Raw genomic sequence first — 55,703 nt, 5'->3', positions numbered from 1 at the left:
GTTGGCCTTGAAGACCTCGTCGATGAAGGCGATCGACGCTTCCGGCAGGAAACCGGCGGTATGGCGTTCGTAGCGGTCCTGCTCCAGCCCGCGGATGGACAGCGGCCCGAACAGCTCCTCGGGCACGGTGAAACGGGTGAGGAGGCGCTCGAAGTACTGCGCCCCAGCGAAGGCGAGATGGATGCGCCGCGCAAGCGCGCTCTTGGCCGTCCCCGGCGGACCGATCAGCAGGGTGTGCTCGCCGGCCAGTGCGGCCAGCAGACTCAGGCGCAGCGCCTCGCCGCGCTCGACCAGGCCCGTTTCCAGCACCGCGAGCAGGCGCGCCAGCGCATCCCGCATCGTCCACCGCGCCTCGCTCACGCCTCCGGCCCCTGCATGGCGCCGTAAGCGTGCGTCTTGAGCGTCCCCAGATCGACCACGCGCAAGGCCGCCTCGTGCGTTGCCTCAAGGACGACTGGCGGCGCCACTCCGGCATCGAGCGCCTCCTTCCAGCGCAGTGCGCAAAGGCACCAGCGGTCCCCCGCCCTCAGCCCTGCGAAGCGGTGCTCCGGGCGCGGCGTCGACAGGTCGTTACCCACGCTGCGCGAGAAGTCCAGAAACGCATCGGTCACGCGCACGCAGATGATGTGACGGCCGAGGTCGTCCGGTCCCGTCTCGCAGCAGCCGGTGCGGTAGAAGCCCGTCAGGGGGGCATAGCTGCATGCCAGCAGGGGCCCGCCCAGCACATTTCTCGATGAACGCATGCTCACGGTCTATTCTCCTCCTTACGATGGATGCCGCGCTGGCGCGGCCTTGTGACAGCGCGGCGCTCCTGCATTCTAGCTGCGCGCCAGGCTCCCGGTCTGCGCTGCGGCCGGCTTCCGTAAACCGCCGCCGAGCATGATCAAACTCATTTTCACTTAGCAGACAAGCCTTGTTTCTGCTATTTTCTGCTTTTTCCTGCGAATCGAAGATTCACCATGGCTTCCAACATCGACACCGGCCGCGAATTCATCAGCACTGCTCAAGCCGCAAAACAGCTGGGTCTCTCGCTGGGTGCGGTCCAGCAGATGGTCGAGAGCGGCACCCTCGCCGGATGGAAGACCGCGGGTGGACACCGCCGCATACGCCAGGATTCCGTGGATGCCCTGCTTGCGCGCGCGCGCGGCCCCGGCGTCACCCAGCGCCGCAGCGGTGGCCGCCTGCGCGTGCTGGTGGTGGAGGACGATCGACTGCTGCAGAACGTCTACCGGCAGAACTTCTCCACCTGGAGCCTGCCGATGGACGTCCGCTACATGGAGCACGGGCTGGATGCCTTGGTCGAGGTCGGGCGCGAGCCACCCGACCTGCTGATCGCCGATCTGCGCATTCCGGGCATCGACGGCTTCGAGATGATCCGCCGCCTGCGCGACAATCCGCTCGCGAGCGAGGTCGCGATCGTCGTCGTTTCGGCGCTCTCGGAAAAGGAGATCGAGGTGGAAGGCGGCCTTCCCGACGATGTGACGGTGTATCGCAAACCGATCCCCTTCCACGAGCTGCGCGGCTACATCCAGGCCCTCATCGCCCAATGCCTGCGTAGCCGCAAGCAAGCCTGAGCGTTCCGCCCACCACCGCGCCGGGCGCGCCGATGCCCGCCTCTTCGCTGCCGCACTTCGCCGAGATGAGCCTGCGGGCCAGGCTGATCGCGATCTTCATTGCGATCAAGGTGCTGCCCTTGCTGCTGCTCGCGCTCTTCGCCTGGCAGGCGGCCACCGATCTGGGCAGGCTCGTCACCCTGCGCGCGGTGAGCATGGCCGACGTCATGCTGGACACACAACGGCGCACCGGCGCCACGGCGATTGGTGACGCCATCGAGGCGCTCGATGACCGCGCTCGCGAAGCGATCGAAGCGCTCACCACCGATGTGGCACGCGAAGTCGCGCGCTTCCTGTACGACCGTGACCAGGACATCCTGCGCGCAGCCCGGATCCCACCCGCAGCGGACGCCTACCGTCGCTTCCTGGATACCCACCTGCGCTTGCTCGAGGAGCACGCGCCGTACGCGCTGGACGTCGACGGCACGCGCTGGGCCGAAGCCGATCCCGCACCGCACAGGCCGGCGCTGGTCCGCGCCCCGCTCCCCGACAACGCGGGCAGCTTCCACTACCGCACGCCGGATCCGCGCACCCACCAGACCTTACGCCCGCTCTTCCTGGAGATGAGTTTCATCGATCTGGATGGCCACGAGCGCATCAAGGTGCACAGTGACCGCGCCCTCGGCCTGCTTGACCCGGCGCTACACGACATCCGCGATCCCGCGCACACTTTCGTGCGCGCCGAAACCTACTGGCCCGCGCTGCAAAAGCTCGCCCCCGGCGAGATCCACGTGTCCCGCGTCATCGGCGCCCAGGTGCATACACACTGGATTGGTGAGTACACCCTGCACGAGGCACGAAGGCAAGGTAAGCCCTTCGCGCCCGAGGCATCGGGTTACGCCGGCCTGGAGAATCCGGTGGGCGTCCGCTTCCGTGGTCTGGTTCGCTGGGCCACACCGGTCGTGCGCGATGGACAGATCACGGGCTATGTGACGCTTGCGCTCGACCACGCCCACATCATGGCCTTCACCGACACCCTGCGCCCCACCCCCGAGCGCCACGCACCGATCGCCGATCCGGCCTCGGGCAACTACGCCTTCATGTGGGATGACGAAGGGCACAACATCTCGCACGCGCGAGACTACTTCATCCACGGCTTCGACCCCGCCACCGGCCAGCGCGCCGTGCCTTGGCTGGACACAGAGCTCTTCAATGCCTGGCAGGCGAGCGGGCTGGAGTGGACGCATTTCGCGGCAACCGTCCCGGCCTATCGCGACCAGCGCCTAAGCCGCGAACCCCATCCTGAATCGACCGCCTCCGGACAGGTGGGCCTGGACTGTCGTTACCTGAGCTTTTCCCCTCAATGCCTGGGCTGGCACGACATGACCGAGCACGGCGGTTCGGGCTCCTTCGTCATCGAGTTCAGCGGCCTGCGCAAACTCACCACGGTCGCGGCCATCCCCTACCACACCGGCCCCTACGCTCGCTCGGAGCGCGGTTTCGGCTATGTGACGATCGGGGCGAACATCGACGAGTTCCACCGCGCCGCCACCGAATCCGGGCGCCGCATCGGCCAGATGATCGACGCCGCAGACCTGCAGACCCGTCAGGCGCGCGACAAACTCGTCTCGGACATCCGCCGCACCCTGCGCCAGACCTCGGCAGGGCTCGCCGTCTCCACCCTGATCATGGCCGTCGCCGTGATCCTGATCGCGATCTGGATGGCGAACCTGCTCTCGCGGCGCATCACCGACGTCGTCGACGGCATCCATCGTTTCGAGAAGGGCGAGCTCGACCACCGTCTCACCCCGCATGGCCGCGACGAGCTCGCGGAACTCGCGCGCTCCTTCAATCGCATGGCCGACACCGTGCGCACCTCGATCCTCGACATGGACCACGCACGCGTGAGTGCGGAGCAATCGAACCGAATGAAGAGCGAGTTCCTCGCCAACATGTCGCACGAACTGCGCACCCCGCTCAACGGCATCATCGGCTTCGCAGACCTGCTGGCGGCCGAACTCGAAAGCCCGGAGCACCGTCATTTCGCCGACACCATCGGGCACAGCAGCCGCCACCTGCTGGCCGTGCTCAACGACGTGCTCGACCTCGCCAAGGTCGAAGCCAACCGCATGCGCATCCACCCCGAGACCTTCGACCTCTGTGCTCTGCTCAGATCGGTTGCGGCACTGCATCAGGTCAGCGCCGAGGCCAAACGAATCAGCCTCACCACCCGGTTGCCCGAGGCGCCCTGCCACATCACCGCCGATCCGGTGCGCGTCCGCCAGATCGTGGAGAACCTCGTTTCCAATGCGATCAAGTTCACGCTCGAAGGCGGCGTCGAGATCACGCTGGCACCGGGCCCCGAGGCCGTGCGGCTCACTGTCTCCGACACCGGCATCGGCATCACTGCGGAAGAGCTGGAGCGGATCTTCGACCCCTTCTATCAGGCGCGCCCCTTTCTCAATCGGACCCACGGCGGCACCGGGCTGGGGCTCACCCTGTCGCGTCGCCTGGCAATGATGATGGGCGGCGAGATCCACGCCATCAGCACCCCGGGGCACGGAGCACGCTTCGACCTGTACCTGCCCTGCCAGCCTCCCCCGCACCTCCCGGAGGAAAACACATGAACACGCTCGCATTCGTCGTCGACGACAGCCCCGTCAACCTCAACATCGCAGCCGTGCTGCTGCAGCGCACCGGGTGGGCGGTGGAGTCCTTCGCAAGCGCCCTGCCCATGCTCGAACGCCTGGACGCACAGCAGCCCTTCGTCATCCTGCTCGACATCTCGATGCCCGGCATGAGCGGAGAGGAAGCCTGCCGCCGTATCCGCGCAAACCCTGCGCTCGACGCCATCCGCCTCGTCGCCTACACCGCTCATGCACACGACGAGGACCACAGGCGGTATATCGCCTGCGGTTTCGACGCGGTCCTCACGAAACCTATCACGCCGTCCTCGGTGGTCGAAACCATCGGCACTGCCGCAAGCCCGGTGCCGCGCACATCATGATCTCCCCGCCGAAGGCCACCCCGATGCAATCCCCACAGCCCACCATCCCGCCCTGCCACTTCTCACCCGAAGCACTGCGCGAAGACCTGTTCGGCAGCCAGTCCGCCCTCGACGCTGTGCTGCAGACCGTATCGCCCTGGCTGACCGAAATGCGCGAGCGTCTGCTGGAGGCCGCTGCAGCCCAAGACATTGCCAAGCTGGCCCGCCACGCCCACACCCTGCGCGGCGCCCTCATGCAACTTCACGCCGACACCGCCGTGGCGCTCACGCGTACGCTCGAGGCTACCTGCAAACAAGCCGACGACGTGCCGGACGCCCCGCAAGTCCACGCGCATCTCTCCGCGCTCCTCACCGAACTCGAGTCCCTTCACGCCGAGGTCGACCAGCTCCTCTCGTCGCAGCAGCGCTGACACCCAACGGCGCGCACTACCCACGCCACCGTTACCCGCACGGCTGCGAGTTGCTTGACGCCCCCCAAGGCCGCCTGAAAGCAATTGGCGGGCGCGCATTTGAGTGGAAAACCCTTCCCTGAGCGCCACCTTGCCGCTATACTCTCGGGCTCGTCACGGACAGGTGGATGAGTGGTTTAAGTCGCACGCCTGGAAAGCGTGTTTGGGATAATATCCCAACGCGGGTTCGAATCCCGCCCTGTCCGCCACCGAACACACCGAAACCCGTATGGCCATTGGCTTTGCGGGTTTTTCGTTTTTTGCGAGTCACCATTCGAGTTACCACTCGGCAGCGGGTAGCCCTGAGTCACCGCCTCTTGCTGGCGCAGATCATCGCCACCGCACCACCCCCAGGCCACCGAAACCTGCCGACGTTCGCGGCCCGGATTACCCGCTCCGGGAGATTGCCAGGGAGAACCTGCCCACGCCCGCCAGATCGCCCCAGGTGCCGCGCAGCAGCCGATGGTGATGCAGACCATGGCCGAATGAAAAAACCGGCACATGGCCGGTTCTCGTTGCTGGTGCAGGTCGAGGATCACCCCGCGTCGGTTACAGCGTAACCATCGAAGTGCAGAATCGCCGCCTCGATCACTTGGCGCTTGGTCTGGCCGGTGCGCTCGCAGATGCGTTTGAGCGTTGCGTCGGCGGTCGGGGACAACATGACTTGAAGCCGCGTGAGCAGCAGCCCGTCCGGGTCTTTCAGTGCGCGCTCTCGGTAGCGGCGTTGTTTGTCGGCGTTGCCGATTCCCATGATGCCCTCGTCGGTTACAGTGTAACCGGATCATAGAATGGTTACACCGTAACCGCCACGCCCGCCCACATCGAGCGCGCCGCCGCAGATCACTACCGCCAGAGACGACAAACCCGCCACGCGGGCGGGTCTGGTTGCTGGCGGGGTCGCGGTCGTCGGCGTTGCGTTCGCGTTGCGTTGCGCGTCAGCGCCGCTCCAGCCGCCCGAGTCGAGACTCCACAATCCCGAGTTGCTGCGCCCACGCGCCCAGCACGCCGCCCTTCAGCCGGTCATGCTCGTCCTTCAGTCGCCAGAAGGTGCGCCAGTGCATCCCTTTCGGCTTCCATCCGTCCGGGTTGAGGATGCCGGCCTCCCACTTCAGCCGATCCCGGATCGCGTCCGCACGTCTGGCAAGACGGTCGGCGTCGCCCTCACGCTGCACCTCGTAGGCCAGCCGGTAGCAGCGCCGACAGGCAAACACTGCGCCGCCGTACAGGATCGCCACGCGCCGACCACAGCACGGACACAGGAACCACGGACGTTCGCCGCCATAGTGGCAACTGCTGCGACTGAGCCGCACCGTGTAGTCGTAGTCCTTCCATTCGCCCCGGTCGGTCGCACGGTAGCACAACTGGATAGACGCCTCGCCCGCCTCGATATTTACGCTCGCCCGCTTTTGCCCGTTGCGATACCAGTTCCAGCCGCCACGCCACCCAGGCACCAGCACGCCAGCACGATGCAACTCGCGCACGTCGAGCCTCCGATAGTGCGCAGTCACATCACGCCCACCGCGCCGCCCGCTACCACTTCCGCCCATGATGCCCCCGCAGATTTACCGAAATCAATAGGCAAATTGAAGCGGTGGAAACCGCTCCGAACTGCCCGTATCCCGCGCCAGTATTGGGATGCAGCCGGTTTTCACGATGTACGTTTTCCCGCATCGTGTCAGCCCTCATGCGGCAGGTAGCTGGCGCAGCTCTCACCCTGGTCGGCAGGCAGCTTGCGCAGCGGGTGATGCAGCCCATACGCCCCAGCAAGATCGTCACGCCCGCCGCCGCAGTAGCCCGCCGACAGGCCCGGCCTCTTGCGGTGTCGGCAGGTCTTGCAGCCGGTCGGCGTCGTTTCCGTGCGTACTTCGTTGCGTACTGGTGTGCGCACCTCGCGCATCGCCGCCGCCGTGATGCCGCGCTCGGCAGCAATAGCCCGGTAGCACGTCAGCGCGCCTTCAGGATCGGCCAGCGCCGCGTCGAGAGCCTCAGCCCTATCCGCGTCGGTGTCGCCCGCGTAAATGGCCGATATCAGCGCCAGCAGTTCAGCGTGCTCCCGCGCATTGGCCGTGCGCGTGATATCGCGCTCGGGGATAGGCTCCGCCGCCAGTGCAGCCGGGTGTGCCGCCAGGACTTCAGCGTGATCTACAGCAGGCGCGAACCACACCTCCATCGGCTCTCGGTCGGCGTAGTGCAGCAGCCAGCGGGTTGCCCGGATCGGTGGCGCGGTGTCGGTCGGCGTCTCGCTCGCGGCAGGACGTGAATGTGCGCGGGTGCCATCTGACCTACCGACAAAACCATCAAAACCCCCTTCAACCGGGTTTTGTAGGTTTTGATGGTTCGTCATCTGGCGCTCTTGCACACACGCACCCCCACCAGCGCCGCCCTGGTCAGCCCTCTTGAGCAGGTCGAGGTAGCGGTTCATCGCGCCCCCTTCGGCAGACTCGCCGGGTTGATGCGATAGGTCGCCGTCGGCCTGCCGCCGCTCGATCCCGGCTTCACGTCGAAGCGCCGCAGGTGCCCCAGGTCGCAGAGCATCGCCGCCGCCTGCTTCACGGACTCGGGGGTGTTCAGGTACGCCCACCCCTTCACATACACGTCGCGCACCGCGAAACCATCCCGCACAGCACCGCCCTTGATCTTGTCGAGCAGCGCCAGTGCCGCGTCGGTCTGCGGCCCGGTGCCCGCCCCGTAAGCTCGTGCCGCATGGCTTTGCAGATACTCTGCCCAGGCCAGCGCCCGCAGAAGGGAATTGCGGCTCACCGCTTCTTCGCCGTCGGCCAGCGCACACACCAGCGCCAGCGCAGGGACCAGCTTGCGGTATTTGGACAGGTGCGACTCCATCGCCGGGTGATGCTCGCCGGATCGGAGCGCCGTCTCGAAGTCGTGCCGCCACGCATCGAACTCTGCTTGCGCCTCAGGCGTGAAACGGTAGACGGCAGGCCCAGGCTCGCCGGTTTCAGGGTCGGTGCCGGGAGGCATCGCATCGAGCCGCTGGAACGTCTCGAAGGCAGCACGTCGAGCAGGGGTGTCGGGGAATCGGTCGACGTTCTTCCACTGCCCGCCCACGTCAGGCCACACCATCAGGCCAAAGCGTTGCAGGAGGCCATCGTCGCCCGCGCCGCCGCTCACCGCATCGTGGATGTAGGCTTGCAGCTTGCCCGGCTGGATGCCGCCCAGGAGCGCGATGCACACGGCAGGAATGCGCCGGTTCATGCCGCGCCCGATGCGGTCGAAGGTGTAGCCTTGGTTTCCGTCGTAGCCTTGCAAGTAGAAGGCTCTCGCGCCCTCCTGACCTTCCTTGTCGAGAGCGCGCAGCAGCCCGTTCAACTCGTCGCGGTAGGCAAGCACGCCCCAGGGGTTGCTCATCAGGATTTCGCCCAGGGCTTCCACCGATGCGTCCGTCACCTTGTACCGGCGCGGCTCAGGCGGATCGTCGTCACTCGCGTCTGCGGCCTCCATCATCAGGTGCCGGGCTTTCTCGATGTCGCCCTTCTTGACCGCCTTCTCAGCTTCACCCGCGACCTTCTTCTCCGTCATCGCCCGCAGCTTTGCGCTGATCTCGAAGTCGCGCATCGCCTCCTGGTGCAGATCGTTTGCCAGCATCTCCAGTCGGTCGAGAGGCTTCAGCACCTCGGACAGCGCAGGCGACTTCATTACACCCGGCCTGCCCACTGCCACGCCCCACAAGTTCGGAATCACCCGCCAGTCGTCGTGCCGCTTCGGCGCGATGCTCGCCTTCCTGCCGATGACGGATGAAAGCGCCACCATCGCGCCCACAGCAGGGAAGTCAGGCGGACACTGCATCCGGTCGGCAATGTCCGCCACCCAGGCGCGCAGCGCAGCAGGCAGGAGTTCAGTGTCGAATGGCTCCACCGGCAGCAGCATCGTCGGCACCGGCAGCGGCTCGCCCCAGGCGTCAGCATCCGGCTCCGCCTGCTGCGCCGACGGTGCGCTGGCGCTGGCGATGGACTTCTGCACCGCCTCTGCGCCGCACCTCACGAACAAGTCATTCATGTCCTTGTCGCCCGGGTCGCGCTGCGGCCCGAAGTCTGGAATCGCCAGCTTGCCGTCGACGGCACGCGCCGCCTCTACCGCATGGGGATCAGGCAGGCCCGACGACTTCACCAAGTCGGCCAGCAGCACCAGCTCCGCGCCCTGGTAGCGGTCACGCATGGCACGCGCCACCGCCATCAGGTTGCCCGACGACAGCGCCGCAATGCCGACATGCCCGGTCGCCTCGGATGCTGATAGCACGGTCGCCACGCCTTCACCGATGAGCAGCACATCGGCGTCGTCGGGCGGTCGCCGCGTTGCCCAATGGCCTCCGGCCTTGCTGCCGCGCCCGGCAAGCGCGGTCTTGCGGCCCTTGCCGTCGATCAGTTCCACGGTCGAGAGCGCATCACCTTGCTTGACTGGAACCACAAGCAAGCGGCCTTCCAGCGGCTCGCCGCCCGACTTCGGCGTGTAGCCCAGGATCGCCGCCGCAGTGCCCGCGTCGATCTCGCGTAGGGTCGCCGTCGGGGAAACCTTCTTGCGGGTGAGGTAGGGGTTCTCGCCCGTTGCTGCCGTCGCGGCCTTGAGGATCGCCGCCGCCTTCGCAGCAGTCTCGGCACGCTCGCGCTCGATCTCGTCGGCATCGGCAGCAGCACGTTCAACCGCCGCACGCTGGCGCTCCGCGATCTCGGCAGGGGTGAGGGTGTGCCGCCTGCCGTCATCCTGCCAGCCGCGTTGCTTGGCCTCGTGGAACAGGGAACCGATGCCCACCTTGCCGTCAGGCCGGATGCTGCGCCACACGGTTTTGGAGTCAGTCGCGCTGTAGTTGTCGGCGGTCTGCCCCCAGGCATCCCAGGTGTCGAAGCCGTGTTCACCGAGTTCGGACTTGATCGCCATGCCCATGCGCAGCCACAGATCACGGTCGGTCGCGTCGACGTAGGTCAGTGCGCTGTTGATGCGGTCGGTGTCGGTGATGGTGTCGTATGTCATCACACCACCCCCATCAGCATCGCGCCCGCCACCGCAGCCAGCGCCAGCAGTCCCACCAGTTCGGGATCGACAGCGCCCTGGTTGCGCTTGGCGTTGATCGCAGCAGCACGCGCTTGGCGTTTGCCCTTGCCACGGAACTTTGCAGGCTTTACCTCACGCGCGAGTTCGGCCCACAGCAACGGCAGGAACAGGCCACGCTCGCGCTCTGTTTCACGCGATGTTTCACGTATAGAATCTGCGGCGTCTGTTGCCTGCTTTGCCGCCCCGACGCCACGGTTGCCCGCCGTGGCGTTGTCTTTTTCAGGCTGTGCAGCGCCCTCGCCAGGAAGGCGATGTTGATCTGTCGTCATGGCTGTACCTCACGCCGACAGGGCGCGGCGGATATCGCCAGCAGCCCACACGTTGTTCGATGTCAGGCCGAGTTTTCGAGGCTTGGGGAGAATGCCCTTGTCGATCCAGCGGTAGAGCGTTGCGCGGCTCTTTCCGGTGATCGCTTTCAACGCGGCAATGTCAATGCACGCGGAATCAGGCAGTCGGTCGAAGTTTTCGACCGTAGAAGGAAGGGTGTTGCGGGTATTGCAGGGTCGTCCGGGTCGGCGTCGGTCTGGGTCGGGGTCGCCGTCACCATCGCCGTCGTCGTCGTCGTCGCCAGCGACCTCCTGCGCAGCAGGTGCAGCACCAGCACCGCCGACATTTTCGCCGCCAGTCAGGTTCGACTCGTTGACGATGGCCAGTCCACTTTGGCGAAGTGCCTTCTGCCGTTCCGCCCGCTTGGTGCCGTCGTTCCAGTCCTCAACCATCCGTCCGATCATGCACAGGTAGCTTGAGCGGTGATCCAAGACAAATATTTTCACGATGCTCGCCTTCTAAAAAAATGCGCCGTCTCATTCCAACGCGACGACGTTATAAACGATCTCACGCACCGCTGCAAAATGGTCACGCGGCTTTGGTCCCAATCGGGATGACGTTTGATGCCGCCGTCGTCGAGCAGTAGGTCGCCCAATCGGCCATCAGCGCCCGCCGCTTGTCGAGTAGATCGCCACGCCGATAAGCGGCTTCCACCGCGTTGCCGACCGTATGCGCGAGGGCTTGCTCTGCAACGATGTTCGGGTAGTGCGTTTCCTCGGCGCACCAATCCCGGAACGTCGATCTGAATCCGTGGACCGTCAGATCGCCATGCCCGAGTTTGCGCAGCACCATCGTCATTGCCATGTTGGAAAGTGGCTTTCCGGCCTTCGCGCCCGGGAACAGATAGCCCTCGCCCTCGCCCTTGCCCATGCGGATGATGGTGTCGAGCAGATCCATTGCCGCATCCGACAGCGGGACTCGATGCGCCACAGCGGCCTTCATGCGCTCGCCAGGGATGGTCCACAGCCTGCTGTCTAGGTCGAACTCGGACCATTCAGCGAGCAGCACCTCCGACGTGCGACAGGCAGTCAGGATCGTCAGTTGCAGCGCCGCCGCCGACAGCGAAACGCGCTCGGTCGTCAGCCGCTTGTAGAAGGCTGGCAGGTCGCGGTAGTCCATCGCCGCGTGATGTTCTCGGCTGGCCTTGCTGCGTTTGGGTAGCAGCTTGTCCAAGTGCCCGCGCCATGCGGCTGGGTTGATGCCGGTCGCCAGACCTTTTGCCCGCGCCGCGTCGAGAACAAGCTCGATCCTGTTGCGCACGCGGTTTGCCGTCTCCGGCTTGCCCGACCATATCGGCTTGAGCGCCCCGAGAACGTCCTCGGTCGAGACTTCGCCCACCGGCTTGTCACCAAACTTCTGATAGACGTACTGAGCGAGCGTGTTCTCCCATTGCTGCCCGTGCTTGGCGTTGCGCCATCCCGCACGGTGCGACTCGATGTAGTCGAGCGCCGCAGTCTTGAACGTGGTCACAGCGGCCTTTTCTGCGACCTCTGCGGCCTTGCGTGCTTCGAGCGGGTCGATGCCTTGCTTTGCCAGCTTGCGCGCCTCTGCGGCCTTGTCTCTGGCCTCTGCGAGCGTCAGCACGGAACACGCGCCCAGGCCCATCATCCGACGCTTGCCGCCGATCTGATACCGGAACTGCCAAGATGCGGCCCCAGTCGGCCCAACCTTGAGATACAGCCCATCGGTGTCTGCGGTCGCCCCTGGTTGAGCGTCACGAACCAGCTTGTCTACCTGCTTCGTCGTCAGTGCCATGTCCGTCCTCCGAGTCACCACCCGAGTTACCACTCGGCTATGCATTAGGAAGATACATAGTGAGACAGTGAGAGACAAGCGAAAGGCGCTTTTTCGCCTTTATTCAGTTGCTTGCATGCTGTTATAGGTGTCTCATTCTGAGTTGCGTTATCTCATGTTGGCGGACGCCCTGTCCGCCAGAACACCAGCAAAAACGCGCCTTTCGGCGCGTTTTTGCTTTCCAAGCCATCACTGCAGCTGCACTTCGCGCGGGTCGTGGCTCTTTAAGTGGCACGGTCGAGACGTTGTGCGGTCGGACGTGACGGCAGAGACGCTCCACCGCAACGGCGGGCTGGATATGCCTGAGACGCGGTCGGCGGCTGCGCGCAGGTCGCCGCACCGTCCGCCCTCGTCATCGAGCTCCATCCTAGCAGCGAACACAAGCCCCCGTCAGCGCGAAAGCTCCACCAGAACACCCGCCAGGACGCGAGCGCCCTCGATCAGGTCGGCCTCGTCCGTATCTTCAGCGGCGTTATGACTGATGCCCCCGTGGCTGGGTACGAACAGCATTGCAGACGGACAATGGTCGGCCAGGTGCATTGCATCATGGAAGGCGCCCGAAACGATTCGACAGTACGGTTCACCCGAGGCGACAACGGCTGCCTCGACGATCGACACAACTTCATTGGCAAATACCGTCGGCGCACGCTGCATAAGACACCGTACTTCGGCGACGCAACTGCCGGCGCCTTGGCTCACGATCTCCCGAATACGGCTTCCGCATTCACTCAATGTCGTTTCGTCCGGATGGCGCAAATCGATGGTGAACGTTGCGCGCTCAGCAACCGTGTTGATGGCCCCTTGAGCCACATCGAAGCGCCCCACTGTCAAGCGCAGCGCAGGGTCCTCGAGCGAAGCAGCCATTTCACCGATACGAGCGACCGTCGTTGCTGCGGTCATCAAGGCGTCACGACGACTGTCTAGCGGTGCCGTCCCTGCATGCGCACTGCTCCCGCGCACGGTGATCTCGAACCAACGCACGCCTTGGATCCCGGTGACGACGCCCAACTTGAGACCAGAAGCTTCCAGAATCGGGCCCTGCTCGATGTGCGCCTCCACATAGGCCTTCAGCGGACGAGCGAGCGGCACCTCACCGGCCTCAGGTAACGCGGCGGAGGTAGCATCACGCTCCGACCCGAAGCGGACCCCGTCGACATCGGCGCTATCCAGGAAAGCCGCCAGAGACGCCGGCTCGACAAATGCGCTCGAGCCCATCGCGCCAGGACTGAAGCGTGAGCCCTCCTCATTGGTCCAGACGGCCAACTCGATTGGATGCTGCGTCTGGATTCCCGCCGAATCGAGCGCCAACAAGGCTTCGAGCCCCGCGATGACCCCATAGGCCCCGTCCAGCCAGCCTCCAACGGGTTGCGTGTCAATGTGGCTACCTGTCATGACAGGTGGCAGGCTGTCATCCATGCCCGCCCGGCGCAGAAAGAGGTTTGCGGCTGCGTCGACGTGCCAGGAGTATCGGGGGCCTGTTACCTGCTCGACGAGCCAGCGCCGGGCCTCGCGCTCGGTGGCGGACAGCGCCTCGCGCGCGACCCCCCCATCCTCGCGACCACCAAAGGTGGCCAGTACGCGCAGCATGCCGATCAGGCGCCTGCCATCCACGTGCGCCATTGCCTGTCTTGCATCTTCACTCAGCCCACGGAGAGGTTTCGTCGCGCTCATCGCACCCCTCCTCAGACTCTGGATAGGGCAGCAGTGACGGCTTTGCCCATCTCGGTCGTGTCCGCAGTTCCCCCGAGGTCCGGTGTGCGCGGGCCGTGTTCGAGCACATGCTCGATGGCACCGACCAGTTCTTGCGCGGCTGCGAGGCATGCAGGCTGACGTTCGCCGAGGAATTCGAGCATCAGTGCGGCCGACCAGATCATCCCCACGGGGTTGGCGATGTTTCGGCCATAGATGTCTGGCGCAGAGCCGTGCACAGGCTCGAAGAGCGAAGGGAAGCGACGCTCCGGGTTAAGGTTCGCCGAGGGCGCGATGCCGATGGTGCCTGCACATGCGGGCCCGAGGTCGGAAAGGATGTCGCCGAAAAGATTGGAAGCGACAACCACGTCGAAGCGCTCGGGCGAGAGCACGAAGCGGGCGGCAAGGATATCGATGTGGTACTTGTCCCATCGAACGTCAGGGTACCGCTCGGCAGCCACTTCGAGGCGCTCATCCCAATAAGGCATGCTGATTGCGATGCCGTTCGACTTGGTCGCCGAAGTCAGGTGCTTGCGCTCACGCCGGGACGCCAGCTTGAACGCATAGTCGATCACGCGATCGACGCCGTGACGCGAGAACACTGCCTCCTGCAGCACCACTTCGCGCTCGGTACCGCCAAAGATCTTGCCGCCGAGGTTGGTGTACTCCCCCTCGGTGTTCTCCCGTACGACAAGGAAGTCGATATCGCCAGGCTTCTTCCCTGCGAGCGGGCAAGGCACGCCGGGCATGAGCCGGACCGGGCGCAGGTTGATGTACTGGTCGAACTCGCGTCGGAACTTCAGTAGCGAGCCCCACAGGGAGATGTGATCGGGTACGACTTCGGGCCAACCCACGGCGCCAAAGAGGATTGCATCAAAGCCCTTCAGACGCTCGAACCAGTCTGCCGGGAGCATGTCGCCGTGTGCCTGGTAATACTCGGCGCAAGCCCAGTCAAAGTGTTCGTACTCAAGGGCGAGCCCGTGCCGCTCTCCAAGCGCGGCAAGCGCACGCAGGGCTTCGGGCATGACTTCCTTGCCGATCCCGTCACCCGGGATAACGGCGATTCTGGATGCAGACATATTTTTCCTCGTTGAAGGCTTCAGCAGCGGTTGGGCTGCCAGTCGAAGGCGGCTCGGATTGCTTGTGGGGCAGATACCCCATTGGCCAGCAGCAAGGCCAGTCGGATGCGGGCCTTGCGCGCGCTCAGGTGCCGCACACCGACGGCTCCGGCTTCTTCCAGCTCGTGCAGGGAGCCGGGAAACTGATAGCTCTGATGAGTCGCGCCATGCAAGGTGGAGCTGCAGATGAGCGTTGGGAGGCCACAGTCCATCGCCGCGCGCAGCACTGGCATCCAATCAGGTGGCACGTGACCGCGTCCGACGCCATCGATGACGATGCCGGCCGGGGCGCTTGCGAGCACAGCTTCCAGGAATGCGGCCGACGCACCTGCATACACGGGCAGAACATCGACCCGGGGGAGCGCAGAAGGCCGGACAAGGCGTCGCTGCCGCATGGGGCGCTGCAGGATCTGAACCTCGCCGTTATCAATGAAACCCAAACAGCCCAGGCCCGGCGCGTCGAACCCATCGAGGCGGAAACTGCTGACCTTGCGCACGAAATTGGCGCTGTACAGCGATTCGTTGAACGCCACCATTACGCCCATGCCGTGTGAGCGCCCTGATGCGGCAGCCTCAATCGCGCGTCTCAGATTGGCATGCGCGTCACTGCCCAGCGCATGTGGCACGCGCTGCGACCCGGTGACGACGACGGGCACGTCCGAGGTATCGAGCACGCATTCGAGGAAATACGCGGTGTCCTCGAGCGTGTCCGTTCCATGCGTAATCACGATTCCATCCGCCAGGCCATCGGCCGTGAGGGCTTCGCACCGGCGGGCAATCATCACCCAATCCGCGGCGTCAATGGCGTTACTGGGTTTTTGCAACACCGACTCGACCTCAACCCGGATATCGTCGGCCAGCGCCAGCGCCTGAACCAATGCCTCTCCCGGGAGTGCTCCGGAGACGTTGCGGCCGTTCTCGCCCGGGGCGCTGGCAATCGTGCCCCCCGTCGAAAGCAGGAAGATGCGCTTCATGATTATCAGTAAAGTGCGTTGGGAAGCAGCGTGCTGATCGCGGGGATGTAAGTGATCAGCAGCAGGGCCACGACCATCAGGCAGATAGTGGGTAGTGCCGCGCGGAAGATCTCGTAAAGGGTCATCTTCACCACGCCCATCGCAACGAAGAGGTTCAGCCCGACCGGCGGTGTGAGCATGCCCACGGACAGGTTCACCAGCGTGATGATGCCGAAGTGGACCGGATCGACGCCCACCTGAGCGGCGATGGGCTGCATCAGCGGCGCCAGGATGATGATGGCGGAGGCACTGTCGAGGAAGCAGCCGGCAATCAGCATGATCACGTTGAAAAGCAACATGATGAGGATCGGGGAGTCCGTGCTCGACAAGACTTCCGAGGCGATCTGGGTCGGCGTGCCCGTGCTCGCCAGGATCCAAGAGAATGCGGAAGCACCTGCCGTGATCAGCAGCAAGGTGCCCGACAGCAAACCCGTATTCCGAAGGATCTCAAGGAGCGCACGGAAACTGATGCTCCGGTACACCACAGCACCGACAAACCATCCGTACAGACATGCGCTTGCTGCTGACTCGGTCGGCGTGAAGACGCCGCTATAGATTCCACCAAGAAGAATGACAGGCAGACCAAGTCCCCATGCGGAGCGTTTGAACGCCGCGCCGATCTGCTTCAGCGACGGAAAGGGATCACGCGAGTAATTGTTCCGAATCGCGTACCAGGTGGTGTACGCGATGAGCAGCCCGCCGATGAGCAATGCGGGCAGCAGGCCGCCGGCAAAGAGCTTTCCAACCGAAGTACCAGTGACCGAACCATAGATGATGAGCGCGATGCTGGGCGGAACGATGGGACCAAGTGTCCCTGCCGTCGCGATCAGGCCGATGGAGAAATACTTGTTGTAGCCGGCCGCCACCATGGCCGGATACATGATCGTGCCGATCGCGATGACGGTTGCCGGACTCGAGCCGGAGATTGACCCGAAGAACAGACAAGCCAGAACGGTCGCAGCTGCCAGCCCCCCGGGTAGCCAGCCGATGAGCGCCTTGGCAAGCTCGATGAGCCGGTCGGACAGCCCGCCGATGCGCATCAACTCGGCCGCGAGAATGAAGAACGGGATCGACATCAGGGAGAAGTTGTTCATCCCTGAGAACATCCGCATCGGCACCACCAGCGGATCGATCCCTCCAAAAAAATACAGCGCAGCCGTAACCGCCAGTGCAAGTGCTGCAAAGATCGGCAGACCAAAGAGCAGCAGGCTGAAGAAGATGGGGACCAGAGCGGAGATCATTGCGTGCCCTTCCTCAGGTCGCGCTCATGGTGGTCGCAAGGGGCTTGTAGTCCTTGCCAGCCACCAGGGTCTGAAAGATCAAAAGGTACCGGGCCAGCATGAAAGCGCCCGCCACGGGAATCGTCAGGTAGATGTAGGCCACGGGGATCTGCATTGCCGGTGAGAGCTGCCCCATGCTGGACGTGTTGATGAAGAGCCGTCCGCCGTAATAGACCAGCGTGGCAGCAAAGATGAACCCCAGGATCGTCGCCACGTACTTCAGGACGCGGGTGAGCCGGGGGCCGGCAAATGCGTACAACATTTCCACCGAGATGTGGGCGGCGTACCGCACTCCCATACTGGCGGCCAGGAAGCTCATCGTGATCAGTGAATACAGGATGAGCTCTTCGGACCAGTACAACGAGTTATTGAATACGTACCGTGCCACAACCTGCACGATGGCAACGACGGTGGCCACGAGCATCAGGACAACCACCATGATGTTCTCGACCCAGTCGATGAGCTTGTTGAGCGCGTGAATCATTGCCGTCCCCGGTCAGATCAGCGATTAGTTGCCAGCGGCTGCCTTCAGCGCCTTATCGAGCAGTTCAGGCGTAACCCGGGACTCAAACTCCTTGTAGATAGGCTTGGACTTCTCGATGAAAGCTGCGCGGCCCTCAGGCGTCAGCTCCCGGATCTCGATCTTGTCCTTGATCTCAGCGATGATGCGCGCATCCTCTTCATCGGTGATCTGGCGGGCGTAGTCGCGGCCCACATCGAAGGCATCCGCCACGACCTTCTTGAGATCATCCGGCAGAGAATTCCACGCCGCCTTGTTCATCACGGCAGCATAGGTGTGATAAGCGTGGCGGGTCAGTGTCAGGTACTTCTGAACCTCATGGAAACGCATCGAATAGATGTTCGCGAACGGGTTCTCCTGGCCCTCGACGACGCCTTGCTGAAGGCCGTTGTACACCTCGGTGAAGGCCATCGCAGTGGGGTTTGCACCATAGGCACGATACGTGGCGAGAATCGCCGGCGCCTGCAGCGTGCGCATCTTGATGTTCTTGAGGTCATCCGGGTGCGTGATCGGGCGAACGTTGTTCGTCATCTGGCGGAAGCCTGCGCCCCAGAAGTTCACGCCGTAGAGGTTGCTCTTGTCGAGCGTGTCGAGCAGCTCACGACCCACTGCGCCATCAAGCACGCGCTTCATCGCGTCGTTGTCAGGCATCAGGAACGGCAGATCGAAGAGGTACATCTTCGGCTCGAAGTTCGCGAGATTGCCCGTCGGCGGAATCGCGATGTGCACCAGGCCCATCTGGGTCTGTTCGATGATTTCCACGTCACCGCCAAGCTGCGCAGCCGGGCGGATGTTGATCTCGATACGGCCCTTCGAGTTCTTCTCGACTTCCTCCTTGAACTTCACCGCAGCCTTTGCGTTGGGGGTGCTTTCGACCAGCACGTGCGCGAACGTGAACTTGAACTCGGCGGCCTGCGCTGCGCCAGAGAACAGGGCAGCCATCACGGATGCAACGGCGATCTTCTTCCAGCTCTTCTTGGTTGTCATCTGAATCTCCTCCCTTTTCGGGGTTGGTTGAAATGCGGGAAAAATCAAGCCTGCGCGGGTGCGCGGCCCAGTACGTCGAACCCCCTGCCGATCAGGGACTCGATGTTCAGTGCGATGCCGATCAGGCGCTCTTCGGCCATTGCCGGTCCCATTAACTGAAGCCCAACCGGCATGCGACTGGCGTCCAGCCCCACAGGCAGGGTCAGCGCGCACCAGCCAAAGAGGTTGCTGATCACGGTGTTGCGCAATGCCATCATGTTGGCTTTGCCGTAGCTCGCTCCGTCGGTGATGTCTGCCAGGCGCGGCGGCGTGATCGGCACCGTCGGGGACAGCAGGACATCCACGTCGTCATAGACCTGCGCAGCGCCTGCACCACAACGCTTGAGCACAGCCTTGCGACGCAGGTACTCGACCGAGGAAATCGCCTCGGCGCCTTGGACCCGGGCACGAACCACCGGGTCAAGCTGGTCGATCTTCTGCGGGAAGTGTTCGTTCAGATAAGCCGCCAGCTCGGGGGCAGCCAAACCGCCTTGGCGGAAGATCTCGTAGGCTTCCTCGCAATGGGGCAACTGCAGCCGGACAATGCGGGCCCCGGCCTGCGCGAGGCGGTCGACCGTCGCTTCAACGAGCGCGCCAATGCTCGGTTCGATACCCTCCCAGAAGAAGTTCTCGGGAACGCCGATTCGCAAACCAGTCAGCGGTCGAGGCGCACACGGCTTCGGCACCGACCGAGCGCTGGCATCCATGGCCGAAAACGCAAAGGCGAGGTCCTCGACCGTACGCGTGAGCAAACCGGGGGTGTCCAGTGAGGAGGACAAGGGGACGATGCCATTGAGCGACCAGCGACCGTAAGTCGTCTTGAGTCCGACCTGTCCTGTCATCGACGCTGGCACTCGAACGGAGCCAGCGGTATCCGTGCCCAACGCCAGGAAGGCGCTTCCCTGCACCAGGGAGACACCGGCGCCGGAGCTCGATCCGCCTGGCGTCCGGTGCGCTGCGGAGGCCCAAGGATTGAAGGGGGTTCCCCAGTGCGCATTGACGCCAAGACCGCCAAAGGCAAACTCGACGGTGTGTGTCTTGCCGACCACGATGCCGAGTTGCCGCTGCAGGCTCGAAACCACTGGGCCAGCGGTCTCCCAGGCCTCTGGCAACCGCTCGGCACTGCCTGCAAACACCGGCAGCCCAGGGACGCCGTAAAGGTCCTTCACCGAAACCGGGATCCCCATCAACGGACCAAGATCCACCCCCTCGGCAAACAGGGCATCGACGGCTTCAGCCAACTTTCGGGCACGTGCGCCGTCCCATGTTTTGTAGGCGTTCAGGCGACTTTCGGAGGCAAGGAAATTCTGCGTACAGCGCTCGATCAACCCGACTGCGGTCTGATCGCGCCGGCGCAACTGGCGAGCGTGCTCCGCCAAGGGCAGGTAGCTGGTGTCCAACAGTCTCTCCCGTGATCGCGTGGATGAAGCATTTGTTTCAATTCATCCTACGATCGCGCTACCCTTCGGACAAGCACCCATAAATGAACCGAGTTTTTACGTACCGTGAACAATCGTTTCTCGATCGAAGACCTTCAGGTGTTCTCCGAAGTTGTCAGGACACTCAAATTTTCTCAAGCAGCTCAGAGGCTTGGTGTATCCCCCGCCTTCATCTCAAAGCGCATTCAGGTGCTCGAAGCACAACTTGAGTGCAAGCTCTTTCACCGCTCCACACGCCAAGTTTCGCTCACGGAGCAGGGGGAGCACGTCTATGAGCTTGGTCGATCGATCCTCGACAAGGTGAGCGAACTGCACGAGGAACTCGGCGTGAAGCGCAACGAACCGCGCGGTGTTCTGCGCGTTTCGACGAGCTTCGGCTTCGGCCGCCGGGTGGTGGGTGAGAGCCTCGCGGAGTTCTCACGCAAGTATCCCGAGATCGAGGTTCGGCTCGACGTCCTCGATCATCTGCTCGACCTTGCGCACAACAAGATCGACCTGGACGTACGTATCGGCGATGTGATCTCGCCGCATTACATCGCGAAGCGACTTGCACGTAATCACCGCATCCTGTGCGCTGCGCCGTCGTATCTTGAGCGATGCGGCAGGCCGACAGACCTGAACGAGCTTGCACAGCACAACTGCCTCATCATCAAGGAGCGAGACCACCCCGTCGGGCTGTGGAAGCTGACCCGCCGAGGCCGCAACTACAACGTGAAGGTCAGGGGGTCGCTCGTCACCAACAACGGCGAGATTGCCGTTGCATGGGCACTCGCAGGCCATGGCATCATGTTGCGGTCGATCTGGGACGCTCGCACGCATCTCGAGTCGGGGCTGCTGGTGAACATCCTCCCCGACTACACGCAGGAGGCGAACATCTGGGCCGTCTATCCCGAACGCCTGAGCTCCTCCGCGAAAATCAAGCTTTGCGTGAAGCACATGGAGGAATTCTTCCAGCGCTGGGAACAGCGTTAAAGCGCCCATCCGAAAGATCTCATCCTCACCTTTTGTCGGAAGTGCCATGCCAGTGCCGAGTTTCCTGTCCCTGAAGATCGAGCCTCTGACGTACGAGGCATTCGCGCCATTCGGCGAAGTCATCGAAGCCGGAGATCATGCTGAGCGCCTCCTCATCAACGGCGGCAACACCGAGCGCTATCACGATCTGGCTGATCTCGACGCGGGGTCCGATGGGCGGATCATCGTTTCGATCTTCAGGGGACAGCCTCGTACGCTGCCGTTCGAAGTACGGATGCTGGAGCGGCATCCGCTTGGGTCCCAGGCATTCATTCCGATGTCGGGCAGGCCCTACCTTGTTGTCGTAGCTCCCGCAGCCAGTAGCCCTGCCGTCACGGAACTCCGGGCTTTCCTCGCGCGGGGGAGCCAAGGCGTGAACTATCGTGCGGGGGTTTGGCACCACCCCTTGCTTGCACTGGATGGGGTTTCAGACTTCCTGGTGATTGACCGCAAGGGTCCCGGCCAAAATTGTGACGAAGTCACGCTCCAGCCCATCGCTCGCATCGCCGACCCCAGGTAGTGGCGTTTGAGCGGCTCCGATCCATTCAACACCGACGAGCCACCGGACGCTGCCCAGCGTCCGTTTCCTTGGCAAGCGGGTAGAGGACTTGCGCCACCAAGTAAGCACGCCCTGCCCGGCACACCATTCGAAGCCCTGCAACCAATTGTTTCTCAGGGCTTTTTCGCGTCCTGGGCGGCCATCTGTTAACGACATTAACTTGCCTGCCGCCGCCATTCACAAATCTCGCCAGCACGTTAACACCCAATCACTAGGATTCAGGGTGTAGTCATTTCATTCCGGCGAGCGCGCGCTTCTTCCCGCATCCGCACTCGCCCGGCGAACTTGCAGACACGGAGAACGAGACGTGAACAATCAAGTCAGTGGGCGTGCGACGACGCCCGGAGCGGAGGAGGCGGACAGCCGGCGCGAGTGGCCCTCGTTCCTGCTGCTCGCTTTCGTCGGCCTGCCCATCGCCATGACGCTGGCGATCGCGGCGTACGGGTTCATCGTGTGGTTCCTGCAGATCCTGGTCTTCGGCCCACCTTCCTGATTTCACCAGGCAAGGCAGCGTGCCATCCGGCATGTGCCGCCAAACAGGAAATCGGACAACCCGCAGGAGCATCATCATGAAAAAGTTGCTACGGTCTTTTCGGGACCTCTTTCTCAAGCCATCGGTCAGGATCGGGCTCGGCGTGCTCGTCACCGGCGGCTTCGTCGCCGGCGTGCTCGCCTGGCAGGGCTTCAACACCGCGCTGGAAGTGACCAACACCGAGGAGTTCTGCCTCAGCTGCCACACCATGCACGACAACCTGCTGCCCGAACTGCAGAAGACGGTGCACTGGAACAACCGCAGCGGCGTGCGTGCGCGCTGCCCGGATTGCCACGTGCCGCATGATTTCACCGACAAGGTCGCACGCAAGATGCAGGCCAGCCGCGAGGTTTGGGGTCAGATCGTGGGCACCATCGACACGCGCGAAAAGTTCAAGGACCACCGCATCGTGCTGGCCCAACGCGAGTGGAAGCGCCTGTCGGCCAACGGCTCGAAGGAATGTCGCGCCTGCCACGACTACAAGGACATGGACTTCGACAAGATGCGTCCGGCCTCGCAGGTCGCGATGCGCGCAGCCGCCGCCCGCGATCAGAGCTGCATCGACTGCCACAAGGGCATCGCACACCAGCTGCCCGACATGAAGGGCGCGCGCAACCCGGCGTTCGACACCCTGCTCTCCTCCGCCGCTGGACAAGGTGTCGACACCGGCCAGTCCTATTACCTCGTCGCGCCGCAGGATCTGTATGCGGACGAAGGCTTGAGCCAGCGCATCGGTTCGGTCGAGGTGGCGACCCAGGTCAAGGTGCTCGAGACCAAGGGTGACGCTCAACGCGTCGAGCTCGCGCTGTGGCGCAAGAACAAGGGCTATGGTCGCGTCTGGTACAGCCACTTCGGCCTCAACATCACCAGCGCCATCCTCGAGAAGGACATCGCCCAGGACACCAGCTTCGTGAAGGTGCTCGACACCAGGGAGGACCCAATGACCGGCCTCGAATGGCAGCAGGTCACCGCCACCGCCTGGATGCGCAAGGGCAGCCTGCTCGACAGCGTCGAGTCGGTGTGGACGATCGCCCGCGACAGCTACAGCCGCAGTTGCAGCGTGTGCCACCGCCAGCCCGAGGAAGCGCACTTCGACGCCAACACCTGGCCCGGCCTCTTCGGCGGCATGGTGGGCTTCACCAGCATGGACGACGACACCGCCCGCGTGGTGCTCAAGTACCTCCAGACCCATTCGTCCGATTTCAGCGCATCGCATCACGGCACCGGTTCGCCCGATTCCGCCCTGCAAACCGCGCGTCCCTGATCAGGAGTTGAACACCATGAACTACTCTCGGAGAGGTTTCCTCAAGGCCATGGCGGCAATGTCCGGCAGTGCGCTGGTCGCACCCGGCCTCCTGGCCCCTGCCACCGCCCGCGCCGCCGGCGAGGCAGCGGTAAGCGACGACATCACCACCTGGAAGATCACCGGCTCGCACTTTGGCGCCATGCGGGCCAAGGTGCTCGGCGACCGCGTGGTCGAGATCCATCCCTTCGAACTCGACAAGCATCCGACCAAGATGCTCGACGGCATCCTGGGCATGATCTACAGCCCGTCCCGCGTGCGCTACCCGATGGTGCGCCTGGACTGGTACCGCAAGCGCCACCTCAGCGACACCAGCCAGCGCGGCGACAACCGCTTCGTGCGCGTGAGCTGGGACGAGGCGCTCGACCTGTTCTACGAAGAGCTCGAGCGCATCCAGAAGGACTACGGCCCGTGGGCGCTGCACACCGGCGGCGTCGGCTGGCGCTCGGTCGGCCAGGTGCATAGCTGCGGCAACCACATGGTGCGCGGCGTCGGCATGCACGGCCGCAGCGTAGGCACCATTGGCGACTACTCGACCGGCGCCGGGCAGATGATCCTGCCCTACGTGCTGGGTTCGACCGAGGTGTATTCGCAAGGCACCTCGTGGGACGTGATCCTGCAGGAGAGCAAGCTGGTCGTGTTCTGGGCCAACGATCCGATCAAGAACCTGCAGGTGGGCTGGAACACCGAGACGCACGAGTCCTACACCTACTTCGAGCAGCTCAAGCAGAAGGTCGCCGACAAGTCGATCCAGGTGATCTGCATCGACCCGGTCAAGAGCAAGACGCTGAACTACCTCGGAGGCGCCGAGCACCAGTACATCAACCCGATGACCGACGTGCCGCTGATGCTCGCCATCGCGCACACGCTGGTGAAGGAAGGCCTGCACGACCAGAAATTCCTCGACACCTACACGCTGGGCTTCGACCGCTTTCTGCCCTACCTGCAGGGCAAGACCGAGGACATGGTCGAGAAGACGCCCGAATGGGCCGCGAAAATCTGCGGCGTGCCCGCCGATCGCATCCGCGAACTCGCCCGCCTGATGGCCAGGCACCGCACCCAGCTCATCTTCGGCTGGGCGGTGCAGCGCCAGCAGCACGGTGAGCAACCCTACTGGATGGGCGCGGTGCTGGCCGCCATGCTCGGCCAGATCGGCCTGCCCGGCGGCGGCATCAGCTACGCGCACCACTACAGCTCGGTGGGCGTCTCCTCGTCGGGCGCGGCCATGCCGGGTGCCTTCCCGCTCAACCTCGACCCCGGCCGCAAACCCAAGCACGACAACACCGACTACAAGGGCTATAGCGCGGTGGTGCCCATCGCGCGGGTCATCGACGCCCTGCTCGAACCGGGCAAGGAGATCGACTTCAACGGCGGCAAGGTCAAGCTGCCGCCGTACAAGATGGCGATCTTCAGCGGCTGCAACCAGTGGCACCGCCAGCCCCAGCGCAACCGCATGAAGGAAGCCTGGCAAAAGCTCGAGACCGTGGTCGCCATCGACTACAACTGGACCGCCACCTGCCGCTTTGCCGACATCGTGCTGCCGGCCTGCACGCCCTTCGAGCGCAACGACCTCGACGGCTACGGCTCGTACAGCAACCGCGGCATCATCGCGATGCAAAAGCTCATCGACCCGCTGTTCCACTCGCGCCCCGACTTCGAGATCTTCCGCGGCCTCACCCGGCGCTTCAACCGCGACGCCGAATACACCCGCGGCATGGACGAGATGCAGTGGGTGGAAAAGATCTACGAGGACTGCCGCAAGGAGAACGGCCTCAAGGACATCGCCATGCCGCCCTTCGCCGAGTTCTGGAAGAAAGGCTACGTGATGTTCCCCGAGGGTAAGCCCTGGGTGCGTCATGCCGACTTCCGCGACGACGCCGAGGTCAACGCCCTCGGCACGCCGTCCGGCTTCATCGAGATCTTCAGCCGCAAGATCGACCGCTACGGCTACGCCGACTGCAAGGGTCACCCGGTGTGGATGGAGAAGACCGAGCGCTCGCACGGCGGCCCCGGCTCCGACCGCTTCCCGCTGTGGTTGCAGTCGGTGCACCCGGACAATCGACTGCACTCGCAACTGTGCGAATCCGAGCCGCTGCGCGACACCTACGCCATCGCTGGCCGCGAGCCGGTGTTCATCGGCCCCGAGGACGCTGCCGCGCGCGGCATCCAGCACGGCGACCTGGTGCGGGTGTTCAACGACCGCGGCCAGCTGCTCGCCGGCGCGCACGTGTCGGACAATTTCCCGCGCGGCGTGGTGCGCATCCAGGAAGGCGCCTGGTACGGGCCGACCGGGCCGGAGATCGGCGCCCTCGACACCTACGGCGACCCCAACACGCTGACGCTGGACATCGGCACCTCCAGTCTGGCACAGGCCACCAGCGCCAATACCTGCCTGGTGCAGATCGAGAAGTTCGTCGGCACCGCGCCGGCGGTGACGTCCTTCGGCGGGCCGATCGAGGTCGATCCGGAAGGGCGGGAGGTGAAGGCGTGATGGACAAGCACTCGCAAGACGGCGCGGCTACTGCGCCCGGCACGGCCGAAGCCGCCAACGGCGCAGCGCTCTCCCCGGCTGAGTGGCTGTTCACGAGTACGCAGCGCGCCGGTCTGTACGGCTGGTTCGCCCGCCTGTACGCCGAGGAGGTGTCCGAGCCGCTCTATCGCAGCCACTTCGTGGACGGGGGCTTCGCCCCCTTTGCGGGGCTGGCCGAGCTCGGCCTCGAGGCCGAGGCGAAACGCCTCGACGCAGCGCTCGCCGCGCTGCGCGCCGAGCAACTGCCGCGCCTGGAACTGGCCGCCGACTTCGCCCAGCTCTTCCTGCTCGACGGCAAGACCAGCGCCCTGCCCTACGCCTCGGCCTACGCAGGCACCGACAGCGCCTCGCCGCTCTTCGGCGCGGCCGAGGCGCGCATGCGCGACTTCCTCGCCGCAAGCGGGTTGAGCGTCCAGGCCGACTTCCGCGAACCCGCCGACCACCTCGCCGTGCCGCTGGCGCTGATGGCGGAGCTGGCCGAGGCGGCGTCGAGCGCAGAGGACATCCCCACCGCCGCCGCGACCCAGGCGGACTTCCTGCGCACCGCCTTGCTCGACTGGCTGCCGCGTTTCGTCGAGCGCTGTCAGCAGGCGCGCCCGCGCTTCGACGTCTATCCGGCGCTGGCGGCCTTGCTGCTCGGGTTCGTGCGCGCGGACGTGGCGTTTCTGGAAGATGTGGGCGGTAGTGCGGCAGCCTCCTGAATCGCGCACCCCAGGCCGGGGCAGCGATCAGGCCGCCCGCTGCCGCCTGCGCGACTCCCACCCGAGGCAGGCCAGCCCGACCACCTTAGGAATCGGCCGGCTTCCGGTGCGATAGTGCGCGATCATGCGCCTGGTCATGCCGAGGGATTCGGCTGCACTCGCAAGTGACAGGCCATTGCGCTGCATCCAGTCGTTGAACTCGCTGGCCGTCGGCAAGCCGGCCTGCTGGCGGGACAGTTCATAGAGCCGGTCGGCCCCCAGACCCAGCCCGTCTGGCCAATCCAGGCCGTGCCCCCACTCATCGCGGGTCATGCGTGCGAAGAAGCTCGGGTTGCGTAGCGCATCGAAGGGCGGCTGGGCGAGGTCGGACAGGTCGATCGCCAAGGTTTCGCCCGTGCTCCAGCCGATCTCGAGCGTCAGATCGCCCGTCACACGGGCTGTTTCGATGCGGGGGGGCGTCTTCATGGATTGAGCCTCCGATATTCGTGCAGGTACTTCGCCTTGTTGGCGCGGATGTTCGCCAGCGCGGCACCGAGTCGCTTCAGTGGCTGCACCCCGCCCGCCAACACTTCGCCCGTCTCGATCGCAACCGACACGCGGCTTCCATCGCGAAAGATCACATGAACGTGAGGAACCCCGTGCTCCATGCCGTTGATGCGGATCCGCCAGTCGCCCACGATGTCGTAGTTGGTCATCGCCAGAATAGTGAAATGGTTACACTTAATCAAGAGCCGTTCAAATTGCCATCAGCATATCCCATGGCGACTTCCATCAGGACGAAAGACGTGTTGAGGGACAGTCTTCGCGATCCATTCCAGAGCGCCGCTGACCTCGCACTTATTGCTGCATCGCAGCAATTCAGTTAATCTTCAGCCTCTTCGAGCGACGTGAGTCTGCCCTCCGCTCGAGCTACGAATACGCAACTCACCGACAAGCGACCCATGTAAGCCTTGCCCCAGCCTGCGAGCTGCTCACCCCCTTCCCGCTCGCGCGAGGCTTGCTGCAACGCGTTCGCTTGATCCGTCCCTGCCCGGCTCCCAGCGCCATGACAAGGCGCCACCTTCGCAGCTGCCGCGATGCGAGCGTTCGGGCATCGTGAAGCCCCTCGGGGGCGGTCTAACGCATTGCGAACCCGTCTCGCCCGACTTCATCGCGTCCCTGCCGGGACGCACGCAACCTTGCTGGACCGATAACGACAAATGAAATCCTTCCACCAGGACTGGCTCTCCAATGTCCGCAACGACCTGCTCGCCGGCCTCGTGGTCGCGCTGGCGCTGATTCCCGAGGCGATCGCGTTCTCGATCATCGCCGGCGTCGACCCCAAGGTCGGCCTCTACGCCTCCTTCTGCATCGCGGTGGTCATCGCCTTCACCGGCGGCCGCCCGGGCATGATCTCGGCCGCCACCGGCGCGATGGCGCTGGTGATGGTCACGCTGGTCAAGGAGCACGGCCTCGAATACCTGCTCGCCGCCACCATCCTCACCGGCGTGCTGCAGATCGTCTCCGGCTGGATCCGGCTCGGGCGGCTGATGCGCTTCGTGTCGCGCTCGGTGGTCACCGGCTTCGTCAACGCGCTCGCCATCCTGATCTTCATGGCGCAGCTGCCCGAGCTCACCAACGTGACCTGGCACGTGTACGCGATGACCACCGCCGGCCTGGGGATCATCTATCTGTTCCCCTACGTCACCAAGGCCATCCCCTCGCCGCTCGTCACCATCGTGGTGCTCACCGCGGTCGCCATCGTTCTCGACCTCGACATCCGCAGCGTCGGCGACATGGGCGAGTTGCCCGACAGCCTGCCGGTGTTCCTGCTTCCCGACGTGCCCCTCAACCTGGAAACGCTGGCGATCATCTTCCCGTACTCGCTGACGCTGATGGTGGTGGGCCTGCTCGAATCGCTGATGACCGCGACCATCGTCGACGACCTCACCGACACCCCCAGCGACAAGAACCGCGAGTGCGTCGGCCAGGGCGTGGCCAACATCGCCAGCGGCTTCATCGGCGGCATGGCGGGCTGCGCGATGATCGGCCAGTCGGTGATCAACGTGAAATCCGGCGGCCGCGGCCGGCTGTCGACGCTGTCGGCGGGCCTCTTCCTGCTCGCGCTGCTGATGCTGGTGGGCGACTGGGTGGCGCAGATTCCGATGGCGGCGCTGGTGGCGGTGATGATCATGGTGTCGATCGGCACCTTCGACTGGAACTCGATCCGCAAGCTGCGCGAGAACCCGCCGAGCTCGAGCATCGTGATGCTCGCCACCGTGGCGGTCACCGTCGCCACCCACGACCTGGCGCAGGGCGTGCTGGTGGGCGTGCTGGCCTCGGGCTTCTTCTTCGCGCACAAGGTCGGCCGCATCCTGCACATCCGCTCCGCCGCCGAGGACGAAGGCCGCCAGCGCCGCTATACCGTCAGCGGCCAGGTCTTCTTTGCCTCCGCCGACAACTTCGTTGCCGCCTTCGACTTCAAGGAGGTGATCGACAAGGTGGTCATCGACGTTTCGCGCGCCCACTTCTGGGACATCACCGCGGTCAGCGCGCTCGACAAGGCGGTGGTGAAGTTCCGCCGCGAAGGTACCGAGGTCGAGGTCGTCGGCCTCAACGAGGCCAGCGCGACCATGGTCGACAGGTTCGCCGTGCACGACAAGGACGGCGCCGACGACTTGTTGACGGGCCACTGAGGGGAAGCCGCATGAACAAGCAAGACAAGAAAGTGCTGGCCTGCGTGGATCAGTCCCACTTTGCTGACACCGTCGCCGACTACGCTGCCTGGGCCGCACGCCGCATGGACGCGCCGCTCGAGCTGCTGCACGTGATCGACCGCCACCTCGAGCAGGGCTCGGGCGAAGACCATAGCGGCGCGATCGGCATCAACGCGCAGGAACATCTGCTGAGCGCCCTCAGCGACAAGGACGCCGCCGTCGCCCGCGCCAAGCGCGAACAGGGCCGCCTCTTCCTCAACCGTCTGCGCGAGCGCGCGCTGGCCGCAGGCGCGCCCGCGGCCGACATGCGCCAGCGCCACGGCGCCCTCGACGACACCCTGGCCGAGCAGGAAGACAACGTGCGCCTCTTCGTCTTCGGCCGCCGCGGCGCCTCGGCCGAGGCCATGCAGCCGGGGAGTTCAAACACGCTGGGCCGCAACGTCGAGCGCGTCGTGCGCGCCATCCACAAGCCCATCCTCACCGTAACCGAGGGCTTCAAGGAACCCGAGCGCGTGATGCTCGCCTTTGATGGCACCTCGGTCACCCGCAAGGGCGTGGACATGATCGCCAACAGCCCGCTGTTCAAGGGCCTGCCCATCCACATCGTGATGGCCGGCAAGAAGAGTGCGGACACACCCAGGCAGCTCGCCTGGGCCAAGGACACGCTTACCGCCGCGGGTTTCGAGGTGGTCGCCGACGTCCTCCCCGGCGACCCCGAGACGGTGATCGCCCGCGAGGTCAAGGCGCGCAACATCGACATGCTGCTCATGGGCGCCTATGCGCACTCGCCGCTGCGCGCGCTGATCTTCGGCAGCAAGACCACCGACCTGCTGCGCGCTGCGACGGTTCCGACACTGCTGCTGCGCTGAGACTAGCCCTTGCCGCCCTCGCGCAGCCGCTTGGCGGCGAGGCGCAACACATCCAGATGCTCGCCGTAGTTCGAGCACCCCTTGCACATTGCCGTATGCACCTTCAGTGACAACCGCTCGCGCAGGCTGAGCGTGCGCTCGTAGCGCTCGGACATGAGCCGGGTCGCATCCTTGCAGTTCATCATCTTCATCGGGCCTCTCCCAGGAACCAGCGATTTTCCAGACACAGGCGCAGCCCGAGCCGAGCGCGGTGCAGGATGACGAAGCAGTTGTTGCGGGTGATGCCCAGCACCGCGCAGATCTCGGCGGTCTCGAGTTCGAGGAGCTCGCGCATCGTGTAGACGCGGGCGATGCGCTCGGGCAGGTTGTTCATGCAGATGTCGAACACCCTCCAGAAGGCGTCCTGCTCGAACGCGGCTTCCGGGTCGGACCAGGTCGCGGGGCGATCCTCAGGGTTCCAGTGCCCTCCCCGCTTGAACAGCACATCGAACGCCTCCAGCCCGGCGTCCATTTCCGACGACCCGACAAGGTCCGAGCCGCAGATCTCGCGCGACGACGCACGGATGTGATCAACGATCTTGTTGCGCAGGATCGCGAACATCCAGGTCTTGAACGCCGACCGCCCAGCGAAGCTTCTCGCGCTCGTCATCGCCGCCATCAGCGCCTCCTGCACCATATCCTCGGCGGCGGCTGCGTCACGCAACTGCATGCGTGCAAAGCGCAGCATGTCGCGCCGGATCGCGGTGATCGAGGCGTCGTCCCAAAGTGGGCTTGCGGCCTGTGCGCTGGCCTCGCTCATTCTTCGCTCCTGTCGGGTGCTACCTGATCATCGCGCCTCGTCGCAGATTCGGGCACGATACACGCCTCGTCCCGCGCCACATAGTCGTCGCCGGCCTTGGTGTCGCCGGCCTTGGTCGTCATGTCGGCGGTGGCCAGGGGCGCATCGACACGCCACAGCCAGAACAGGTGCGGCGTCGCCTCGAGGTCGATTTCGATGGGGCGGCCGAGCAGGGCCATGCTGCGCTCGGCGACCGCCTCGGCGGCGGAAACGCCGTCCCAGGTCCTGAGCGCGTACTGCGTGCGCGCACTTCGCTCACAGCACATGCTCCGTCGCGTCACGCAATCCACTATTTTACGCCTACCATAATAGGCGCAATATACCCATCAATGTACCGCACAATTTATTCACCTACTTTAATAGGTGTATTGTCGATTCATGGGCCTGAATCGCCTATACTCCTACGGTCTTGGGAGTATTTTCATGGCGCGTCGTGTTGTCCCTACCCCCTTCCCCACCGATCCGCAGCTCACAACGCCTGACGCACTCGGGGCGGCCATTCGTGCGGCTCGCACCGCCAGCGGACTGACACTCGAAGAAGCGGCACTGGCGGTGAGTATCGCCAAACAGACCCTGGGCGACCTGGAGGCAGGCAAGCCAAGCGTCGGACTGGGGATCGCCCTGCGGGTGGCGAAGGCCCTTGGTGTGAGCCTCTTCATCGCGCCGGCGGGCGACGCCGGCACGATCGTGCAGCGCATCCGCGAGGCGCGTGAATGATGAAGCTCGACGTGCTGATGAATGGCGAGCTCGCGGGCACGCTGAGCTACACGGCGCAGACGCACCGCTATGCGTTCCACTACAGCCCGGCGTGGCTGACCCGCAAGGCGCGCTACGCCCTCGGCCCGACCTTGCCGCTCGAAGTCGACGAGACAATGACGGAGGAGCGCCACAGCGCCTTGGTGCGCCAGTTCTTCGAGAATCTGCTGCCCGAGGGGCAGGCGCTCGATGACGCGGCAAGCACGCACAAGCTCTCGAAGGGCAACCTGATGGGGCTGCTGGCGGCACTGGGCGGAGAGACCGCCGGGGCGCTGCAATTGCGCCTCCCCGGGACGGACGTAACACCGGCAGCAGCGACTCGCCGCCCGCTGTCACATGCGGAACTCTCGGCGCGCATCCGGGCACGCCCCTTTCAGCCCTTCTCTGTCTGGGACGGCCGCGTGCGGCTATCCATCGCCGGCTTTCAGGACAAGATTGCCGTCTTTGAGGAGGACGGTCAGTGGGCGCTTGTCGAGGGCGGGCAGCTCGCCTCTACCCACATCCTCAAGCCCGAGCCGGTCACCGCGCAGCTTGCCGGACTCACCGCCAACGAATACTTCTGCATGCGGCTCGCCCAGTGGGCAAAGCTGCCTGTCGCCGAGGTCGCGCTCGTGCACGTCCCCGAGCCGGTGCTGGTCGTGAAGCGTTTCGACCGTGAACGTGGCGCAGGGCACGTTGCGCGCCGGCACATCATCGACGGCTGCCAGGCGCTGGGTTTGTCGTCGGCGCTCAAGTACGAGCGCCCCTACGGCGACACCCGAGATGTGCGCGACCTGCGCGAGGGGGCGTCGCTGCCGATGCTCTTCGCGCTCCTCGAGCACTGCGCACGGCCTGCCGCGGAACGGCTTGCCCTGCTGCGCTGGACCCTCTTCCAGGTGCTGATCGGCAACACCGATGCGCACGCGAAGAACCTCTCCTTCTACCTGGACCGTGAAGGGCTCTCGCTCGCCCCGGCCTACGACCTCGTCTGCGGACTCGCCTTCGGCGGCGAGCAACTCCTCGACACCTACGCCATGGCCATCGGCAACGCCTTTCACGCGCAAGCGCTGTCACCGTACGAGTGGGCCAACTTCGCGCACGCCTGCGCGCTGCCCTTCCGCCAGGTGAGCACCGAGCTTGCGCGCATGGCCCAGCGCGTGCGCGACGGCCTGCCAAAGGCCTGCGAGGATGCGCGAGCCGCCGGGGTGGCGCCCCAACTCATCGAGCAGTTGCGCACCTTGGTTGCCGCCGAGTGCGAGCGCCAGGCCGGCATGGCACCCGCGGTGGCGAAGGTCGATTCATCACTTTTCTGAATCTTCCGAACCGCCACGCACCACGTCGCGCGACAAGCGGATCGTGGGCTTGGCCGCCTCCCACTCCGCGTCCGTGTAGGGGATCGCATCCGGATCCGACAGCGCAGCCGCCGTGATGACGGCATCTTCTTCGGCGCTCGGGTGCGGGGTTCCCGTCTTAAGCTTCGGCATAACGTTTGACCTCTCGCTGGTTGGCCTTTCGAAGGCTGATCACCCGCCAGCCTTCCGGACGATCCACGAAGACGACGTAATACCGGATCTATCCGACGACCGACATGTTGACTCATCGTACCGACCCCACCGCGCCCGCTACAATCCCCGCGTCCCAACCCGAATGCATGCGCCCCCTGTGACCTCGTCATCCGCCTCGCCCCAGCCCGCCGACAGCGCCACCCCCGCCGCCCTCGACACCTTCATCGCCCGCTGGCAGCACGCCGGCGGCAGCGAGCGCGCCAACTACCAGCTCTTCCTCACCGAGCTGTGCGAACTCCTCGGCCTGCCGCGCCCCGACCCCGCTGGCGACGACACGCGCGACAACGCCTACGTGTTCGAGCGCCGCGTGGTGATGCGCCAGCCCGACGGCAGCGCCAACAACGGCTTCATCGACCTCTACCGCCGCGGCGCCTTCGTGCTCGAGGCCAAGCAGACTGGCCGCACGCTCGACACCTCGGGCTGGGACAAGGCCATGCTGCGTGCCCACAACCAGGCCGACCAGTACGCCCGCGCCCTGCCCGCCGACGAAGGCCGGCCGCCCTTCATCCTCGTCACCGACGTCGGCCGCAACATCGAGCTGTACGCCGAATTCAGCCGCTCGGGCGCCACCTACACGCCCTACCCCGACCCGCGCAGCCACCGCATCCGCCTCGAAGACCTGCGCCGCGACGACATCCGCCAGCGCCTGCGCGACGTCTGGCTCGACCCGCTCAGCCTCGACCCCGCCCGCCGCTCCGCCCGCGTCACCCGCGAGATCGCCGACCGCCTCGCCTCGCTCGCCAAGTCGCTCGAGGCCGCCGGCCACCCGCCGCAGCAGGTTGCCGGCTTCCTCATGCGCGCGCTGTTCACCATGTTTGCCGAAGACGTCGGCCTGCTGCCGCCGCGCGCCTTCACCGAACTGCTCGAAAGCCTCAAGGGCGAGCCGCACGCCTTCGCGCCCATGCTCGAGCACCTGTGGCAGAACATGAACACCGGCGGCTTTTCGCCCATCCTGCGCAACAAGGTGCTGCGCTTCAACGGCGGCCTGTTTGCAGAGGCCAGCGCCATCCCGCTCGACCGCGACCAGCTCGATTTGCTGCTGAAAGCGTCGGAGGCCGACTGGCGCTACGTCGAACCCGCCATCTTCGGCACCCTGCTCGAACGCGCGCTCGACCCCCGCGAGCGGCACAAGCTCGGCGCCCACTACACCCCGCGCGCCTACGTGGAACGCCTGGTGCTGCCCACCGTCATCGAACCGCTGCGCGCCGAATGGCGCGAAGTGCAGGCCGCCGCGCTCACCTACGAGCAACAGGGCAAGCACAAGGACGCCGTCGCCGAGATCCGCGCCTTCCACCGCCACCTGTGCGAAGTGCGTGTGCTCGACCCCGCCTGCGGCAGCGGCAATTTCCTGTACGTGACGCTGGAACACCTCAAGCGCCTCGAAGGCGAAGTGCTCAACCTGCTGCACGACCTCGGCGAATCGCAGGGCCTGCTCGAACTCGAAGGCGTCACCGTCGACCCGCACCAGTTCCTCGGCCTCGAGATCAACCCGCGCGCCGCCCGCATCGCCGAGATGGTGCTGTGGATCGGCTACCTGCAATGGCACTTCCGCACCCACGGCTCGGTGAACCCGCCCGAGCCGGTGCTGCGCGACTTCCGCAACATCGAGCACCGCGACGCGCTGATCGACTACGAGCGTGAAGAGCCCGTCACCGATGAAGCCGGCCGCCCGGTCACGCGCTGGGACGGCGTGACCTACCGGAAGAGCCCGATCACCGGCGAGGACATTCCGGACGAGAGCGCGCAGGTGGTGCAGATGCGCTACGTGAATCCGCGCAAGGCCGAATGGCCGCAGGCGGATTACATCGTGGGGAATCCACCGTTCATTGGCGCAAAGCTCATGCGCCAAGAGCTTGGTGACGGATATGTTGATGCGCTGCAGGCAGCGTGGCCCGACGTGCCACAAGCGAGCGATTTCGTCTTACGTTGGTGGCACAAAGCGGCTGGGCTCGTGGCATCTGACAGCGCGACATCATTCGGCTTCATCGCATCAAACTCCATCCGTCAGACCTACAACCGCCGCGTGATCGCACCCTTCATTGATTCAGAGAAAGCGCCTCTTTCTCTCGTCTTCGTGATACCAGATCATCCCTGGGTCGATACCAAGGACGGAGCTGCGGTCCGGATTTCGATGACAGCAGCGCGACGTGGCGCTTGCGAGGCAGATGTTTTCGTCGTCACCAAAGAACACGACAAAGGGGAGTCACCTGACGAGGATCTTGTCGACGAGGCGACGATTAGTCGTGGGAAGGTACATGCTGACTTACGCATTGGAGCCGATCTGACAAAGGCTGTTGCCTTGATGAGCAACCAGCTTCTATGCGCGGTGGGCTTCAAGACCATTGGAGCGGCATTTCAGATCACACATATCGAAGCAAAGGAACTCGGCCTCGGGGAAACACCTGAGCTTGAACGCCATATCCGGCCGTACATTAACGGCCGAGACCTCGCGGGAGAACGACGTGGCCTTTACGTGCTGGACTTCTTCGGCGTGTCTCTCGAAGCGCTCCGGGAAGGCTTCCCAAGGGTTTATCAGTACCTCTTGACGCGCGCGAAACCAGAGCGAGACCAGAACAGAAACCGAATCTTTCGCGACAACTGGTGGGTTATCGGCCATCCACGCCCTGTGTTTAGACGCTTCACGGATGGGCTGCAGAGCTATCTCGCAACCATCGAAACGTCAAAACATCGCTTCTTCACTGCTCTGCCCGCGGTGGACGCACCAGATAGCACGTTAGTTACTCTAGGGCTCGAAGACCAACTGCATCTCGGAATCCTCTCAAGTCGTTTACATGCCTCATGGGCGCTGGCTGCTGGTGGAACCCTCGAAGACCGCCCCCGCTACAACAAGTCCGTCTGCTTCGAAACCTTCCCCTTCCCCGACCCCACGCCCACCCAAGCCGCCCGCATCCGCGACCTCGCCGAGCAGCTCGACACCCACCGCAAGCGCCAGCAGTCGCTGCACCCAGAGCTGACCCTCACCGGCATGTACAACGTGCTCGAGAAGCTGCGTGCCGGCGACACGCTGACGCCCAAGGAACGCACGATCCACGAGCAGGGCCTGGTGTCGGTGCTGCGCGAACTGCACGACGCGCTCGACACCGCGGTGTTCGAGGCCTACGGCTGGAGCGACCTCGCCGCCCAACTCGTCGGCAAGCCCGGCGCCACCACGCCGCTGCCCGACAAGCCCGAGGCCCAGGCCGCCGCCGAGGAAGAGCTGCTGCGCCGCCTGGTCGAGCTCAACGCCACCCGCGCCGCCGAAGAAGCCCGCGGCCTGGTGCGCTGGCTGCGCCCCGACTACCAGAACCCCGGCGCCACCTCAGCCACGGCCACCGCTACCACCCCCTCCCAGGTCGAAGCCGACCTCGGCCCGGCCGAAGAGGCCGAAGCCTCTGCCACGCCCGCGACCAGCGGCAAGGCCGCGTGGCCCAGGGGCATGCGCGAACAGGTCGCCGCCGTGCGCAGCGCGCTGGCCCACCAACCGCTCCCCGCCGAGGCCATCGCCGCCCGCTTCAAGCGCACGCCCCGCGCCGGCGTGCAGGCCGTGCTCGAAGCGCTGGAGGAGCTGGGCATGGTCGCGCTCGAGGACGGCGCGTATCGGTTGCAGGGGTGACTGCATGAGCCGTCTTGTCCGGGAATCTGACAGCACCTATGCTGTCAACGTCGTGCCAGTCGTCATCGACACGAATGTCTTCGTCGCGGCTTTGCGCTCAGCGGGAGGTGCGTCGCGACAGGTGCTGCGCCGCGCGTTGTCAGGAAATTTCCAGGCATTGTTCGGGAACGCACTCTGGCTGGAATACAACGATCTGCTCGGTCGGCCGGTGTGGGGCGATGCAACGAGCCTGGCTGAGCGAGAACAGGTGCTGGCGGCGCTTGCACACCGAGGGCGATGGGTTTCGGTCTATTTCGGCTGGCGCCCGAATCTTCCTGACGAGGGCGACAACCATCTTTTCGAACTGGCGCTTGCCGGGAATGCAGCTGCAATCATCACCCATAACGTCCGGGATGTCGGGCGGGGTGAGCTGAAGCTCGGTGCCCTGCGCGTGATGACGCCTGCTGAAGCATTGAAGGAGTGGCCATGAGCACTTTGACGATTCGATTGCCCGACGACACTGCCGCCAGGCTAAAGGCCCTGGCACACAGCCGCGGACAGAGCATGAACAAGCTGATCGAAGAACTCAGCGCGCAGGCGCTTGCCGCGTGGGATACGGAGAATCACTTTCGTGCCCTTGCGGCCACGGGCGACGTTCGAGCCGCGCTCGCGGTTCTGGACCGGCTCGATGCTGCGGATCGCGATTAGAGGCGGGAGCACGGAGAAACGCGGAAATACACCGATTACGAAAAACCATCGATCACCCGGAAGGCGATCGGGTGAGAGGGGGTGTTGAAATGTGGTCTTTGCTGATAACGATATTCGTTGCGGGTGTCGTCGCCCCGATCGCCGGGATCATGGTGCTCTCGTTTTTCGGAAAGCTCGGATGGCCCTTATTGGGCGTGATTGCCGCTGTATGCGTAGGCTTGGGCATCATCAACGATCGAATCAAGAAGCTGTGACCTTGCCGATTGCGGGCGCTGTCCGCCCAGGCCGACAGTGACGAAAAACGGAAAAACGGGGACGCGGAAAAACGGGGACGTACCCCCGGAAAACGGGGACGTACACCAGTTGCGCCCCTCACGCCCCCCGCCGGCGTGCAGGCCGTGCTCGAAGCGTTGGAGGAGCTGGGCATGGTGGCGCGCGAGGACGGCGCGTATCGGCTGCAAGGGTGACGTCGCTTCTTGAAGTGCTTAAGTGCATCTACAAAAAACTTGCATTCAACAATTAACGCATCTACATTAAACGCATCAACATGCGGCTGATCTGGGACGAGGCAAAGCGCCGGGCCAATCTGCCAAACATGGACTGGATTTTTCTGCGGCAGGCGAGGTGCTCGATTCCCGCTATCGGCTGGATATTCCAGTTCGACGCGCAGGCGAACGCCGCATGATGTCCATTTCTTACGCACTAGGCTTTCTGGCGGTACTGACGGTGGTGCATACCGGGCGCGAGGGTGCAGCACGCGTGATCAGCTTTCGCAGGGCAAGTCGGGAAGAACGCGAGGTATACGATGAGTGGCTCGAAAACGAATGCGATGAAGCGTAAGGCCGTACTGGAGGCGGTACGCGCCATACCGCCGGCGCAGGATTTTGTGTGGGACGGTTCGGATGAGGATGACCGCCCCGCGACCGCTGCCGAGCTGGCCGCAGGCATCGAGGCGACCCGGCGCAAACGGGGACGCCCAGCGGGTTCAGGCACCAAGGAACAGGTCGCGATCCGCATCGATCACGACATCCTCGAGGCCTTCCGCGCGGGTGGGCCGGGATGGCAGACGCGAATGAATGACGCGCTGCGCGAATGGGTCAAAACACGCCTTTAGTCTTTATCTTCCGACGAAAAACTGGGACATCCCCAGTTGCGCCCGTGCACGCCTGCGGGCACATCGGGCGGCTACCAGAAACGGAAGGAAGCCGTAGGCTGGCCGCGCAAAAAGCCGGGCCTGGACTCGAAGGACTTCACAAAGCTGTATAAAATATCAGTCCACCTCAGGAAGACTGAAGATGACTCACGATCAGATGACCCTGTTCGCGGCCCCGGCCGCGCACGCCGAGTCGCCGCTCGCGCGTCGCAAGCCCGCCCGCAGACCGGCCCGCGCACGCGTGTCCGCCACGGACGAAGGCGCCATGCTGCTGGCTTTACCCTTGCCGCCCCCCATGATCGAGCCGATCGGCGCCGACGCGGACAGGGCTGCCGCAGCGGTCTGTTTCGCCCCTCTGCCCCTGAACATTCCCGTTTGCCCGCCCTCAACGCCCCCTCTCGAAGCCACCTCACCCATGCCCGAAGCCACCGACTCCCAGCCCCCCACCCACTCCCAGCCCCCCACCCACTCCCAGCCCGCAACTCCCGCCATCGACGATGCCCCCGCCACCCGCACCGACCGCCTGTGGCAACTGGACGGTTGGACAGCGCGCGTGATCAAGAACCAGGAAGACGACGGTTGGGCGGTGGAAATGCTCAAGGATGGCGAGGCCGAGCCCGCGCTGGTCGGGCCGTGGACCATGGGCCGCGACAAAAAGAACCCCAAACCGCTCGACCAGGCTGCCTTCAACACCTTGGTCAAGACCGCGACCGAGGTGCTGCAGCGCCACGCACAGCAGGCACACGCGATGCTGCACAAGTCGCTCACCGTGTTCGCGCTGGATGCGCAGTGGGAGGTCCGCCTCGACATCACGCCCGACGAATACGAGCCCTTTGCAATCCTGAGTGCACTCGACGAGGCCGGCGAAGAGGTCGCGCAGGTGCGCGTGGCGCCCGACTTCCGCCTCAACACCGCGAGCGCGACGGCCTGGATCGTCAGCGGCTTCGCGCGCCCCGGGGGCAAGGCAGCGTTCGATTATTGAGGCAGGCGGACCCGAGTCGCCGCGCAGGCAGGACAACCGCGCGCCCATCTTCGGCCCGTGCATCACGGCCGCAACACGCGTCGCCGCTCGGTCACGGCCAGCGCTTGGCCTTAGAATGGTGGCTCGCATCCAGCCCTGTCCAAGCATGTCGCCCAACGCCGAACCCAGCACCGCCACCCTGCTCGTTGTCGACGACGACCTGGTCACCCAGGCCCGGCTCGATGCCTACTTCTCGCAGGAAGGCTATCGGGTGCTGCTGGCCGGCGATGGCGAGGCGTTCTGGCGCGCATTCGAGCGCAGCGGCGCCGACCTCGTGCTGCTCGACATCAACCTGCCCGGGCAGGACGGTCTGTCACTGGCGCGCGAGTTGCGGGCCCGGGCGCCGGGCATCGGCATCATCCTGCTCACCAGCCGCAGCGACGACATCGACAAGATCGTAGGTCTGGAGGTGGGTGCAGACGACTACGTCACCAAGCCGTTCAACCCGCGCGAGTTGCTGGCGCGGGTCAAGAGCCTGCTGCGCCGCACGACCGGTGCGCGCCAGACCGACGCCGGCGAAGTCTTCCATTTCGCCGGCTGGGCCCTGGACCTGCCGCGCCGCCGCCTGAGCGACCCGCACGGCGCCGACGTGGCCCTTACGCGTGGCGAGTTCGAGCTGCTGGCACTGCTGGTGCGCAACCCGGGCGAGGTCCTCAACCGCGACCGCCTGTCACGCGCCGTCAGCGGCCACGACTGGTCGCCGCAGGACCGCACAGTGGACGTGCTGGTGCGCCGCCTGCGCGCCAAACTCGACGCCGCCGAGCGCACAGAGTCGCTGATCACCACCGTGCGCAGCGAAGGCTACCGGCTGGCGGTCGACACCGAGTCTGCACGCAGCAGCGCGTCCGTCCCGGATTCAGGGCGCGACTGAGCCGGCGCGCCACGCATCCAGCGACCGCAGCGACTGCGCGTACGCATCGGCCAGCGCCCTCGCGCGCGCGTCCAGTTCGCCTGCCGCGGCAATCGTGGCGATCTCCTGCTCGAGCTGCGCGGCCGCCTCGCCCAGGCGCCTGAGCCCGACGTTGGAGGCCGCGCCCCGCAGCTTGTGCGCCAGCAGCCTGCACTGCTCCGCATCACCGGCCACGGCGGCGGCGCGCAGCGCCTGCACAAGCCCATCCCCCTGGCTGCGAAACACCGCGAGGATGCGGTCGAGCACCTCAGGCCCAAGCGCCACCGCCTCGCCGCGCAGAAAGTCGACATCGACCCACGGGGTGATACCACCCGCCCCTTGCGCCCCTTCCGCGACCGCCTCCTCGTCCGCCTCCCCGTCCGCCTCCTTGCCCGCGCCCAGCCGTTGAGCCTCTTGCGCGGCACCGTCATGCACCTCGGCTGCCCCGCCCTCGATCGCCCCCCCAATCAACCCCGCCAGCACGGCGCACAGGCGCTCGCGCGTGAAGGGCTTGGACAGGAAAGCGCCAAATCCGGCCGCGAGCAGACCATCCACCTCGGCCCGGGGCAGATGCGCGGACATCAGCACCGCCGGCGTCTGCGCATGCTCGGGCAGCGCGCGCAGGCGGGCCAGCATCTCACGACCGTCGCCATCGGGCAGGTTCATATCGATGAGCGCCGCATCAAACGCCCGCCCGGCCAGTGCCCGCAGCGCCGACTGGATGTCCGGCGCGCAGACCGGCCGCTGCCCCAGCCCCTGCAGGAAGCGCTCCACCACCATGCGGTTGACCTCGTCGTCCTCCACCACCAGCACCCCGTGCCCGGGGGCGAGCGCAGCCGCCACCGCAGCGGCCTCGGCGGTCCTGGTGGCCGCGGCCCGGGACGCCACTGCGGCCACCCCGACCGGCGACGCGAGCGGCAACGCAAAGCGCACCGTCGTCCCCTGCCCCGGCGCGCTCACCAGCGTGATCTCGCCGCCCATCGCCCGCACCAGACGCCGGCACACCGCCAACCCCAGCCCGGTGCCCGCGTGGTGGCGGCCGTGGTCGCGCACCTGTACGAAGGGCTCGAACACTTCCGCCTGCCGTGCAGGGTCGATACCGATACCGTGATCCTCGACCTCGAAGCGCACGCGCCCGTCCTCCGTGCCGGAACGGACGCGGACGGTCACCGCCCCCTCGTCGCTGAACTTGATCGCATTCCCCACCAGGTTGAGCAGGATCTGGCTCAGCTTGCGCCGATCGCCCAGCACCTGCTCCGGCAGCGCCGGGTCGATGTCTGCCACCAGCGCCAACCCGCGCGCCGATGCGCGCGTGCCCTGCACCGCGAACACATCATTGACCGCATCGCGCAGGCTGAAGGCGAGCGTATCCAGATGCACGCCGCCGGCCTCGATGCGGGCGAAGTCGAGCATGTCCTCGAGCAGTTCGAGCAGCAGCGTGGCCGCGGCGCGCATCTGCGCCAGATACTGCGCGCGCTCGGCGGGCGCAGGCGCGCCCTCGAGCAGCTCGATCAGGCCGAGGATGCCCGCCATCGGCGTGCGCAGCTCGTGGCTCACCGTGCCCAGGAAGGCGGTCTTGGCGTGGTCGGCCTTCTCGGCGGCGACGCGCGCGCTGGCGTGCTCGGCCATCTCGTGGGCGAGCGCGCTGTTGGCCGCGCGCAGCTCGGCGGTACGGGCCAGCACCTGGTCCTCGAGTTCCTGCTGGTGCTGGCGCAGCGCCGCTGCGAGGCGGTCGCGCTCGATGGCGTCGTTGCGGAAGCGCTCGAGCGCCCGCGACAGCGAGGCCAGCGCATCGTCGCCGGCCGTGTCGATGTTCACGTCGCGCTGCCCGGCCGCCAGCGCCAGAGTGGCACGCTCGAGCGCGAGCAGCCGGCCCAAGGTGTGCCGGCGCAGCACCTGCACGCCCACACCGGCCGTGACCAACAACAGCACCGCCGCGATGATGCCGAAGGCGATCAGCCCCGAGGTGGCACTGGCCTCCGCTGCCGTGCCCGCCGCCGCGAGGATGCGGCCGCCGCGGTGAATCAGCTCGCCCGCGAGCGCATCGAGCGCAGTGGTGAGGATGCCCACCTCGTTCTGCAAGCCCTCGCTGCGCGCACGCAGGTCGATCTCGCGGCTGCGCAGCGCAAATGCACCCTCGTTGGCCAGCGCAGCGGCGAGCACGCCGTGAAGGCGCTCGCCCTGCGCGCGCACCACCGGGTCGGGGATGTCGCGCAGGCGGCGCTCGAGCACGACCAGCTCGCGGTCGAACTCGGCACGCGCGGCGGCGAGGCGCTCGGGCGAGTCGACCTCGTCGAGCCGCTCGCTCAGGAAGGCGAGCGCATGCACGGTGAGCGCGAGCTCGTGCATGCGCTCGAGCGTGTCGAGATCGAGGTCGAGCAGGCGGTCACGCGCCGCGGCGCGGTCCCGCGGTGCGAGGGCGCCGGCCGCGTCGTGGGCCTCGGACTGGAACAGGCCGGTGAGCGTCGTCACCAGCAGCGCAGTGGCGTTCTCCGTATGCATGCGCGCGAGCTCGTCGAGCCCGTCGATGGCCTCGCGCAGGCTGCCGGCTACGCGCTCGCGCGCCGAGCGCAGCGCGAGCCGTGCGCCGATGGTGTCACCCATCGCATCGAGCCGCACCGAGAGGGCCTCGCCGGTGGCCTGCAGGCGCGCGCGCAGTTCGGGCTCGACATGGGGCGACTCGAGCGCGGCGAGGCGTTCGCGGATGCGCCCCGATTCGTTCTCGAGCACCGCGCGCAGCTCCTGCAGCTCGGCGATCGAATCCACCCGCGCCAGCCGCGGCGCCAGCGCGGCCAGGCGGGCGTTGCCGCGCACCACCTCGTGCAGCGCATCGGCCGCGGGCAAGGTCTCGCGCACGATGGCCTGCTGGCTGCCCACCACGCGCTGGAAGCTGAACCAGCCGACCACCGCGACCAGCACCGTAGCCAGCGCGCCGAGGAACAGTGCCAGCATCAGGCGTTCGCGCAGGCCGAAGCGGCGCGGGGCGGGTTTCACGTAAGATTGGGCGCTCATGGTTCATGGGCGGCAGGCCATCCGGCCCGGCACACCGCAGACAGGGGAAACATGGCTTCATCTTACCGGCGGCGCGGCGCGAACACCGCACGTCTGATCATGCGCACGCTGCTCGCCGCACTCGCCCTCGGCGCCTCGACCACGCATGCTGCCGACGCCGGCCCGCCCTGGCCGGTGGTCCGCTGGCACGGCGACGCCCCGGCCGCGGAGACTCCCGGGCGCGCTGCCCCGGCCCTGCCCGCCATCGCCCCCTCGCAGCCCTGGCAGCTGTGCGCCGTCTATCCGCACCTCAAGGACAGCTACTGGCTGGCGGTCAATTTCGGCATGGTGGAAGAGGCGCGCGCGCTCGGCGTCGGCCTGCGTGTGCTTGAGGCCGGCGGCTACGAGAACCTCGCCCGCCAGCGCGAACGCGTCTCGAGCTGCACCACCGACGCCGGCATCGACGCCCTGCTCGTGGGCACGGTCAGTTTCGCCGGGCTCAACGATCTGCTCGCGCCCTACCTCGCCCTTCACCCGGTGATCGGCGCGGTCAACGACATCGACACCGCCGTGGTGAGCGGCAAGGTCGGCGTGCCCTGGTACCAGCTCGGCTGGAAGATCAGCCGCTGGCTGGCCGAGCGCCACCCCGCCGGCGGCGTGCCGGCGAGCATCGCCTGGCTGCCCGGGCCGCAGGACGCGGACTGGGTAGGCCTCCTGGACCGCGGTTTCCGCGCCGGGCTGGCCGGCAGCGCGGTGCGCATCGCCACCGTGCGGCACGGCGACACCGGCCGCTCGATCCAGCGCCAGCTCGTCGAGGAAGTGCTCGACACCCATCCGGCGCTCGACTACCTGGTGGGCAACGCGCCCATGGCCGAGGCGGCGATCGCCGAGTTGCGCCGCCGCCAGCTCTCGGACCGCCTGGGCATCGTCGCCTCCTACGTCACCCCCGGCGTCTATAGCGGCATGCTGCGCGGCCGCATCCTCGCCTCGGTGACGGACTTTCCGGTGCTGCAGGGGCGCATGGCGGTGCGCCAGGGCGTGCGTGCGCTCGAAGGCATCGCCATCGAGGCACACCTCGGCCCCAGCGTCGAACTGGTCGAGCCGGCCACGCTCGGCCGCTACCCGATGGAATGGATGCTACCGCCGGCCGGCTTCGTGCCCGCCTACGAGGTAGCGCCGGTGAAGGCTACGGAATGAGGCGCGCGTAGCGTGATATCCGGGGTGCCCCGTCGCAGCCTTCCGCGCTAATCTGCTCCACTTGCGCTCGAGCGCCCCATTCGCTTCACTCGCTCCATCCGCACCCTTCCCATCCATGGCCTCGCTCCCGACCGAAGACTCCACCGCCCAACCGGCCGCCCAGCTCGAAGCCGGAACGCCCGAGTACACGCGCGCCAACCTGGCGATGTTCCTGGGCGGCTTCGCCACCTTCGCCATGGTCTACAGTACGCAGCCACTGCTGCCGCTGCTGGCAAACGATTTCGGCGTGAGCGCGGCGAGCGCGAGTCTGACCGTTTCGGCCACCGCCGCGGGCCTGGCACTGATGCTGATCCCGGGCAGCGTGCTCGCCGACCGCATCGGGCGCCAGCAGGTGATGAAGATCTCGCTTGCCATTGCCGCGGTGCTGGCGCTGGCGACCGCGGTGGTGCCCGATTTCACCGCCCTGCTCGTGCTGCGCGCGCTGCTCGGCGCAGTGCTGGCCGGGCTGCCGGCTGCGGCCATGGCCTATATCGGCGAAGAGGTCGCGGTGAGCGCGCAGGCGCGCGCGATGGGGCTCTACATCGCCGGCAATGCGCTCGGCGGCATGAGCGGGCGCTTCGTGTCGGCGCTGCTCACCGACTGGAGCTCGTGGCGCTGGGCGCTGGGGGTGATCGGCGTGCTGGGGCTGGTGTCGGCAATCGTGTTCTGGCGGCGCCTGCCGGCATCGCGCCATTTCACGCCACGCGCGGCCACGCCGGCACGCATCTTCCGCGACACCGTGGCCATCTACCGAGACCCCGGCCTGCCGTTGCTGTTCCTGGTCGCCTTCCTCGCCATGGGCGCCTTCGTCGGGCTGTACAACTTCCTCGGCTTCCGGCTGCAGGCCGCGCCCTACGCGCTGGGCCAGACCGCGATCGGCGCGATCTTCCTGCTCTATCTGGTGGGCACCTGGGCCTCGGCACTGAGCGGCCGGCTGGCTGAGCGTCAGGGGCGACGCAAGGTCCTGTGGATGATGGTGACGGTGATGGGCGCCGGCCTGGCGCTCACCCTCGCCGCGCCGCTGTGGGTGATCATCGCGGGGGTGGGGGTGTTCACCTTCGGCTTCTTCGCCGCGCATGCGCTGGCGAGCGGCTGGGTGGGACGCCGCGCGGGCGAGCGCCGCGCACTGGCTTCGGCGCTGTATCTGACGAGCTATTATTTCGGTGCCTCGGTCATCGGCACCGTGGCGGGGACGGCCTGGGCGGCGTGGCACTGGCCGGGGCTGGCTGCGCTGCTGGGCGCCTGCCTGCTTGCCACCCTGATCGCTGCGCTGCTGCTGCGCCGCCTGCCACCGCCCGCCGACACCCCACGCTGAACGACGGACATGGGGCCCGGCAGTGAGGGCCAGGCATGCGTGCCCGCGCACGGAACCCAGCGGCGAGGTCCGCAGCGGAAGGCGCCCCGCCCGGGGCCAGAGTGATCGCGCTTACTTGAGGTTGCCCGACAGGAACTGGCGCAGGCGCTCGCTCTTCGGGTTGGCGAACACCGCGGCCGGCACGCCGCTTTCTTCGGCCAGCCCCTGGTGCAGGAACATCACCTTGTTCGACACTTCGCGCGCGAAACCCATCTCGTGCGTCACCACCACCATGGTGCGCCCTTCCTCGGCCAGGCCCCGCATCACCTTGAGCACCTCGCCCACCAGTTCGGGGTCGAGCGCCGAGGTGGGCTCGTCGAACAGCAGCACCGCGGGCTCCATCGCCAGCGCACGTGCGATCGCCACGCGCTGCTGCTGGCCGCCGGACATGTGCGCCGGGTAGCTGTCCTTGAAGCGGCTGATGCCGACCTTGTCGAGGTAGGCCATCGCGCGCTCGAGCGCTTCCTTGCGCGACAGGCCGAGCACGTGGATGGGCGCCTCGATCACGTTCTCGAGCACGGTCATGTGCGCCCACAGGTTGAAGTGCTGGAACACCATCGCCAGCCGCGTGCGCAGGCGCTGCAGCTGTTTGGCATCGGCCACCTTGAGGTGACCGTCCTTGCCGCGCACGAGGCGGATCTCCTCGCCCGACACGGTGATGCGCCCGGCGTCGGGCTGCTCGAGAAAGTTGATGCAGCGCAGGAAGGTACTCTTGCCCGAGCCGGACGAGCCGATGATGGAAATGACGTCGCCGGCCTCCGCCGACAGCGAGACGCCCTTGAGCACCTCGTGGTCGCCATAGCGCTTGTGCAGGTCTTCGACGATAAGCTGGGTCATGAAAGATTCCTGGATGCGGGCTCAGGCCGGTTTGGCGGCGGGCTTGCGGGGCTGCAGGTGGGCCAGCCAACGACGCTCGGCAAGACGGAACAGGCCAACGAGCGCGAAGGTGATGCACAGGTAGATCAGGCCCGCGAACACGAAGGCTTCAAATGGCGCGAAATACTGCGAATAGGCATTGCGCGCCGCGCCGGTGAGATCGATGAGCGTGACCGTGGAGGCGATCGCCGTGCCGTGCAGCATGAAGATGACCTCATTGCTGTAGGCCGGCATGGCGCGTCGCAGCGCCCCCGGCAGCAGGATACGGCGCAGCATGGTGAAGCGCGTCATGCCGCAGGCGCGCGCCGCCTCCACTTCGCCATGCGGCACCGAACGCAGTGCCCCGGCGATGATCTCGGTGGTGTAGGCGCCGGTGTTGAGCGCGAAGGTCACCAGTGCACAACCGTAGGGGTCACGGAACACAAGCCAGAAGGCATTCCCAACGTCCCACTGCTCACGCACGTATTCGAACTGGCCAAGGCCGTAGTACATCAGCAGCAACTGCACCAGCATGGGGGTGCCGCGGAAGAAATAGCTGTACGCCCATACCGGCCCCGACACCCAGCGCGAGGGCGACACGCGCGCCACCGCAAGCGGGATCGCCAGTAACAGGCCGGCGACGAGCGCCACCACGGTGAGCTTCATCGTCACCCACAGGCCGGCCATGTACGCGGGCCAGCTCTCGCTGAACAGGCTCCACTCGATCATGCCGCGGCCCTCCGCACACCCACCGAATAGCGCTGCTCCAGCCAGCGGAACAACAGCCCGGACACGGCCGTCATGGCGAGGTAGAACACGCACACCACCATGTAGAACAGGAAGGGCTCATGCGTGCTGCGCCCGGCCTGGTCCGCCAGCCAGGTGATGTCGGACAGGCCGATGATGGACACCAGCGCGGTGCTCTTCTGCATCACCTGCCAGTTGTTGCCCAGGCCCGGCAGCGCGTGGCGCAGCATCTGCGGAAACAGGATGCGCCGGAACACCTGCCAGCGGCTCATGCCGTAGGCACGCCCGGCTTCCAGCTGGCCCGCCGGCACCGCCATGAACGCACCGCGGAAGGTTTCGGTGAAATACGCGCCGAAGATGAAGCCCAGTGTGAGGATGCCAGCGACGAAGGGGTTCACGTCCATATAACCCAGGCCCAGCGCATCGGTGACGTAGTTGATGCCGACCTGGCCGCCGTAGAAGATCAGCAGCATCATCACCAGGTCCGGGATGCCGCGCACGATCGTCGTGTAGGCTGCAGCCGGCAGGCGCAGCAAGGGGTGCGGTGACAGGCGCGACGAAGCGCCCGCGAGGCCGAGCGCGAGCGCGAGCAGCAGCGAGAACACCGCCACACGCAGCGTCACCCAGGCACCGTCGAAAAGGGATGGAAGATAGCCGTAGAGCATCGGAGTGGCCCGCAGCGCGGGGGCAACGTGCCCTGCGCTGCGAACGGCAATGTGAAGGCGGCCCGCAGGCCGCCGTTGCTGGGGGGAAACCGGTGGCGGCACAGGCGGCCGCCGGCCGCTTACTCGCCGTAAATGTCGTAGTCGAAGTACTTCGCGCGGATCTCGTCGTACTTGCCGCTGGCGCGGATGGCGGCGAGCGCTTCATTCAGCTTCTGCTTGAGTTCGCCGTCCTGCTTGCGCACGGCGATGCCCACGCCCTCGCCGATCACCGCCTTTTCGTCGGCGTTCTTGCCGTAGTACAGGCCACCGACGAAGGCGTAACCGGCACCCGCATCGGTCTTGAGGAAGCCCCCATCCGCCACCAGCGCATCGGCCCAGGCAGCGTCGAGACGGCCGGCGGCGAGATCGAGATAGGCTTCTTCCTGGCGCGCATAACGCACGATGCTCACGCCTTCGCGCTCCCAGAAACGGGTCGCATGGTTGTCGGCAACGGTGCCGCGCTGCACGCCGATGCGCTTGCCCTTGAGCGCAGCGATCTCGGGCACGAGCGGGCTGCCGTTCTTCGCGACCAGTGCGAGCGGCGTGGCGTAATAGCGCTCGGTGAAGTCGACGCGCTTCTTGCGCTCTTCGGTGATCGACATGGAGGCAGAGATCGCATCGAACTTGCGGCTCATCAGCGCAGGGATCATGCCGTCCCACTCCTGCTTGACCCAGGTGCACCTGGCCTGCATCTGCTCACAGAGCGCGTTGGCGATGTCCACATCGAAACCCTGCACGTTGCCGCTGGTGTCCACCGTATTGAACGGGGGATAGGCGCCCTCGGTGGCGAAGCGGATGGTGCTCCAGTCCTTGGCGATCGCGCCCTGGGCGGCCAAGGCCAGCGCGGCAAGCATGAGTATGCGACGGATCATGTGGAACCCTTTCAATTTTGTGAATGGCGGCATTTTAACCGCTGCCGGGCGCGACGCGGCCGAATTTGCGCTGCAAAGCGCATGCTGCATCGCATCAAAGCCGTTGATTCAGCGCAGCTTTTCAGCAAGCACGTGCGCCAGCTCGGCTGCCGCGGGGGGGTGAAAGCGGAAGAACAGCTCGGGCTCGACCAGTTCCAGTTCCATCAGGCGCAGCACACCGTCGGCGCTGCGCACGAAATCCACGCGGGCGTACGCAGGCGCCACTGGGCAGGCCGCAACTGCAGCCTCCGCGAACCAGCGCTCGTCCTCCGCCGGCGCATGTGCATGCACCGTGCCGCCATGGTCGTCCTGCACGCGGAAGTCGCCCGCGCGCGGTGTCTTGCGGATCGCGTGCGTGGTGCGCCCGCCGATCACGATCACCGACACTTCGCCAGTGCTCAGGATGGCGGGCTCGAAGGCCTGCACCATCATGTTCTCGTCGGCCACGCAGCGCGCAAACACGGCCTCGTGCGCGGAAAGCGTGGCGCGGCCGACACGATGCGTCAGGCGCGCCGCACCTGACACCACCGGCTTGAAGACGACCTCGTCCCAGCCCTGCGCGTCCATGATGTCCGCGAGCGACACCACCTCGCCACGCGCCACGAAGCGCGTGGGCACGATCGAGACGCCCTTATCCTGCAGGTCCCCCAGATAGCGCTTGTCCACGTTCCAGCGGATCAGCTCCGCAGCGTTGAACAGGCGCGTCTGCCCCGCCACCCGATCGAGCCAGGACGAGAATTCGGCATAGCGGTCGAAGTAATCCCAGGTCGAGCGGAACAGCGCGCAACGGCACTGTGACCAGTCCATGTCCGGATCCGCCCAGGAGCGGCGCCCAACACGCAGCCCAAGCGCTGCAAGGGCGTCCGCCACGAGATCCTCCTCGCGCGCGATCTGCGCCTGGTACCAGTCGTTCCGGTCGGGGGTGACGTAGCGGTCCTCGGTGAGGATCGCCACGTCGATGGATGGGGCATGCATGCGCGGCCTTCGATTCAGACGAGGGCCGCGATTCTAGCAAGACTCGCGCGGGGCGGGCCTCAGGCCTGCTGGTCGGACGTCGGCAGGCGGTCGAGCACGAAGCGGTCGTAGCCCTGCAGCACCAGTTCGCGAGTCTTCATCACGTCGGCTTCGACCTGACCGTTGAACACCCCGAGCCCGTCGAGGATGTCGCGCGCCTCGCCGAAGCCCTGCTCGAAGCCACCGCGGATGACGTCGATGAAATCACGCAGCACGGTTTCCGGATCGTCGTTCGGACGCTGTCCGGCGTAGGCCTCGAAGAACGCGGTCGACATCGAGACGATGCGATCGGCGGTCGCCTCGGGCGAGTTGTCCTGCCCCATCGCATTCTGGATCGCGTCGGGCCCCAGCGTTGGCGTCAGCGCCTCGTTGATCCCCTCGATCGCCGAACGCAACAGCAGGGCCAGCGATTCGTCGCCGGAACGGATCGAAACCTCCATCGACGACTGCAGGATCTGCACGTTGAGATCCTTCTTCAACGCAGCCTCGGACATCGGCTCCTGGCGCTGCACGCGCGGCGCTTCAGCACTGTTCTGCCGGGCCGCATCGTTTGGCTGGAAGCTACCGCCTGCAAGGGCGGACGCAGCGGGCAAGATCGTGTTCATGGTCGGCTCCCGTGTGGGTACGGAATCATTATAGTCCTCCCGGAGAGGATGAAGCCGCAGGCAACGAGACCTCCTCGATCCAGGGCTCAAGGCGCCGCCCCACGGCCACCACGGCGGCGAACGGTGCGTGTGCCTCGACGCCGTCGGCGGCCTCTCCCGCCCGGACCGCCCCCACCTCGAACATGCCGCGCAAGGCATGCGGCACGTTGATACGGTGCCCGGCCAGGGTGTTCAGGTAGCCGCTGACCGCCGGCGCATTTGCAACGGTGGTGCGCTGGAGCCGAAGCCGGGCCGCGAGGATGAGGTAGCGGCTGCGGTCGGGATACTGCGCCCGCAGTGCGGCCAGATCCGTGCCGACATCGACCGCGAACAGACGGCTGTTTTCGTGCTCCTCACGCGCGAGCCGCTCCCGCGCCAGCTTCTCTGCGCGGATCCGTTGCTCGGCATCGGGGCTCGCCGCAAGCAGCGCCTGCTGCTCGGCGAGGTGGCTACGGGCCTGATCCAGCGCCTGGCGCCACGCAGCCCCCGCCAGTTCGAGTACGACCCGCACCTCGCGCTCGGACTTGCGCAGCGCCCTCTGGCTGTGTGCCCCCGCCACCTTCGCCCGCTCGACATCGAAACCCAGTTCAGCGAGGCGCCGTTCGTCCAGCCATGCCGGGCTGCCGCCGAAATGCCAGTAGGCCTCTTCGTACGGCTCCAGCCCGGCACGCGGCACGCGCCATTTCAGCGACAGCGCGAGACTGCTGTCCTCCCGGCTTGCGCGCCATTCAGGGGGCCTCGCCAGTTCCCGCTGCGAAAGCGCCACCCGGCTCTCGGGCTCGCCACTGCGGTTCCAGGCCACGCCGCCAAGCGCCACGGCATTGGCGGCGAGGATGATCGCCGCTCCCAGGGCGAAGGTAAGTGCGCGCGGGCTCATGCCGGCACCACCCGCCCGCGCAGGCGCCGGAGCACCAGCAGGACCAGGATCGCCGACAGCGCGACGACGAGAAAGAACAGCCATTTCGGCATGATCGCCCACCACCAGTCGAAGAACTTCGTGTACAGAAAGAGCACGAAGAAGACGATACCGGTGTTGACCATGTCGCTCCACCCGCGACGCGTACCGATCCAGATCGCCAGCGCGCTGACGACGAAGCCCCCCACCTGGTAAGCGCCCTCGATGAGGTCGGGATCGATCTCCAGATGGCTGCCCCGTCCCCAATGCCCCAGGATCAGCATCGGTACCAGCACACACAGCAGGCCGAACACCCGATAGATGACCTCGAAGCCGGCGAAGCGCTGGTGCGGAATGACCATCGGCACGGCCAGCAGCAGCGCGGCAACCGGAAAATAATTCTCCGGCCACTCCCCGGCCGAAAGCCAGTACATGCCACCAAGCGCCCCCACCCGCGCCGACACCCAGGCGATCACGCAGCAGACGCCCGCCGCCAGCAGCAGACGCAGGTCGTAACGATAGGCGAGCAGGAAGGCGAAGCCCGCCCAGGCCAGCAGCACCTTGTCCGTCGGCATGACGTTGAAGATCTGCCCGAGCATGTAGAGATTGAGCACGAAGCAGGCGAAGGCCACCATGGCCGCAAGCTTGGTGAAGTAGCCCGAAGCATCGCGCCCCTGTATCCACGCAGTGAGCCCCAGGCTGGCGAGGCTTGCACCGACCAGAATGGCCACCTGCGCCGTTTCGGGGAAAAATCCCCAGAACTGGTAGAAAAGGAAGAACACACTCGCCGCCAGCGCCAGCGCGCCCAGAAAGGACGCCACGCGCATGCCGAGCGAAAGCTGCCGCGCCTGCTGATCGCGGTCGATATCGAAGCTGGCCGCAAATTGCTGCAACAGCACATCGTGATGCTCGTCCACCGCCTGGCGTTGCGTGCTCGCAAGCTGCAACACCCCTTCACCTTCGAGACGCGCCAGCTCTGCACGGAAGGCATGGATGTCGTCGGCGCGGTGCTGGGCTTCGATGCGTGAGGGAAGGCACGCAGTAGTCATAACCTGAAATGCAATCCGTTAAGGCTGTTCGCCGGCGTAGACCCTGACCTGGTTCCGGCCCCCTGCCTTGGCCGCGTAGAGCGCACGATCGGCCCGCTTCAACGCCGCCTCGGCACCCGCGGAATCGAGCGCTGCAAGACCGATGCTGACCGTCACCGTCACGCGCCCCTCGCCCGTCTCCACCGAGGATTCAGCGATGCGGACCCGCAGCCGGTCGGCGAGCAGGCGAGCGCCTGCCAACTCCACGCCGACCAGCAAGGCGGAGAACTCTTCCCCACCCAGACGAGCGGCGGCATCCTGTTGGCGCAGACCATTGCGGATCAGATCGGCAACATGGCACAGCACCGTGTCCCCCGCCGTATGGCCATAGGTATCGTTCACGCGCTTGAAGTAATCGATGTCTATCATCAGCAACACCCCCTGGCGCTCGGGGTTGCTCCGCAGCACCGCGCTCGCCGCTTCGAGGCTGCTCATGAAGCTGCGCCGGTTGGGCAGCGCGGTCAGCGCATCGGTCGAGGCCAGCGTCGCCAGCGCGGTTTCGCGCTGCTTGCGGTCGGACACGTCGCGTACCAGCCAGACCCGTCCAAGCTGGCGCTGGTCACGCATGATGGGCAGCCAGTCGATCTCGAAGCAGCGACCGTCGGCATCGGTGAGTTCGACCGATCTCCGGCGCTCCCCCTCGCTGCGGGCGTCAGGCACGTTCAACCAAGCGGCCCGCTGCGGCCCGACACGTGCGCAGAGCGCCTCATGTGGCCAGCCCTGCAGCGCGGACGGATCTTCGCCGATGCCCAGCAACTCGCACATGCCTCGATTGACGATCGTCACCCTACCCTCCGAATCTTCCATCAGGACGCCCCCGGGGAAACGCTGCAGCAGGGTCGTCAGTCGCAGCCGCTCCGCTTCGAGCGCGGCCTCGACGACGTGGCGCTCGGAGATGTCGAGCAGGGTACCCGCGACCCGCAGCGGTCTGCCCGCCTCGTCGCGCGCGACCACACGCCCACGGTCGAGCACCCAGATCGTCTCGCCATCGCGGCGCCGCATCCGGTACGTCGTCTGGTACTGATGGGTCTCGCCGCGTAGGTGGGCCTGGAGCGCGTCATGCACCTGCTTGCGATCGTCGGGGTGGATGCTCGCCTCCCAGGTCGCGAAATTGGGCGCTGCCTCTCCAGGGGCGTACCCCAGCATCCTCGCCCAGCGTGCGTTGCAGCGATTCTCCCCGGTCACGCAGTTCCAGTCCCAGGTGCCGAGATCACCGCCTTCGAGGGCGAACTCGAGTCGCTCTCCTGCCTGCGCTAGCGCTGCCGTCTGGCGGCTCTTCAACAAATAGAGCCACGTGATCCATAGCGCCGCAAGCAGCAACGCCCCACTGGCGACGAGGTTGTAGAGGCTGCTGCTCTGCACGGACTCGCGCACCGTCGCCATCGCGACCGACTTGCTGAGACCGAGGCTGACCACGAGGGGCCTGTCCTGCACCCGACGCCATGCGTAGTAGCGCTCGACCCCATCGACCGGCGCCACGACGTCGTAGAAGCCGTGCGACACCAGGTGGTCATGCAGGAAGCCGCGATCGGCAGGCACGCTCTTGCCAAGCACGCCTTCCAGCAGGTGCGAACGTGCGAGATAGGCGCCATCGTCGCGCAGCAGCAGTGCGACATCGGCCGGATCGGGAAAGATGTCGCGCAGCGCGCGGGACAGATGTTCCGCCGACACGGACACGACGATCACGCCTTCAAGCCGCCCGTCACGGTGCAAGGGTCGCGAAAATTGCACGGTCCATTTGCCCGATATGCGCCCGAGCACGGGATGGCTGATGTACAAGCCCGCTTCCGCGCGGTTCAGATGCACCGCGAAGTGCGGCCGATCCGCAATCGAGACTTTCGTTGCCGCAACCGTAGCGTCCTCGGGCACCAGGCTGGAAAACAGGATCTCCCCCCGTTCGTTGGCGATCGCGACCTGGACCACAGCGCCCTCCGGCAAGGCATGCTGCGCCACACTCACCGTGCGCCGGAAAGTTCGCTCGTCCTCGGCAAGCCAGCTTTGCCCAAGCTGCAGCGTAAGGTAGTCGAGCTTTTCGACCATGGTGCTGACCTGCAGGGCAAGCGCATGCACGGTTTGCTCGGCACGCAACCTGACGTTGGCCTCGACCTGGTCGAGTTGGGACTGGTGCGTCTGATTCAGCTCGAACCAATACACGCCGAGACAGAGCAGGATCGCCACCCAGCCGGCAACCGCGCGCCACACCGCATTGCGCGGCAAGGGAGGCTCTGTGCCGTTTCCAGTGGAAATTGACTTCTCAACAAACATGACGGTAGCGCCCGTAGT

Annotated in this window: 56 protein-coding genes and 1 tRNA gene (1 of these 57 running past the window's edge); 25 read left to right on the top strand and 32 right to left on the bottom strand. The window is 65.8% G+C overall.

All coding sequences use genetic code 11. The annotated features are described in order from the left end of the window. A protein-coding gene (locus ACUH78_RS00285) for an AAA family ATPase (RefSeq protein WP_445332590.1) crosses the window boundary here: on the bottom strand, positions 1-339 show its beginning. The gene continues 1,086 nt to the left of window position 1, outside the view; the window shows 339 of its 1,425 coding nt (coding positions 1-339); its start codon is at positions 337-339; the stop codon falls past the left edge of the window. Between the two features lie 17 nt (positions 340-356). After that, positions 357-743, bottom strand: a complete 387-nt coding sequence (locus tag ACUH78_RS00280; protein ID WP_435751208.1) for a DUF2237 family protein — start codon at positions 741-743, stop codon at positions 357-359. 216 nt (positions 744-959) lie between these two features. On the opposite strand from ACUH78_RS00280, the gene ACUH78_RS00275 reads away from it, so the two are divergent. The 5 genes from ACUH78_RS00275 (at position 960) to ACUH78_RS00255 (ending at position 5,218) form a co-directional block, all read left to right on the top strand. After that, positions 960-1,574 (top strand): response regulator, encoded by a 615-nt coding sequence (locus ACUH78_RS00275; protein ID WP_418363134.1) that lies wholly within the window; start codon positions 960-962, stop codon positions 1,572-1,574. A 32-nt stretch (positions 1,575-1,606) separates the two neighbouring features. After that, complete coding sequence (locus ACUH78_RS00270) at positions 1,607-4,180, top strand: sensor histidine kinase (protein ID WP_445332558.1); 2,574 nt, start codon at positions 1,607-1,609, stop codon at positions 4,178-4,180. Continuing rightward, the gene (locus tag ACUH78_RS00265) at positions 4,177-4,560 is read left to right on the top strand and encodes a response regulator (protein ID WP_418363136.1); all 384 of its coding nucleotides are present in this window, start codon (positions 4,177-4,179) and stop codon (positions 4,558-4,560) included. Before ACUH78_RS00270 ends, ACUH78_RS00265 begins: the two co-directional genes overlap by 4 nt. A 23-nt stretch (positions 4,561-4,583) precedes the next feature. Beyond that, a complete protein-coding gene (locus ACUH78_RS00260) occupies positions 4,584-4,970 on the top strand; it encodes an Hpt domain-containing protein (protein ID WP_418363137.1) in 387 nt (128 codons plus the stop codon). Between the two features lie 157 nt (positions 4,971-5,127). Continuing rightward, positions 5,128-5,218 (top strand) — tRNA-Ser (locus tag ACUH78_RS00255). 326 nt (positions 5,219-5,544) lie between these two features. On the opposite strand, the gene ACUH78_RS00250 is transcribed toward ACUH78_RS00255, so the two are convergent. The 14 genes from ACUH78_RS00250 to ACUH78_RS00185 form a co-directional block, all read right to left on the bottom strand. Continuing rightward, positions 5,545-5,760 (bottom strand): RepB family protein, encoded by a 216-nt coding sequence (locus tag ACUH78_RS00250; RefSeq protein WP_445332559.1) that lies wholly within the window; start codon positions 5,758-5,760, stop codon positions 5,545-5,547. A gap of 184 nt (positions 5,761-5,944) precedes the next feature. Beyond that, a complete protein-coding gene (locus tag ACUH78_RS00245) occupies positions 5,945-6,517 on the bottom strand; it encodes a hypothetical protein (RefSeq protein WP_445332560.1) in 573 nt (190 codons plus the stop codon). 167 nt (positions 6,518-6,684) lie between these two features. Next, complete coding sequence (locus tag ACUH78_RS00240) at positions 6,685-7,431, bottom strand: hypothetical protein (protein WP_445332561.1); 747 nt, start codon at positions 7,429-7,431, stop codon at positions 6,685-6,687. Further along, positions 7,428-9,992, bottom strand: a complete 2,565-nt coding sequence (locus ACUH78_RS00235) for a DUF3987 domain-containing protein (RefSeq protein ID WP_445332562.1) — start codon at positions 9,990-9,992, stop codon at positions 7,428-7,430. Before ACUH78_RS00235 ends, ACUH78_RS00240 begins: the two co-directional genes overlap by 4 nt. Next, positions 9,992-10,342, bottom strand: a complete 351-nt coding sequence (locus ACUH78_RS00230; RefSeq protein WP_445332563.1) for a hypothetical protein — start codon at positions 10,340-10,342, stop codon at positions 9,992-9,994. The genes ACUH78_RS00235 and ACUH78_RS00230 overlap by 1 nt, the downstream gene beginning before the upstream one ends. A gap of 9 nt (positions 10,343-10,351) precedes the next feature. Continuing rightward, the gene (locus ACUH78_RS00225; protein ID WP_445332564.1) at positions 10,352-10,846 is read right to left on the bottom strand and encodes a helix-turn-helix transcriptional regulator; all 495 of its coding nucleotides are present in this window, start codon (positions 10,844-10,846) and stop codon (positions 10,352-10,354) included. Between the two features lie 82 nt (positions 10,847-10,928). Next, positions 10,929-12,155 carry a tyrosine-type recombinase/integrase gene (locus ACUH78_RS00220; RefSeq protein WP_445332565.1) on the bottom strand — a complete coding sequence of 409 codons (1,227 nt, stop codon included), beginning with the start codon at positions 12,153-12,155 and terminating at the stop codon, positions 10,929-10,931. A gap of 429 nt (positions 12,156-12,584) precedes the next feature. Further along, positions 12,585-13,865 (bottom strand): M20 family metallo-hydrolase, encoded by a 1,281-nt coding sequence (locus tag ACUH78_RS00215; RefSeq protein WP_445332566.1) that lies wholly within the window; start codon positions 13,863-13,865, stop codon positions 12,585-12,587. A gap of 11 nt (positions 13,866-13,876) precedes the next feature. Then, positions 13,877-14,962 (bottom strand): tartrate dehydrogenase, encoded by a 1,086-nt coding sequence (locus ACUH78_RS00210; RefSeq protein ID WP_445332567.1) that lies wholly within the window; start codon positions 14,960-14,962, stop codon positions 13,877-13,879. Positions 14,963-14,982: 20 nt separating this feature from the next. Then, positions 14,983-15,975, bottom strand: coding sequence for an asparaginase (locus ACUH78_RS00205; protein WP_418363140.1), 993 nt, complete (start codon positions 15,973-15,975; stop codon positions 14,983-14,985). A gap of 5 nt (positions 15,976-15,980) precedes the next feature. Further along, positions 15,981-17,255, bottom strand: a complete 1,275-nt coding sequence (locus ACUH78_RS00200) for a TRAP transporter large permease (RefSeq protein ID WP_445332568.1) — start codon at positions 17,253-17,255, stop codon at positions 15,981-15,983. A 13-nt stretch (positions 17,256-17,268) separates the two neighbouring features. Then, a complete protein-coding gene (locus ACUH78_RS00195; RefSeq protein WP_418363142.1) occupies positions 17,269-17,778 on the bottom strand; it encodes a TRAP transporter small permease in 510 nt (169 codons plus the stop codon). Between the two features lie 24 nt (positions 17,779-17,802). Beyond that, on the bottom strand, positions 17,803-18,801 hold the full coding sequence (locus ACUH78_RS00190) for a TRAP transporter substrate-binding protein (RefSeq protein WP_445332569.1): 999 nt from the start codon (positions 18,799-18,801) through the stop codon (positions 17,803-17,805). 44 nt (positions 18,802-18,845) lie between these two features. Further along, positions 18,846-20,240, bottom strand: a complete 1,395-nt coding sequence (locus tag ACUH78_RS00185; RefSeq protein WP_445332570.1) for an amidase — start codon at positions 20,238-20,240, stop codon at positions 18,846-18,848. Between the two features lie 105 nt (positions 20,241-20,345). Here ACUH78_RS00185 and ACUH78_RS00180 point away from each other — a divergent pair, with 105 nt between their 5' ends. From ACUH78_RS00180 to torD, 6 genes are all read left to right on the top strand, one after another. Further along, complete coding sequence (locus ACUH78_RS00180; RefSeq protein WP_418363145.1) at positions 20,346-21,251, top strand: LysR substrate-binding domain-containing protein; 906 nt, start codon at positions 20,346-20,348, stop codon at positions 21,249-21,251. 46 nt (positions 21,252-21,297) lie between these two features. Beyond that, a complete protein-coding gene (locus ACUH78_RS00175; RefSeq protein ID WP_445332571.1) occupies positions 21,298-21,810 on the top strand; it encodes an ureidoglycolate lyase in 513 nt (170 codons plus the stop codon). Between the two features lie 346 nt (positions 21,811-22,156). Then, positions 22,157-22,342, top strand: a complete 186-nt coding sequence (locus ACUH78_RS00170) for a periplasmic nitrate reductase, NapE protein (protein ID WP_445332572.1) — start codon at positions 22,157-22,159, stop codon at positions 22,340-22,342. 76 nt (positions 22,343-22,418) lie between these two features. Further along, a complete protein-coding gene (gene torC / locus ACUH78_RS00165) occupies positions 22,419-23,645 on the top strand; it encodes a pentaheme c-type cytochrome TorC (RefSeq protein WP_445332573.1) in 1,227 nt (408 codons plus the stop codon). A gap of 16 nt (positions 23,646-23,661) precedes the next feature. After that, positions 23,662-26,175: a trimethylamine-N-oxide reductase TorA gene (torA, locus tag ACUH78_RS00160; RefSeq protein ID WP_445332574.1), complete on the top strand. Its 2,514-nt coding sequence runs from the start codon at positions 23,662-23,664 to the stop codon at positions 26,173-26,175. Next, on the top strand, positions 26,175-26,915 hold the full coding sequence (torD, locus tag ACUH78_RS00155; protein ID WP_445332575.1) for a molecular chaperone TorD: 741 nt from the start codon (positions 26,175-26,177) through the stop codon (positions 26,913-26,915). Before torA ends, torD begins: the two co-directional genes overlap by 1 nt. A gap of 27 nt (positions 26,916-26,942) precedes the next feature. Here the strand turns inward: torD and ACUH78_RS00150 are convergent, their stop codons facing one another. Both ACUH78_RS00150 and ACUH78_RS00145 read right to left on the bottom strand, forming a co-directional pair. Beyond that, positions 26,943-27,380, bottom strand: a complete 438-nt coding sequence (locus ACUH78_RS00150; protein WP_445332576.1) for a DUF2442 domain-containing protein — start codon at positions 27,378-27,380, stop codon at positions 26,943-26,945. Next, on the bottom strand, positions 27,377-27,610 hold the full coding sequence (locus tag ACUH78_RS00145) for a DUF4160 domain-containing protein (RefSeq protein WP_510497541.1): 234 nt from the start codon (positions 27,608-27,610) through the stop codon (positions 27,377-27,379). Before ACUH78_RS00145 ends, ACUH78_RS00150 begins: the two co-directional genes overlap by 4 nt. A 504-nt stretch (positions 27,611-28,114) precedes the next feature. Between ACUH78_RS00145 and ACUH78_RS00140 the strand changes: the two genes are divergently transcribed. Together ACUH78_RS00140 and ACUH78_RS00135 are read left to right on the top strand one after the other, a co-directional pair. After that, entirely contained in the window at positions 28,115-29,590 is a 1,476-nt protein-coding gene (locus ACUH78_RS00140; RefSeq protein ID WP_445332578.1) for a SulP family inorganic anion transporter, read from the top strand. 11 nt (positions 29,591-29,601) lie between these two features. Further along, positions 29,602-30,480: a universal stress protein gene (locus ACUH78_RS00135; protein WP_418363152.1), complete on the top strand. Its 879-nt coding sequence runs from the start codon at positions 29,602-29,604 to the stop codon at positions 30,478-30,480. Positions 30,481-30,482: 2 nt separating this feature from the next. Here ACUH78_RS00135 and ACUH78_RS00130 read toward each other — a convergent pair whose 3' ends face one another. The 3 genes from ACUH78_RS00130 to ACUH78_RS00120 are packed head-to-tail and all read right to left on the bottom strand — an operon-like array spanning position 30,483 to position 31,584. Then, positions 30,483-30,671 (bottom strand): zf-HC2 domain-containing protein, encoded by a 189-nt coding sequence (locus ACUH78_RS00130; protein ID WP_418363153.1) that lies wholly within the window; start codon positions 30,669-30,671, stop codon positions 30,483-30,485. Beyond that, positions 30,668-31,279, bottom strand: a complete 612-nt coding sequence (locus tag ACUH78_RS00125; protein WP_418363154.1) for a sigma-70 family RNA polymerase sigma factor — start codon at positions 31,277-31,279, stop codon at positions 30,668-30,670. The genes ACUH78_RS00130 and ACUH78_RS00125 overlap by 4 nt, the downstream gene beginning before the upstream one ends. Next, positions 31,276-31,584 carry a DUF3047 domain-containing protein gene (locus tag ACUH78_RS00120; protein ID WP_418363155.1) on the bottom strand — a complete coding sequence of 103 codons (309 nt, stop codon included), beginning with the start codon at positions 31,582-31,584 and terminating at the stop codon, positions 31,276-31,278. Before ACUH78_RS00120 ends, ACUH78_RS00125 begins: the two co-directional genes overlap by 4 nt. 157 nt (positions 31,585-31,741) lie before the next feature. On the opposite strand from ACUH78_RS00120, the gene ACUH78_RS00115 reads away from it, so the two are divergent. Together ACUH78_RS00115 and ACUH78_RS00110 are read left to right on the top strand one after the other, a co-directional pair. Beyond that, positions 31,742-32,035, top strand: a complete 294-nt coding sequence (locus ACUH78_RS00115; protein ID WP_418363156.1) for a helix-turn-helix transcriptional regulator — start codon at positions 31,742-31,744, stop codon at positions 32,033-32,035. Next, positions 32,032-33,366, top strand: a complete 1,335-nt coding sequence (locus ACUH78_RS00110; protein WP_418363157.1) for a HipA domain-containing protein — start codon at positions 32,032-32,034, stop codon at positions 33,364-33,366. Before ACUH78_RS00115 ends, ACUH78_RS00110 begins: the two co-directional genes overlap by 4 nt. On the opposite strand, the gene ACUH78_RS00105 is transcribed toward ACUH78_RS00110, so the two are convergent. Then, positions 33,355-33,537 (bottom strand): hypothetical protein, encoded by a 183-nt coding sequence (locus tag ACUH78_RS00105; protein WP_418363158.1) that lies wholly within the window; start codon positions 33,535-33,537, stop codon positions 33,355-33,357. The two genes, ACUH78_RS00110 and ACUH78_RS00105, sit on opposite strands and share 12 nt — an antisense overlap. A 163-nt stretch (positions 33,538-33,700) precedes the next feature. On the opposite strand from ACUH78_RS00105, the gene ACUH78_RS00100 reads away from it, so the two are divergent. From ACUH78_RS00100 to ACUH78_RS00065, 8 genes are all read left to right on the top strand, one after another. Further along, positions 33,701-37,231: a class I SAM-dependent DNA methyltransferase gene (locus tag ACUH78_RS00100; protein WP_445332579.1), complete on the top strand. Its 3,531-nt coding sequence runs from the start codon at positions 33,701-33,703 to the stop codon at positions 37,229-37,231. 4 nt (positions 37,232-37,235) lie between these two features. After that, positions 37,236-37,700, top strand: a complete 465-nt coding sequence (locus tag ACUH78_RS00095; RefSeq protein ID WP_445332580.1) for a putative toxin-antitoxin system toxin component, PIN family — start codon at positions 37,236-37,238, stop codon at positions 37,698-37,700. Further along, entirely contained in the window at positions 37,697-37,918 is a 222-nt protein-coding gene (locus ACUH78_RS00090; RefSeq protein ID WP_418363161.1) for a ribbon-helix-helix protein, CopG family, read from the top strand. The genes ACUH78_RS00095 and ACUH78_RS00090 overlap by 4 nt, the downstream gene beginning before the upstream one ends. 547 nt (positions 37,919-38,465) lie before the next feature. After that, positions 38,466-38,603, top strand: coding sequence for a hypothetical protein (locus ACUH78_RS00085; protein ID WP_445332591.1), 138 nt, complete (start codon positions 38,466-38,468; stop codon positions 38,601-38,603). Then, the gene (locus ACUH78_RS00080) at positions 38,543-38,758 is read left to right on the top strand and encodes a BrnT family toxin (protein ID WP_445332581.1); all 216 of its coding nucleotides are present in this window, start codon (positions 38,543-38,545) and stop codon (positions 38,756-38,758) included. The genes ACUH78_RS00085 and ACUH78_RS00080 overlap by 61 nt, the downstream gene beginning before the upstream one ends. Beyond that, positions 38,748-39,032: a BrnA antitoxin family protein gene (locus ACUH78_RS00075; protein ID WP_418363163.1), complete on the top strand. Its 285-nt coding sequence runs from the start codon at positions 38,748-38,750 to the stop codon at positions 39,030-39,032. Before ACUH78_RS00080 ends, ACUH78_RS00075 begins: the two co-directional genes overlap by 11 nt. 181 nt (positions 39,033-39,213) lie before the next feature. After that, the gene (locus ACUH78_RS00070; RefSeq protein WP_445332582.1) at positions 39,214-40,053 is read left to right on the top strand and encodes a hypothetical protein; all 840 of its coding nucleotides are present in this window, start codon (positions 39,214-39,216) and stop codon (positions 40,051-40,053) included. A 145-nt stretch (positions 40,054-40,198) separates the two neighbouring features. Beyond that, entirely contained in the window at positions 40,199-40,963 is a 765-nt protein-coding gene (locus ACUH78_RS00065) for a response regulator (RefSeq protein ID WP_418363165.1), read from the top strand. On the opposite strand, the gene ACUH78_RS00060 is transcribed toward ACUH78_RS00065, so the two are convergent. Beyond that, the gene (locus ACUH78_RS00060) at positions 40,949-43,993 is read right to left on the bottom strand and encodes an ATP-binding protein (RefSeq protein WP_445332583.1); all 3,045 of its coding nucleotides are present in this window, start codon (positions 43,991-43,993) and stop codon (positions 40,949-40,951) included. The genes ACUH78_RS00065 and ACUH78_RS00060 overlap by 15 nt on opposite strands. A 51-nt stretch (positions 43,994-44,044) precedes the next feature. Between ACUH78_RS00060 and torT the strand changes: the two genes are divergently transcribed. Both torT and ACUH78_RS00050 read left to right on the top strand, forming a co-directional pair. Next, positions 44,045-45,169, top strand: coding sequence for a TMAO reductase system periplasmic protein TorT (torT, locus tag ACUH78_RS00055; protein ID WP_418363167.1), 1,125 nt, complete (start codon positions 44,045-44,047; stop codon positions 45,167-45,169). A gap of 205 nt (positions 45,170-45,374) precedes the next feature. Next, positions 45,375-46,523, top strand: a complete 1,149-nt coding sequence (locus ACUH78_RS00050) for an MFS transporter (RefSeq protein ID WP_418363356.1) — start codon at positions 45,375-45,377, stop codon at positions 46,521-46,523. Positions 46,524-46,634: 111 nt separating this feature from the next. On the opposite strand, the gene ACUH78_RS00045 is transcribed toward ACUH78_RS00050, so the two are convergent. The 9 genes from ACUH78_RS00045 to ACUH78_RS00005 all read right to left on the bottom strand — a co-directional run. Then, positions 46,635-47,399 carry an ABC transporter ATP-binding protein gene (locus tag ACUH78_RS00045; RefSeq protein ID WP_418363168.1) on the bottom strand — a complete coding sequence of 255 codons (765 nt, stop codon included), beginning with the start codon at positions 47,397-47,399 and terminating at the stop codon, positions 46,635-46,637. A gap of 21 nt (positions 47,400-47,420) precedes the next feature. Then, a complete protein-coding gene (locus ACUH78_RS00040; RefSeq protein WP_418363169.1) occupies positions 47,421-48,146 on the bottom strand; it encodes an ABC transporter permease in 726 nt (241 codons plus the stop codon). After that, on the bottom strand, positions 48,143-48,829 hold the full coding sequence (locus tag ACUH78_RS00035; protein WP_418363170.1) for an ABC transporter permease: 687 nt from the start codon (positions 48,827-48,829) through the stop codon (positions 48,143-48,145). Before ACUH78_RS00035 ends, ACUH78_RS00040 begins: the two co-directional genes overlap by 4 nt. A gap of 119 nt (positions 48,830-48,948) precedes the next feature. After that, complete coding sequence (aotJ, locus tag ACUH78_RS00030; protein ID WP_418363171.1) at positions 48,949-49,740, bottom strand: L-arginine-binding protein AotJ; 792 nt, start codon at positions 49,738-49,740, stop codon at positions 48,949-48,951. 108 nt (positions 49,741-49,848) lie between these two features. Further along, positions 49,849-50,754, bottom strand: coding sequence for an ATP-grasp domain-containing protein (locus ACUH78_RS00025; protein WP_418363172.1), 906 nt, complete (start codon positions 50,752-50,754; stop codon positions 49,849-49,851). Positions 50,755-50,813: 59 nt separating this feature from the next. Further along, positions 50,814-51,398 (bottom strand): DUF5610 domain-containing protein, encoded by a 585-nt coding sequence (locus ACUH78_RS00020; RefSeq protein WP_418363173.1) that lies wholly within the window; start codon positions 51,396-51,398, stop codon positions 50,814-50,816. A gap of 28 nt (positions 51,399-51,426) precedes the next feature. Continuing rightward, positions 51,427-52,314: a DUF4824 family protein gene (locus ACUH78_RS00015; protein ID WP_418363174.1), complete on the bottom strand. Its 888-nt coding sequence runs from the start codon at positions 52,312-52,314 to the stop codon at positions 51,427-51,429. Beyond that, complete coding sequence (locus ACUH78_RS00010; RefSeq protein WP_445332584.1) at positions 52,311-53,381, bottom strand: DUF2157 domain-containing protein; 1,071 nt, start codon at positions 53,379-53,381, stop codon at positions 52,311-52,313. Before ACUH78_RS00010 ends, ACUH78_RS00015 begins: the two co-directional genes overlap by 4 nt. An 18-nt stretch (positions 53,382-53,399) precedes the next feature. Next, the coding region (locus ACUH78_RS00005) for a diguanylate cyclase (RefSeq protein ID WP_445332585.1) at positions 53,400-55,703 on the bottom strand (2,304 nt) is incomplete at its 5' end.

This window comes from Thauera sp. ZXT1-4 (genome assembly GCF_052598215.2).
This window is presented reverse-complemented; position numbering and strand designations above follow the sequence as displayed.

What these genes read in the sequence shown, in the direction of transcription:
- ACUH78_RS00125 (WP_418363154.1), bottom strand. Translation starts at nt 31,279, where the DNA reads ATGAGCGAGGCCAGCGCACAGGCCGCAAGCCCACTTTGGGACGACGCC.
- ACUH78_RS00210 (WP_445332567.1), bottom strand. Translation starts at nt 14,962, where the DNA reads ATGTCTGCATCCAGAATCGCCGTTATCCCGGGTGACGGGATCGGCAAG.
- ACUH78_RS00280 (WP_435751208.1), bottom strand. Translation starts at nt 743, where the DNA reads ATGCGTTCATCGAGAAATGTGCTGGGCGGGCCCCTGCTGGCATGCAGC.
- ACUH78_RS00240 (WP_445332561.1), bottom strand. Translation starts at nt 7,431, where the DNA reads ATGAACCGCTACCTCGACCTGCTCAAGAGGGCTGACCAGGGCGGCGCT.
- ACUH78_RS00275 (WP_418363134.1), top strand. Translation starts at nt 960, where the DNA reads ATGGCTTCCAACATCGACACCGGCCGCGAATTCATCAGCACTGCTCAA.
- ACUH78_RS00025 (WP_418363172.1), bottom strand. Translation starts at nt 50,754, where the DNA reads ATGCATGCCCCATCCATCGACGTGGCGATCCTCACCGAGGACCGCTAC.
- ACUH78_RS00065 (WP_418363165.1), top strand. Translation starts at nt 40,199, where the DNA reads ATGTCGCCCAACGCCGAACCCAGCACCGCCACCCTGCTCGTTGTCGAC.
- torC (WP_445332573.1), top strand. Translation starts at nt 22,419, where the DNA reads ATGAAAAAGTTGCTACGGTCTTTTCGGGACCTCTTTCTCAAGCCATCG.
- ACUH78_RS00200 (WP_445332568.1), bottom strand. Translation starts at nt 17,255, where the DNA reads ATGATCTCCGCTCTGGTCCCCATCTTCTTCAGCCTGCTGCTCTTTGGT.
- ACUH78_RS00215 (WP_445332566.1), bottom strand. Translation starts at nt 13,865, where the DNA reads ATGAGCGCGACGAAACCTCTCCGTGGGCTGAGTGAAGATGCAAGACAG.
- ACUH78_RS00010 (WP_445332584.1), bottom strand. Translation starts at nt 53,381, where the DNA reads ATGACTACTGCGTGCCTTCCCTCACGCATCGAAGCCCAGCACCGCGCC.
- ACUH78_RS00050 (WP_418363356.1), top strand. Translation starts at nt 45,375, where the DNA reads ATGTTCCTGGGCGGCTTCGCCACCTTCGCCATGGTCTACAGTACGCAG.
- torD (WP_445332575.1), top strand. Translation starts at nt 26,175, where the DNA reads ATGGACAAGCACTCGCAAGACGGCGCGGCTACTGCGCCCGGCACGGCC.
- ACUH78_RS00235 (WP_445332562.1), bottom strand. Translation starts at nt 9,992, where the DNA reads ATGACATACGACACCATCACCGACACCGACCGCATCAACAGCGCACTG.
- ACUH78_RS00195 (WP_418363142.1), bottom strand. Translation starts at nt 17,778, where the DNA reads ATGATTCACGCGCTCAACAAGCTCATCGACTGGGTCGAGAACATCATG.
- ACUH78_RS00190 (WP_445332569.1), bottom strand. Translation starts at nt 18,801, where the DNA reads ATGACAACCAAGAAGAGCTGGAAGAAGATCGCCGTTGCATCCGTGATG.
- ACUH78_RS00230 (WP_445332563.1), bottom strand. Translation starts at nt 10,342, where the DNA reads ATGACGACAGATCAACATCGCCTTCCTGGCGAGGGCGCTGCACAGCCT.
- ACUH78_RS00250 (WP_445332559.1), bottom strand. Translation starts at nt 5,760, where the DNA reads ATGGGAATCGGCAACGCCGACAAACAACGCCGCTACCGAGAGCGCGCA.
- ACUH78_RS00090 (WP_418363161.1), top strand. Translation starts at nt 37,697, where the DNA reads ATGAGCACTTTGACGATTCGATTGCCCGACGACACTGCCGCCAGGCTA.
- ACUH78_RS00130 (WP_418363153.1), bottom strand. Translation starts at nt 30,671, where the DNA reads ATGAAGATGATGAACTGCAAGGATGCGACCCGGCTCATGTCCGAGCGC.
- ACUH78_RS00175 (WP_445332571.1), top strand. Translation starts at nt 21,298, where the DNA reads ATGCCAGTGCCGAGTTTCCTGTCCCTGAAGATCGAGCCTCTGACGTAC.
- ACUH78_RS00150 (WP_445332576.1), bottom strand. Translation starts at nt 27,380, where the DNA reads ATGAAGACGCCCCCCCGCATCGAAACAGCCCGTGTGACGGGCGATCTG.
- torT (WP_418363167.1), top strand. Translation starts at nt 44,045, where the DNA reads ATGGCTTCATCTTACCGGCGGCGCGGCGCGAACACCGCACGTCTGATC.
- ACUH78_RS00040 (WP_418363169.1), bottom strand. Translation starts at nt 48,146, where the DNA reads ATGATCGAGTGGAGCCTGTTCAGCGAGAGCTGGCCCGCGTACATGGCC.
- ACUH78_RS00260 (WP_418363137.1), top strand. Translation starts at nt 4,584, where the DNA reads ATGCAATCCCCACAGCCCACCATCCCGCCCTGCCACTTCTCACCCGAA.
- ACUH78_RS00205 (WP_418363140.1), bottom strand. Translation starts at nt 15,975, where the DNA reads ATGAAGCGCATCTTCCTGCTTTCGACGGGGGGCACGATTGCCAGCGCC.
- ACUH78_RS00100 (WP_445332579.1), top strand. Translation starts at nt 33,701, where the DNA reads ATGCATGCGCCCCCTGTGACCTCGTCATCCGCCTCGCCCCAGCCCGCC.
- ACUH78_RS00135 (WP_418363152.1), top strand. Translation starts at nt 29,602, where the DNA reads ATGAACAAGCAAGACAAGAAAGTGCTGGCCTGCGTGGATCAGTCCCAC.
- ACUH78_RS00060 (WP_445332583.1), bottom strand. Translation starts at nt 43,993, where the DNA reads ATGAGCGCCCAATCTTACGTGAAACCCGCCCCGCGCCGCTTCGGCCTG.
- ACUH78_RS00120 (WP_418363155.1), bottom strand. Translation starts at nt 31,584, where the DNA reads ATGTGCTGTGAGCGAAGTGCGCGCACGCAGTACGCGCTCAGGACCTGG.
- ACUH78_RS00145 (WP_510497541.1), bottom strand. Translation starts at nt 27,610, where the DNA reads ATGACCAACTACGACATCGTGGGCGACTGGCGGATCCGCATCAACGGC.
- ACUH78_RS00140 (WP_445332578.1), top strand. Translation starts at nt 28,115, where the DNA reads ATGAAATCCTTCCACCAGGACTGGCTCTCCAATGTCCGCAACGACCTG.
- ACUH78_RS00035 (WP_418363170.1), bottom strand. Translation starts at nt 48,829, where the DNA reads ATGCTCTACGGCTATCTTCCATCCCTTTTCGACGGTGCCTGGGTGACG.
- ACUH78_RS00095 (WP_445332580.1), top strand. Translation starts at nt 37,236, where the DNA reads ATGAGCCGTCTTGTCCGGGAATCTGACAGCACCTATGCTGTCAACGTC.
- ACUH78_RS00070 (WP_445332582.1), top strand. Translation starts at nt 39,214, where the DNA reads ATGACTCACGATCAGATGACCCTGTTCGCGGCCCCGGCCGCGCACGCC.
- ACUH78_RS00105 (WP_418363158.1), bottom strand. Translation starts at nt 33,537, where the DNA reads ATGCCGAAGCTTAAGACGGGAACCCCGCACCCGAGCGCCGAAGAAGAT.
- ACUH78_RS00270 (WP_445332558.1), top strand. Translation starts at nt 1,607, where the DNA reads ATGCCCGCCTCTTCGCTGCCGCACTTCGCCGAGATGAGCCTGCGGGCC.
- ACUH78_RS00085 (WP_445332591.1), top strand. Translation starts at nt 38,466, where the DNA reads ATGCGGCTGATCTGGGACGAGGCAAAGCGCCGGGCCAATCTGCCAAAC.
- ACUH78_RS00110 (WP_418363157.1), top strand. Translation starts at nt 32,032, where the DNA reads ATGATGAAGCTCGACGTGCTGATGAATGGCGAGCTCGCGGGCACGCTG.
- ACUH78_RS00075 (WP_418363163.1), top strand. Translation starts at nt 38,748, where the DNA reads ATGAAGCGTAAGGCCGTACTGGAGGCGGTACGCGCCATACCGCCGGCG.
- ACUH78_RS00045 (WP_418363168.1), bottom strand. Translation starts at nt 47,399, where the DNA reads ATGACCCAGCTTATCGTCGAAGACCTGCACAAGCGCTATGGCGACCAC.
- ACUH78_RS00020 (WP_418363173.1), bottom strand. Translation starts at nt 51,398, where the DNA reads ATGAACACGATCTTGCCCGCTGCGTCCGCCCTTGCAGGCGGTAGCTTC.
- torA (WP_445332574.1), top strand. Translation starts at nt 23,662, where the DNA reads ATGAACTACTCTCGGAGAGGTTTCCTCAAGGCCATGGCGGCAATGTCC.
- aotJ (WP_418363171.1), bottom strand. Translation starts at nt 49,740, where the DNA reads ATGATCCGTCGCATACTCATGCTTGCCGCGCTGGCCTTGGCCGCCCAG.
- ACUH78_RS00115 (WP_418363156.1), top strand. Translation starts at nt 31,742, where the DNA reads ATGGCGCGTCGTGTTGTCCCTACCCCCTTCCCCACCGATCCGCAGCTC.
- ACUH78_RS00265 (WP_418363136.1), top strand. Translation starts at nt 4,177, where the DNA reads ATGAACACGCTCGCATTCGTCGTCGACGACAGCCCCGTCAACCTCAAC.
- ACUH78_RS00220 (WP_445332565.1), bottom strand. Translation starts at nt 12,155, where the DNA reads ATGGCACTGACGACGAAGCAGGTAGACAAGCTGGTTCGTGACGCTCAA.
- ACUH78_RS00015 (WP_418363174.1), bottom strand. Translation starts at nt 52,314, where the DNA reads ATGAGCCCGCGCGCACTTACCTTCGCCCTGGGAGCGGCGATCATCCTC.